Origin of the sequence: Halomonas salipaludis, assembly GCF_002286975.1 — a bacterium.
Taxonomy (GTDB): Bacteria; Pseudomonadota; Gammaproteobacteria; order Pseudomonadales; family Halomonadaceae; genus Franzmannia; species Franzmannia salipaludis.
The window spans coordinates 1-56,468 of record NZ_NSKB01000002.1 but is presented as its reverse complement, the minus strand read 5'-3'; the positions used below and the strand labels follow the sequence as shown (position 1 = coordinate 56,468).

Below are 56,468 nucleotides of genomic sequence, written 5' to 3'. Positions count from 1 at the left end.
ATGACCTCAGCCGTGATCACCGGCAGCGGCCTTTTCACCCCCAGCCAGGCGATCGACAACGATGCGCTGGTGGCGGCCTTCAATCGCTGGGTGGACGCCGAAAATGCGCTACATGCCGAGGCCATTGCCGCCGGCGAGCGCGAGCCGCTGCAGCACTCGAGCAGCGAATTCATCGTCAAGGCCTCGGGGATCCACAGCCGCTACGTGCTCGACGCCGAGGGCATCCTCGACCCCGAGCGGATGCGCCCCAAGCTGCCTCAGCATGGCAACGACGAGCCCTCCATCCAATGTGAGATGGGCCTTGCCGCAGCACGTCATGCGCTCGACGCCGCTGGCGTCGAGGCCACCGAGATCGACCTGCTGATCGTCGCCTGCTCCAATCTCGAGCGCCCCTATCCGGCGGTAGCGGTGGAGCTGCAGGCGGCGCTGGGTAGCGGCGGCTACGCCTTCGACATGAACGTGGCATGCAGCTCGGCAACCTTCGCCATCGATATGGCCAATAACGCCATCAGGGCCGGGAGTATCCGCCGGGCGCTGGTGGTCAACCCCGAGATCTGCTCGGCGCACCTCAACTTCCGCGATCGCGACAGCCACTTCATCTTCGGCGATGCCTGTACCGCGGTGGTGGTCGAGGCCACCGAGGTGGCGCGCAGCGAGCGGCGCTTCGAGATCCTCGGTACGCGACTGACCACGCGCTTCTCCAATGCGATTCGCAACAATGCCGGCTTCCTCAACCGAGTCACCGACAGCGACCCCCAGGCACTGGACAAGCTGTTCATCCAGGAGGGGCGGCGGGTGTTCAAGGAGGTTTGCCCGATGGTGGCGGCGCTGATCAGCGAGCACCTCGAGAGCCTGGGGCTGGCTGAGACGCCGCCGGCACGCCTGTGGCTGCACCAGGCCAACCGCCATATGAATGACCTGATCGCGCGACGGGTGCTGGGCCACGAGCCCAGCGAAAGCGAAGCGCCGGTGATCCTCGATCGTTACGCCAATACCAGCTCGGCGGGTTCGATCATCGCCTTTCACCTCCACCGCGACGACCTGCAAGCCGGCGATGTGGGGGTGGTGTGTTCGTTCGGCGCCGGCTACAGTGCCGGCAGCGTGGTGGTACGCAGGGCCTGAGCGCAGGCCGCTCGGATCAATCTGTACGGGCTGATGCAGTGCTGGGTTGATGAACCATCTACAATATAGTGGTAACCACAGGGTGACATGATGCAAGGCAAGGGACGCGGGTGGGGAAACGAGCTGGCAGCCGACATGCGCTTGGCAGCGGTGCTAATGCTGGCGCTGGTGCTGGCTGGCTGTGCAGGGACTCAGACCATCGAAGAGCGCAATCCGGATGACCCCTGGGAGGGCTTCAACCGGCGGGTATTCGTGTTCAACGATGCGCTCGACCGCGCCGTGCTGCGCCCCGTGGCGCGCGGCTATGACACGGTGACGCCGCAGCCGGTACAGACTGGCGTCAGCAACTTCTTCTCCAACCTCGGCGAGCCGCGCACCGCGCTCAACAGCCTGCTGCAGGGCAAGCCGGGCAATGCCGGCATCGCCGCGACGCGCTTCCTGATCAATACCACTGTGGGCATCGGTGGGTTGTGGGATTTCGCCACGCATATGGAGATCACCGGGCGCGACGAGGACTTCGGCCAGACCCTGGCAGTGTGGGGGTGGGAGGAGTCGCGTTACCTGGTGCTGCCTTTCCTGGGCCCGAGCACGCTGCGTGATGCCGGTGGCCTGCCAGCCGATGCGGCGACCTACCCGCTCTACTACCTGGATGATGCAGAACTCGAGATTGCTCTGACGGCGCTGCGGGTCGTTGACATGCGTGCCGGCCTGCTGGATCTCGAGGAGATGATTCGCGGTGACCGCTACAGTTTTATTCGTGACTCCTATCTGCAGCAGCGCCGCTTCGAAGTCAGCGACGGGGAGCTGGGCGACGATCCGTTCGCCAGCGACGACTTTGATTTCGACTTTGACGATGACGATTTCGCCGATTGAAGGTGGTATATGGCTAGTGACAAGCGCTTGATCGGGGTCATCGACCAGCCGGGGGAGGAGCGTGATGCGCTGGCCGATATGATTGCCAAGGGCCACTTCGCCGTCGTCGCGGTGGCCGATCCGGAAGAGCTACCTGACCATACCCTGCTGGCGGTAGCGCATGTGCGCGCCGTGCCACCGACCCAGTGGGCGGCGCTGTCGAGGCGTCTGCCGACGCTGGTGGTCAGCGATGAGCGACTCGACGCCGAGCTGATCAAGGCGGTGGAGGTCGGCGTGGCCGACTACATCGTCGCGCCGCTGCGTCACGGTGACGTGCTGCGGCGAATGATCGACAAGGTGATCGACAACCACCGCCTGGCGCGGGAGCACGAGCGCGACCGCCTGCGCCTGGCCGATCTCAACGAGCACCTCGAGACCCACCTGGCGATGCTGCGCCTCGACCAGCAGGCCGGCGGGCATATTCAGCGCAAGCTGCTGCCGCAGCGTCCGCTGACCCTCAACGGCGTGAGCTGCGACTACTGGCTGGCGCCGTCACTCTACCTGTCCGGCGATTTCCTCGATTTTCAGCGCTTCGACGAGCGCTACAGCGTGTTCTACTTCGCCGATGTCTCGGGGCACGGTGCCTCGTCGGCGTTCGTCACGGTGCTGCTCAAGTATCTGTGCAATCACTGGCTGGCGCAGTGGGATGGGCAGCATCCGGAGCGCCTGCCGGCACGCTGGCTTGGCAAGCTCAACCGTGAGCTGCTGGACGCCGGGATCGGCAAGCATGCGACCCTGTTCGTCGGCGTATTTGACCGCCAGCATCACTACCTGCACTATTCGCTCGGCGCCCAGCTGCCGATGCCGATGCTGGTCAGCGACGGTCGGCTGCGCCTGCTCGACGGCGAAGGTATGCCGGTGGGCTTGTTTCCAGGCGTTGAATACCCCACGCTGGGTTGTGAACTACCGCAGAACTTCCGACTTTGGCTATGTTCGGATGGAGTATTGGAGTGGCTGTCTGGCGACAGTCTCGATAGTCGGCTCAAGGAACTCGAGCGTCTGGTGTTGGCCAGCGATGACGTGGCCACACTGCGGGGGAAGCTGTCACTGGGTGACGTGCCGGAGAACGACGACGATGCCGTTGCCGGTCGCGCGCCAGGCCACGATGAGCTTCCGGATGACCTGACGATCATGACGTTGAGCGGATTTGACGATGATGATGCATGAAGGGCGACTGAAGGCGGCGTTCGACTCCGGCGTGTTCGTGCTCAAGCTGTGTGGCGATGTACGCCTGACGCTTTGCGCGACGCTGGACGATCAGGTTCAGCGGCTGGCCGCGACGCCTGGGCTCAAGGCGGTCATGATCGACCTGCGCGATGCCAGCAATGTCGACTCCACGGCGCTGGGGTTTCTGGCCAAGGTGGCGATGGCGGTCAAGGACAAGGTCGAGCAGCCGCCGACCATCGTGGCCGACCATCCCGACGTGCAGCGCATGCTCGATGTGATGGGCTTCTCCCACTACTTCACCCTGGTCGAGGCACCGCTCAGCGAGCCGAGTGAGCTCGATGAGTTGCCGCAGATCGAGGCTGACGAAGCGGGACTCCAGCAGCGCATTCTCGAAGCGCATCGCATCCTGATGCACATGAGTGAGCACAATCGCTCGGAGTTCCAGCCATTGGTGGAACTGCTCGAGGAGCAGCAGCGCGAGCGCCAACGTACGCCGGAGCCGCTCAAGTGAGCGGCTCGCGCAGCCTTCTTGCTTTCAGCAACCCCCTCTCAGCAGCGTAGTTCGCCCAGCAGCTTCTCCAGCTTGCGCTGGTCGTCCATGAACTTGCGAATGCCCTCGGCCAGCTTCTCGGTGGCCATGGCGTCCTCGTTCATGGCCCAGCGGAATTCGGCCTCGTCGTTAGGCTCGGGAGCCGAGGTTTCGGCATCGCACGGCGTCAGGCGACGCTTCAGTGGCCCGCGGTCGGCGGCCAGCTCCTCGAGCAGCTTGGGCGAAATGGTCAGCCGATCGCAGCCCGCCAGCGCCTCTATCTCGCCGCTATTGCGAAAGCTCGCCCCCATCACGATGGTCCTGTAGCCGTGGCCCTTGTAGTGCTCGTAGATCGCTTTGACCGAGCGTACCCCGGGGTCGTTGTCGCCGCTGAAGTCGGCGTCCGGAGTGGCGGCCTTGTGCCAGTCGAGGATGCGGCCAACGAAGGGGGAGATCAGCGTGACCCCGGCATCGGCGCAGGCCTGGGCCTGGGTGAAGCTGAACAACAGGGTGAGGTTGGTGCGAATCCCTTCCCGTTCGAGCTGCTGGGCGGCGCGGATGCCTTCCCAGGTCGAGGCGACCTTGATCAGGATTCGCTCGCGGCTGACGCCACGCCGCTCATAACGCGCGATCAGCGAGCGGGCGCGGTCCAGGGTGGCATTGGTGTCGAAGGAGAGGCGTGCGCTGACTTCGGTCGAGACATAGCCCGGCACCAGCTCGCTGATCTCGCTGCCGATCTCCACTGCCACGGCGTCCAGGGCGTCGTCGATATCGACGCTTTGCCGGGCCAGCTCGGCGAGGCGCGCGCGTCGCGTCTGCTGCTGGGCGGCCTGCAGAATCAGCGACGGGTTGGTGGTGGCGTCGGTGGGGCTGAAGCGGCGAATCGCCTCGATATCGCCGCTATCGGCGACCACCGTGGTCATGGTCTTGAGCTGTGACAGTTTGTCCTGATCCATGGGCGTGTGTCCTGTGGGTGAGGTAAGCCGCTACTACTCTATCAATTCCAGGAGTCGCGCTGATAGCCGCATCGCTCGCGATCAATCCGCGGCAGGCCTGCGCCTGGCCGCATCTAGTGGTATGATTAGCCGCCTATCTTTTCACGCTGGCCGGCTGCTCGCCGTCGCCGGCTCGAGGAGGCGTCGTGACGCTCAATGCTCGCCGGGTTGCCTGGTTGGTGGCGGCCAACACTGCTCTAGCCCCCTTTGCCATCGATGCCTATCTGCCGGCGATGTCGCGGCTGGCCGCATCGGTAGGTGCCAGCATTCACCGTACCGAACTGTCGATCAGCGTGTTCCTGTTCGGCTTTGCGCTGGGCCAGCTGGTGTTCGGGCCGCTCTCCGACCGCCTCGGTCGCAAGCCGGTGCTGATTGGCGGCCTGGTGGTGTTTCTGCTGGCCAGCTTGATGATCACCACGGCGGGCTCGCTCACCGAACTGCTGGCCTGGCGCTTCGTGCAGGCACTGGGCGGCGGTGCCTGCGTGGTCAATTCCGCAGCCATCGTGCGCGACTGCTTCAGCGGCCGCCAGGCGGCCAGCGTGATGTCGACCATGGCGATGATCATGATGTTGGCGCCGCTGGTGGCACCGGTAGTGGGCAGCGGGCTGCTGTATCTCGCCGACTGGTGGCTGATCTTTGTGTTCCTGGCGGCCTACGCGGCGTTTCTGATCTGGCTGCTCAGCACCCAGCTACCCGAGACCCGCGATCCCAGCCTGCCGGCGGCCAGCCCGCGCCAGGTGCTGGCCAACTATGCCAGCGTGCTGAGCCATCGCCAGGGCATGGGCTATATTTGCGCGGTGGCGGCCTCGTTTGCCGGGCTGTTCGCCTTCGTGACCTTCTCGCCGTTTCTGTATCTCGACTACTTCGGCCTGTCGCCGGCGATGTATCCGCTGGTGTTCGGTGTCAATGTGGTGGTGATCGCGCTCTCCAATTGGGTCAATATCCGCCTGCTGCGCGGCAAGCGCACGCCGCAGCAGAATATGTACCTGGGGCTGGGCATCCAACTGGGCGCGGCCACGGCACTGGTTGCAGTCACCATACTCGGGCTCGATTCGCTGTATACCCTGGTGCCGCTGATCATGATCTATGCCGGCATGGTCGGGCTGATCACCCCCAATGCCATGTCGTCGCTGCTCGACCACTTCGGCCATATCAGCGCCACCGCCACGGCGGTGATGGGCGGTATCAAGTTCGGTGCCGCCGGTCTCGCCGGGGTGATGGTCAGCGCCTTCGAGATCGAGAACCTGTGGCCGATGGTACTGACCATGCTTGGTGTGTCGATCTTCGGCAACGTCGCGCTGCGCTGGCTGGTGGGAGGCCGCGCGGATGCCTGAGGGGCTGTTCGCCGCCCTCGACATGGCGCCGCTGGTATGGGCCGGCTGTGGCCTGACGCTGCTGGTGGGGGCCTTCGTGCAGCGCGCCACCGGCTTTGGCCTGGCCGTGATCGGTGCGCCACTGCTGCTGATGCTGGAGCCGCGCCTGGTGCCGGTGATCCTGGTGCTGTTCGGTTTCACGGTGTCGCTGATGATGGTCGGTAAGTATCGCCACGAGGTGCGCGTGACCTTCATCGGTGCGGCGCTGGTGGGGCGGGTGCCGGGCACGCTGCTGGGCATCTGGCTGCTGCTGGCGGCACCGCTGGCGCTGCTCGAGAACGCCATCGCGCTGATCGTGCTCAGTGCGGTGGCGGTCAGCCTGCTCAAGATCCGCCTGCCGGTCAATCGTGTGAGCCTGTTCATTGCCGGGGTGCTGTCGGGCATCTTCGGTACCGTCTCGGCGATCGGTGGGCCGCCCATCGCCATGCTGATGCACCGCCTGCCACCGGACAGCGCGCGGGGCAATCTCGCCGCCTACTTCATCTGCAGCTCGCTGATGACGCTGCTGGCCCTGGCCCTGGCCGGGCAGGTGCGCGCCTGGCATCTGCTGCTCGCCGCCAGCCTGTTCCCCTGGCTGCTGGTCGGCAACGCCCTGGCCAATGCCTGTGCCCACCGTTTCGACCGCCGTGCGCTGACCTGGTCGTCGATGGCGCTCTCCACCCTGGCGGCGCTGGGGTTGCTGATGTGATATCTCGTCTGCACCTGTCATGAAGTTGTCACTTTGATTAGGCATCTTGTGCCTTGCGAAGGTTGCACACTCTCATCGACAGGAGCTATCCGCATGAACCGCATCCTCAAGACCCGCGTATTCAAGGCCACAGTGATCGCTGCCGCCGTCATTGGCGTGGCCGGTGTGGCCCAAGCCCGTGAGCAAATCAACATCGTAGGCTCCAGTACCGTTTATCCGTTCGCCAGCTTCGTGGCGGAAGAGTTCGGCGCGACCACTAATTATCCAACGCCAGTGATTGAAAGTACCGGTTCAGGTGGTGGCTTGCGTTTGTTCTGTAACGGCGTAGGTGAAGGCACGCCGGATATCACTAACGCTTCTCGTCGTATGCATGTCGGTGAGTTTGAGCGCTGTGCAGAAAACGGTGTTACCGATATTACCGAAGTCTACATCGGTAGTGATGGTATCGCTTTTGCGCAAACCGCTGACAACGAGCCGATGCCAGTTACTCGCGAGCAGCTGTTCATGGCGATTGCTCAGCTGATTCCGGTTGATGGTGAGTTGGTAGAAAACCCCTACACCAACTGGAGCGAGATCGACGACTCTCTGCCGGATCGTGAAATCGTCATTGTCGGACCGCCGACCACCTCGGGTACTCGTGATGCTTTTGAAGAGCTGGTGTTGGAAGCGGTTGCCAGTGACTTCTCAGAATACGGCGATGAAGATTACTCAGATGTGCGTGTTGACGGTGTTTGGATTGACGGCGGTGAAAACGATAACCTGATCGTTCAGCGTCTGACCCAAGACAACACCGCTTTCGGTATTTTCGGTTTTTCTTTCCTTGAAGAAAACGACGACGTCCTGATTGGTTCTAGCATCGACGGTGTTGAACCGACGCCTGAAACGATCTCTAGTTTCGATTATCCCATTGCCCGTTCAATGTTCTTCTATGTCAAGAATCAGCACGCTGATGAAGTGCCGGTGATGTACGATTATGCCGAGATGTTTGTATCGGACATGATGCTGGGTGACGGTGGTTTGCTCGCCGATATTGGCCTGATCCTTCCCACCGCCGATGCGCTTGCTCGTGTTCAGCAAGATTTGGCGGATCGTAAGCAGCTTACAAAGGAAGATCTGGAGTAAGTTAGCCTTTAGATAGTAGAAGGCCGGCAGCTAACAGTGCTGTCGGCTTTTTGCTTTTCATAAGGTTTTGCTGCAACCGCTGAATGATGACACGGCTGTAACATAGATGTCATATTTTTGCCTTAGGGTGACTCGGCAAACGGTTCCATTGGTTAACCTGAGATACCTACGATGCAGACCAATCATATACTCATGATATTTTGCAGCGTACTTTTGCTGCTAGGCCTTGCCGCCTTCTTTGTTGGGCGAAGCAAAGCCACTCGTGTTCGTGCCTCAGGAATAGCGATGCATGCGCAGCCCGACCAATATGCTTGGTTTGCTGTAGTGTCGACAGCAGGGCCAGCCATTTTGTTGAGCGCGCTTGGCGCCTTCGTTATGCTCTTGTTAGGCAGCGAGATTCCTACGTTTTCTTTGCTTTTGTTAAGTCTCGCCGTGGCTCTGGTGGGGCTTGGCGTGGGCATGAAGTTTATTCGCTCTGATTTTCATGCACGTCGGGCGATTGAGTCGGTCATTCTTTGGGTGCTCGCAGGTGCCGCGACGATTTCGATCCTGACAACCTTGGGTATTTTGATATCAATCATCGGTGAAGCGATTAATTTCTTCCAGATACATAGTTTCTGGAACTTTATTACCGGTACTACCTGGGCACCCGGCAATAGCTTCTTGGCCGCCGCAGGCAGGGGTGACGGATCAGGTGCCGAGTTTGGCTCGGTACCACTGTTTGCCGGCACCTTTATGATTACCGCCATTGCTATGGCGGTGGCGGTGCCTATTGGCCTGCTATCGGCAATTTATATGGCGGAATTCGCACCAGCTCGGGTGCGTTCAGTTGCTAAACCTATGCTGGAAGTTCTCGCCGGTATTCCGACCGTTGTATATGGTTTCTTTGCGGCGATTACTGTAGCGCCATTTATTGTGCGGTTAGCGGATAGCGTCGGCCTGGATGCGTCATTCAACAATGCACTGGCCCCTGGGATTGTTATGGGGATCATGATTATTCCTTTTATTTCTTCACTTTCCGATGACGTCATTAACGCTGTGCCTGATAGTATGCGTCAGGGCTCGCTGGCACTGGGCATGACCAAAGGTGAAACCATTCGTGATGTGGTTATTCCAGCGGCTTTGCCAGGGGTTATTTCTGCTTCTCTTTTGGGTATGTCGCGGGCGTTGGGCGAAACAATGATTGTTGTGATGGCAGCGGGTATGCGTCCCAACCTTACCATTAATCCTTTGGAAGAGATGACGACTGTCACCGTGCGGATTGTTGCCGCTATGACCGGTGATCTGGAGTTTGATAGCGCAGAAACGCTCTCGGCTTTTGCACTGGGGCTGGTGCTGTTCGTAGTGACACTTTCGCTTAATCTTGTGTCGGTGATCATGATTCGTCGCTTCCGCAACAAGTACCGCGTCAACAATCTGTAACGCCAGGATATCCCAATGAGTGATTCATACGACCAGATTAGTCAGCAGCTCAAGAGCCGCCATCGTAAATCTACCCGTCTGAAATACATGTCGATGGGGGCTCTGGCGCTGGCGGGTGCCTTTTTGCTGATATTTTTTGCCGATATGTTGAGTAAGGGCTTGCCAGCCTTCAAACAGGCGATGATCAATATAGAAATAAATTACACTGAAGATGCGGCCAGCAACGGTCGCGCAGCCGTTGATCAAGATTTATCTACCATCATTAGTCGCAGCGTGGTGCGGGTCATTCCTCTTGAAATGCGTAACGATCCTTCATTGTTGGGAACGACGGTTCAACGTTGGGTGTTGGCAAGCGCTAATGTGGATCAATATCTAAAGGGAAATCCCGTCCGTGGTCTTGATGACGAAGAAAAGGCAAGAATTGATCGCTTGGTAGAAGATGGTAGGGTTGAGATGCAGTTCAATGCCGGCTTCTTTTCTCGCGGCGATTCCAAGATGCCTGAATTGGCGGGCATCATGTCAGCCGTCGTGGGTACGGTCATGACCATGATCGTCACCCTGGGTATTGCTTTTCCTATCGGTGTGATGACGGCGGTTTATTTGGAAGAGTTTGCCCCCGATAATAAACTTACTCAGCTAATTGAAATTAACATTAATAATCTTGCTGCCATTCCCTCGATTCTGTTTGGTTTGCTCGGGCTAGCGATATTCATTAACTTCTTCGGGGTGCCACGTTCAACGCCACTAGTAGGGGGTATGACGCTGGCACTGATGACCTTGCCGGTGATTATTATCTCCACCCGTACCGCGCTTCGCAGCGTACCAGAATCCATTCGCCATGCGGCCTTTGGTGTCGGTTGCTCGCGTTGGCAAGTGGTGAAAGACCATGTGTTGCCGCTGGCCATGCCTGGCATTATGACCGGGTCGATCATTGGTTTGGCACAGGCCATGGGGGAGACGGCGCCACTGATTATCGTTGGCATGGTGGCATTTATTCCGGACGTGACAGCGTCGTTTACACAAGCGGCGACGGTCATGCCCGCCCAGGTATTTACTTGGTCAGGCGAACCCAGCCGTGCCTTTGTTGAAAAAACTGCAGGCGGGATCATAGTGCTCCTAGCAGTTCTGATCTCACTGAACGCCGCCGCTGTCCTGTTACGCAAGAAATTTGAACGTCGGTGGTAAGCCGACTGTTTTCAAGGAAACTACTATGAACAGTCAAGTGCCTGAAATGAGTAAACAGCAAGCCTCGGCGGTTGGACAGCCCTTTACGCGTAATGATGACGCGTGTCACGATCTGAGTATCCGTGTGAGGGATTTGAACCTCTGGTACGGTAAGGCGCAAGCGCTGAATGGTCTCAATATTGATCTTTACCAGAAGAATGTCACGGCATTGATCGGGCCTTCTGGCTGTGGCAAGTCTACGTTTCTGCGCTGCCTGAACCGTATGAATGATCTAATTCCTAGCGTCAGAATTGAAGGATTAGTCGAAATGGATGGCCGTGACGTCAACGCGGCTAAAATGGACGAGGTGGCGCTACGCCGTCGAGTAGGCATGGTGTTCCAGAAGCCGAATCCGTTCCCTAAGTCAATTTTTGAAAATGTTGCCTACGCACCGCGCATGCACGACATTGTCAGCCGTAAGGGGGAGCAGGAGGAGTTGGTGGAGAAGGCGCTGCGCGATGCGGGCCTGTGGAACGAGGTCAAGGACAAGCTGCATGAGCCTGGGACCTCGCTGTCCGGGGGGCAGCAGCAGCGTCTGTGTATCGCCCGGGCAATCGCCGTACAGCCGGACGTCATCCTGATGGATGAACCGACCTCGGCGCTGGACCCCATCTCCACGGCGACCATCGAGGACCTGATGGATAAGCTGAAGAAGCAATTTACCATCATCACCGTGACTCACAACATGCAGCAGGCGGCACGGGTGGCAGACTACACGGCCTTCTTCCATCTCGGTGAGATCATCGAGTACAACGATACCAAGACCTTGTTCTCCAACCCGGCCACCAAGAAGGCCGAAGACTACATCACCGGCCGCTACGGGTAATCCGGCTTGCCGTGCCTCTGGTGGGGAGAGTGCGATCTCCCCGTCGGATTGTCATTGAATTGACATCGTGTCCCTTTATATATGACATTTCATATATGCTGGAGACACTGCGATGGGTAAGCTGCGAGTTCTATTCCTGTGCAATGCTAACTCTGCCCGTTCCCTGATGGGGGAGGCCCTACTGCGACACATGGCGGGCGAGCGTTTCGATGCCTTCAGTGCTGGAACACAGCCTGACAAGCCTCATGCGCTGACGTTGGAGGTGCTGCAGAAGCAGGGTATCGCCACGCATGGATTGGCCAGCAAGTCGCTGGATGAGTTCGAGGGCCAGTATTTCGACGCCGTGATCGTACTCTGCGACAAGGCGCATCAGGCTTGTCGCGACTGGCCGGGGCAAAGCGCCGAGCGACTGTTCTGGGATATTCGCGACCCTCGGTTGATCGAGCGCGCGGATGCCTATGCCCAGACCCTACAGGAGATTCGGCAACGCCTGTCGCTGTGGCTGCCGCTCAAGGAACGCGACGCTAGTCAACACTGAACACAACCAAGGAGTCGCCATGACACTCCCGATCGGCATCAACGGCTTCGGGCGTATCGGCCGTCTGGCCCTGCGTAGCCTATGGGCCAGCCTCGAGGCCGGCGCGGTGGAGATCAAGCGCATTAACGACCCGGGCGGCGACGCCGCTACCTTCGCCCACCTGCTCGAGTTCGACTCGGTGCACGGCCACTGGTCGCCGGGGCAGGGCATCGTGGCGCAGCAGGATGCCATTGTCATCGACGGCCGGCGTATCGCCTTCAGCGCCAACCGTGAGCTCGGCGACAGCGACTGGTCGGGCTGCCAGGTGGTCATCGAGTGCTCCGGCAAGATGAAGACGCAGGACAAGCTCAACGCCTATCTCGATCAGGGCGTCGAGCGCGTGGTGGTCAGTGCGCCGGTCAAGGAGCAGGGGGTGCTCAACCTGGTGGTCGGCGTCAACGACGACCTCTACGACCCGGCGACACATCGCATCGTCACCGCGGCCAGCTGCACCACCAACTGCCTGGCGCCGGTGGTCAAGGTGATCCACGAGACCTACGGCATTCGCCACGGCTCGATGACCACGGTGCACGACATCACCAACACCCAGACCATCCTCGATGCCCCACACAAGGATCTCCGTCGCGCCCGGGCCTGCGGCATGAGCCTGATTCCCACCACCACCGGCTCGGCCAAGGCGATCACCGCGATCTTCCCCGAGCTCGAGGGCAAGTTGAACGGCCACGCGGTTCGCGTGCCGCTGGCCAACGCCTCGCTCACCGACATGGTCTTCGAGCTCGAGCGCGAGGTCACGGTGGAGGAGGTCAATGCCGCCTTGAAGGCTGCCGCCGACGGCCCGCTGGCCGGCATACTCGGCTACGAGGAGCGGCCGCTGGTCTCCATCGACTACCGCAGCGACCCGCGCAGCTCGATCATCGACGCGCTCTCGACCATGGTCGTCAACGGCACCCAGCTCAAGCTCTACGCCTGGTACGACAACGAGTTCGGCTATGCCAACCGCACTGCCGAGCTGGCGCTGAAGGTCGGTGGCGTGCAGGTGGCCCGTGGCTGAGGCGATGTCGTTGCTGGCGCGGGTGAGGCAGCTGCCCTTCGAGGTGCGTCAGTACCTGCTGATCACCGGCAACTACTGGGCCTTCACCCTCACCGACGGCGCGCTGCGCATGCTGGTGGTGCTCTACTTCAGCCAGCTGGGCTACTCGCCGCTGGAAGTGGCCATGCTGTTCCTGTTCTACGAGGCGTTCGGCGTGGTCACCAACCTGGTGGGCGGCTGGCTCGGCGCGCGGCTGGGGCTCAACCGCACCATGAACGTCGGCCTTGGCCTGCAGATCGTCGCCCTGGCGATGCTGCTGGTACCCGCCGGCATGCTGACGGTGGTGTGGGTGATGGCCGCCCAGGCGCTGTCGGGGATCGCCAAGGACCTCAACAAGATGAGCGCCAAGAGCGCGGTCAAGGTGCTGGTGCCCAAGGAGAGCGCCAGCGCCGGCAGCGCGCTCTACCGCTGGGTGGCGATGCTGACCGGCTCCAAGAATGCCCTCAAGGGGCTGGGGTTCTTTCTCGGCGGGCTGCTGCTGACGCTGATCGGCTTTCAGGGCGCGGTACTGGCCATGGCGTTGATGCTCAGCGGGGTGCTGGGGCTGTCGCTGTGGCGGCTGCGCGCCGACCTGGGCCGTCAGAAGGTCAAGCCCAAGTTCTCCGAGGTGTTCTCCAAGTCGCGGGCGGTCAACGTGCTGTCGGCAGCGCGGCTGTGCCTGTTCGCCTCCCGCGACGTGTGGTTCGTGGTGGCGCTGCCGGTGTTTCTCTACGAGCAGCACGGCTGGAGCCAGTGGACGGTGGGCGGGCTGCTGGCGCTGTGGGTGATCGGCTACGGCGGGGTGCAGACCCAGGCGCCCAGGCTGACCCGGCTGATGAGCGGCGAGGCGCGGGTGATCACCGCCGGCTGGGCCGCGGCCCTGGCGCTGCTTGGCGTGGCCCTGGCGCTGCTGCCGCTGACCGCGGTGGGCTGGCTGGTGGCGGGGCTGCTGGCCTTTGGGGTGCTGTTCGCTATCAACTCCAGCTGGCACAGCTATCTGATCGTGCACTATGCGCGTGCCGACGGCGTGTCGATGGACGTCGGCTTCTACTACATGGCCAACGCCATGGGCCGGCTGATCGGCACGCTGCTCTCCGGCTGGCTGTACATGGCCCACGGCCTCAGCGCCTGCCTGTGGGCGGCGGCGGGGCTGGTCGCCGCCAGCGCCTTGATGGCCCTGGCGCTGCCGCGCCAGGCCGATACCGCGGTCGCCGATTAGGGTAGGGTGACCGCCATTGTCCCTATGCGAAGGACGCCGGGGACAGGTCGACGAGGAGAGAGAACCCCATGCAACCGCTACGCCTGTTCAAATGCCTGGCCGACGACACCCGCCTGATGCTGATGTTGCTGATCCAGCAGGAGGGCGAGCTGTGCGTATGCGAAATGACCCACGTGCTCGAGGAGTCGCAGCCCAAGGTGTCGCGGCACCTGGCCCAGCTGCGCGGCTGCGGCCTGGTGGTCGACCGGCGCGACGGCCAGTGGGTCTACTACCGGCTGGCGCCGACGTTGCCGCAGTGGGTGCTAGACGTCCTGGCCGCCGCCGCCGAAGGCGATCGCCAGCGTATTCAGGCGGCATGGTCGCGGCTGGCGGCGATGGGCAATCGCCCGGAGCGCCGCGCGGCGCTGTGCTGAGGCTACGCTTCGGTTCGCGAAGGAATCAGCCGACCGGGTACCCAGCGCAGATAGGCGACCATGCCGAACAGTTCGACCAGCGACTGGAAGACGATCACCACCACGGCGGCCTGCCACGCCTCGGGCAGGGCCAGGGCAATCGGCAGCACCACGAAGGAGTTGCGGGTGCCGAAGCTGAAGGTCAGGGTGCGGGCCGGCCCCGGGGCCAAGCCGAAGCCGCGGCCGAGCAGCTTGCCGAGCAGGGCGGCGAACAGCAGGTAGGCGATGAAGATCGCCAGCACCTGCAGCAGCACTCCGCCGAGCCCGACCACGCTGTTGACCTGGGAGGCGGCGATCACTAACACCACCAGCGCCAGTAGCGGCACCGGCAGCAGGCCGAGCCTATTTACCGCGCGCCTGGCCGCCGGCTGGCGCTCGGAGAGGCGCTCGGTTAGCCAGGCCAGTGCCAGCGGCGTGAGGATCAGCCCAGCGAAGGCGCCGAGCAACTGGGCGCTGAGCGCGATCTGAAACCACCCCGGGCCGAGAAATAGCCATAGATAGGCGGGCAGCGCGACGATCTGCACCAGCAATAGCAACGGCGCCGCGGCGATGGCGCGACCCACTTCGCCCTTGCCGAGGTGGGTGAAACTGATGAACCAGTCGGTACAGGGCACCAACAGCACCAGCAGGACGCCCGCCTGCACCGCCGGCGACAGCGGCAGAAGCGCCATGCCGGCCCCCACCAGCAGCGGAATCACCACGAAATTGCCCAGCAACAGCGCGGCCATGAAGCGCCAGTCGCTAGCGCCGCGGCGTATGTGGGTCAGCGGAATCTGGGTAAAGGTGGCATACAGCAGCGTACCGAGCAGCGGCCACAGCAGTGGCTCGAGCATCGCCGCCAGCGTCGGTTGCCCCAGCCCCAGTGCCAGCCCGGCCAGGATGAAGGCAAGGTAGATCCAGGCCTGGTGGCGCTCCATTCGCTCGCGCATCAACACTCGCCTTAGCGGTCAGTGATTTTTGACGCGCTGTATGCGCCAGGCCAGCAGGCCGATGATCCCCAGCCCCAGGGGGCCCAGCACCGCAGCGGCGACGATCGGCTCGATGACCACCCCCAGGGCGCCGAGGCTCTGCAGCCCCAGCTTGAACAGGCTGAAGAGGTAGTAGCTGATGACGATGATCGACAGCCCTTCGACCGCCTTCTGGATCTTCAACTGGCTGCTGGTGCGCTCGTTGAGGCTGTGCAGGATCGCGGAGTTCTGCTCCTCGATCTCGACCTGTGCGCGGGTCCGCAGCAGATCGTTGAGCCGCGCCACGCTTTCGGCCAGATCTTGCTGGCGCTGATTGATGGCGGCGCAATAGTGCACTGTCGGCCGGAAGCGCCTCAGCACGAAGGTCCCCAGGCGAGGTCGGTCGCCCAAGCGCTCCTCGCGCAGTTCCTCGATGCGACTGAGCACGATCCGCGCATAGGCCTCGGTGGCGCTGAAGCGCTGGCGCGAGCGGGCGCCGCTATGTTCGAGGCGTGCTGAGAGCGCGGAAATCGCCGCCAGCAGCGGCCGGTAGCTGGTCTCCTTGTCCTCGGTATTACGCTGCGAGAGCGCGCCGAGCTCGAGCTCGTAAGCGTGCAGCTCGAGGCTCATCTCCTTGGCCACCGGCAGGGCCAGCGACGCCATCATGCGATAGGTCTCGATCTCCAGCAGCCGTCGGGTCATGCGCCCCAGGCGGAAGGCATTCAGGCCGCGGTTGATCAACAGCAGGCGGTTCACGCCTGCCGCAGTGAGTCGGAAATCGCTCCACACGGTGGCCCCGCCATCGCCCAGGCTCGAGCCGGCGGGGTCGCGGAAGCCGTAGGATTCGGCGTCGCCGCCCCAGGTGGCTTCGGCCTCGACCAGGATCAGGCTGGCATTGATCAGCGCCCGGCTGTGTTTGGCGGCGATGTCGGCGAGCAGCGGCGGGGGCGATGGCCACTGCTCGCCGCGCTCGGTTCGCGGGACCAGCAGCGTGAGGGTGAAAAACTCGGTATGGCGCTCCCACTTCAGGGTCTGGTCGCCGAGCTCGAGAATCTCCTGGGCTGCCTCGATGTCGGGGTTCTTGCCTGCCACCTCGGCGATTCGTTCGAGAATGTCCGCGGCGATACCGTCCTCGTCGAGGAAGGCGTAGTGGTGGAGATGCGCCGGATCCTCGAAGTAGATCGAGGGCCGGGCGTGGAGCTCATTGTGCAGTCGGGCGCGTTGCGGGTGCATGTCGGGGCCAGGCAAGGGAACGTCTACCGAGACTAGAAGCTGTCGTCGTCCGGGCCAAGTGCGGCGGTTCAACGTGTCGAACGGAGGGCTAGGCTTCAGGCCTGCGCGGCGCGGGTGTCGGCCGCCGGGAAGTGGTGTCGGGTCTTGTTGGCGATGCGCACCAGGGCCAGCATCAGCGGCACTTCCACCAGTACGCCTACCACCGTGGCCAGCGCCGCACCGGACTGCAGGCCGAACAGCGCGATGGCCGCCGCCACGGCCAGCTCGAAGAAGTTGCTGGCGCCGATCATCGCCCCGGGGGCGGCCACGTTGTGGGGCACCTTCCACGCCTTGGCCCAGCCGTAGGCGATAAAGAAGATCAGCACCGTCTGGATGATCAGCGGGATGGCGATCAGCACGATATGCAGCGGGTTGGCGATGATCACGTCGCCCTGGAAAGCGAACAGCAGCACCAGGGTGATAATTAATCCCACCGGCGTCACTGGGCCAATACGTTTCATAAAGACGCCGTCGAACCACTCGCTGCCGCGCCGCTTGATCAGCGCCTGGCGGGTCAGGTAGCCGGCCGTCAGCGGGATGACGATATACAGCACCACCGACAGAATGACCGTGTCCCAGGGCACCTGGATATTCGATATGCCGAGCAGGAAGACCACGATGGGGGCGAAGGCGAACAGCATGATCAGGTCGTTGACCGCCACCTGCACCAGGGTATAGGCGGCGTCGCCGCGGGTCAGGTAGCTCCATACGAAGACCATGGCGGTACACGGCGCGGCGCCCAGCAGGATAGCGCCGGCCAGGTACTCACTGGCGCGTTCCGCGGGGATCAGCGGGGCGAATACCACCATCAGGAAGAACCAGGCGATAGCGAACATGCTGAAGGGCTTGATCAGCCAGTTCACCGAGGTGGTGATCAACAGTCCCTTGGGCTGGCGGCGCACGCCGAGGACCGAGGTGAAGTCGATCTGCAGCATCATGGGAAAGATCATCGCCCAGATCAGGATCGCCACCGGAATGGAGACCTGGGCAACCTCGAAGCGCGACAGCGCCTCGGGCACCGCAGGAGCGAACTGGCCGAGCAGGATGCCGGCGACGATGGCCAACGCTACCCACAGGGACAGGAAGCGCTCGAACAGGCCCATGCCCTCGGCGACGCTGGGTGCTTGGGTGTCCTGGTGTGCGCTCATGGCCTGACTCCTGGCGGAGAAACGATGTCGCCATGATATGCGCAATACCATATATGCTCAAGCGTATATGAGGTGTCCATCGCATGTAGTGAGGAGCGAGGGCGGAGCGGTCGCCCTCGGAGGAGGGCGCCGCGAGTGGTCAGAAAGCGTTTAGTCGCTCAGCTCCACGGCGATGGCGGTCGCCTCGCCGCCGCCGATGCACAGGCTGGCAACACCGCGCTTGCCGCCGGTGACGCGCAGGGCGTTGATCAGGGTGGCGATGATCCGCGAGCCGGTAGAGCCCACCGGGTGGCCCTGGGCGCAGGCGCCGCCGAAGATGTTGACCTTGGCATGGGGGATCTCGAGGTCGTCCATGGCCATCAGGGTGACCACGGCGAAGGCCTCGTTGACCTCGAACAGGTCGACGTCCTCCACCGTCCAGTCGAGGCGCTCGAGCAGCGCGGCGATGGCGCCCACCGGGGCAATGGTGAACTCGCTGGGGTGGCGCGAGAAGGTGCTGTGGCCGAGCACTCGGGCAATCGGTGTCAGGCCGTGGGCCTGGGCCGCGGCGCGGCTGGCGACAATCACCGCCGAGGCGCCGTCGGAGATCGAGCTGGCGTTGGCGGCGGTGATGGTGCCGTCCTTGGCAAACGCCGGGCGCATGCTGCGGATCTTGTCGAGCTTGGCCTGGAATGGCTGCTCGTCGTGCTCCACCAGCGTCTCGCCGCTGCGCGAGGTAACCGTCACCGGGGCCATTTCGGCGGCCAGGTGGCCGGCCTGATGAGCGGCCATGGCGCGCTCCAGCGAGGCGATGGCGAAGTCGTCCATGCGCTCGCGGCCGTAGCCGCGCTGGTCGGCGACCTGCTGGGCGAAGGCGCCCATTAGCTGGCCGGTCTCGGCGTCCTCGAGGCCGTCGTGGAACATATGGTCCTTGAGCTCGCCGTGGCCCAGGCGATAGCCGCTGCGCGCCTTGGTCAGTATATGCGGGGCGTTGGACATCGACTCCATGCCGCCGGCCAGGATCAGCTCGCCGCTACCGGCGCGGATCAGGTCGTGGGCCAGCATCACCGCCTTCATGCCCGAGCCACACAGCTTGTTGATGGTGGTGGCACCGATCTGGTCGGGAATCCCGGCCTGGCGCATCGCCTGGCGCGCCGGGCCCTGCTTGACCCCGCCGGGCAGCACGCAGCCGAGAAAGCCCTCGTCGATCTCGTCGGGTTCGATGCCGGCACGCTCTATAGCGGCGCGGATCGCCACTGCGGCGAGTGCGGGAGCAGTGAGGCTCGACAGGCTGCCCAGCATGCCGCCCATCGGGGTGCGGGCGGCGGAAAGAATCACGATATCGTTGGATGCTGCCATGGGGATCTCCTCGATGGCGGTGACAATTGACCCGTCGTGCGGGGCTATGCTTTGCTCCAGCATAACCAAGCAAGCGCTAGGGTCTGTTGACGTTTCGCTCACGGTCGCGCTGGAGCCCGTTTTTATTCGCGGCAAGGCAGGAGGAGAGATGTTTGGTTATTCCAAATGAACGACGACTAACGCCGCCGCGGGTAAAAACGGGCCCAGCCCTTCGGGTTGCGCCTCAAAGAGTGCCATACGGCGTTGCAAAACTTGAAAAGGGAACCACCCTTCCCAGCGTTTTGCGCCTTGTCTGGCACTCTTTGAGGCAGCAACGCGGTTCGCGATGAAACGTCAACAGACCCTAGTGTAAATGCGATGAATGTAGCGACCGACTCGCCCCGCCGCCAGCAGCTGACCCAAATCGCCGCGCGGCTGTTCATGCAGCAAGGCTTCGACCGCACCACGGTGCGCATGCTGGCCGAGGAGATGGGCATCAAGTCGGGCAGCCTGTTCCACCACTTCGCCGACAAGCAGGAGATTCTCTGTGCGGTGATCGAGGAGAGTACCCGCAACGCCCTGGTCAGCGCCCGCCGGGCCATGGCCGAGGCCGTGCCGACGCCCCGCGCGCGGCTGGTGGCGCTGGCCCGGGTTCACCTCGAGACCCTGCACGACGATCGCCATGCCCACGGCGTGGCGCTCTATGAGTGGCGGCGCCTCAACGACGAGGACCGCGAGCATCTGACCCATCTGCGTGACGCCTACGAAGCGCTATGGCATCAGGTCATCGTCGAAGCCCGCGAGCTGGGGCTGGTACACGGCGACCCGGCGACCGTCACCCGCTTCGCCCTGGGCGCGCTCAACTGGACGGCGCGCTGGTACGACCCCGAGGGGCCGATGAACACTGCCCAACTGGCGGATGAGCTGGCCAACATGGTGCTGAGCCCCGCCTCCTGACCCCGCCGGGGCGCGTCCCGGCTACCACCAAGGTGGTAGGTCAATCATCAAACGAACGCTTGACTCCGAGTGGCTCGGACGCTAATTTCAAACACATGTTTGAAAGCGCCGCCGATGCTTTCTGCGCCCGACGTGAGGAGATTGCAAGATGCCCGACTATCAGGCCCCGCTGCGCGACCTGCGCTTCGTGATGGACGAGATGTTCGACTTCCCCAGCCACTACGCTGCGCTGCCGGGAGGCGACGACGCCTCGCCGGACGTGGTTGCGGCGATCCTCGAGGAGGGCGCACGTTTCTCCCGCGAGGTGCTGCTGCCGCTCAACCAGAGCGGCGACCGTGAGGGCTGCCTGCTGGAGGGCGGCGACGTCAAGGCGCCCAAGGGCTTCAAGCAGGCCTACCAGCAGTACGTCGAAGGCGGCTGGCCGAGCCTCTCCGCCGAGCCCGAGTTCGGCGGCCAGGGGTTGCCACACTCGCTGGGCATGGTGCTGTCCGAGATGATCTGCGCCACCAACCTGGCCTGGGGCATGTACCCGGGGCTCTCCCACGGCGCCGCCGATGCGCTGCGCCACCACGGCAGCGATGCGCAGAAGGCCACCTACCTGACCAAGCTGGTCGAGGGCGTGTGGACCGGCACCATGTGCCTCACCGAGCCGCACTGCGGTACCGACCTGGGGCTGATCAAGACCCGTGCCGTACCGACGGCCGATGGCGCCTTTGAAATCACCGGCACCAAGATCTTTATCTCCGCCGGCGACCACGACCTGGCCGAGAACATCGTCCACCTGGTGCTGGCCAAGCTGCCCGATGCCCCGCAGGGCTCCAAGGGCATCTCGCTGTTCGTGGTGCCGAAGTATCTACCCAACGAGGCGGGCGAGCCCGGTGAGCGCAACGGTGTGGTGTGCGGCTCGCTGGAGCACAAGATGGGCATCCACGGCAACGCCACCTGCGTGATGAACTTCGACGCCGCTAAGGGCTACCTGGTCGGCGCGCCCAACAAGGGCCTGGCCTGCATGTTCACGATGATGAACGTGGCGCGTATCGGGGTCGGCATCCAGGGCCTGGGCCTGACCGAGGCGAGCTTCCAGAACTCGCTTGGCTATGCTCGGGACCGCCTGCAGATGCGTGCGCTGTCCGGCCCCAAGGCGCCGGAAAAGGCCGCCGATCCGATCATCGTCCACCCCGACGTGCGGCGTATGCTGCTGACCCAGAAGGCCTTCGCCGAGGGCGGCCGGATGCTGGTGCTATACACCGCGCAGATGGTCGACGTTGTCGAGCACGGCCAGGACGCCGCCGAACGCGAGCGCGCCGAGACCTTGCTGGGCCTGCTGACGCCGATCGTCAAGGCGTTCCTCACCGAGGTCGGCTTCGAGGCGACGAATGAAGGTGTACAAGTCTTTGGGGGGCACGGCTTTATTCAGGAGTGGGGCATGGAGCAACTGGTGCGCGATGCGCGTATCACCCGCCTCTACGAGGGCACCACCGGCATCCAGGCCCTCGACCTGCTGGGCCGCAAGGTGCTGATGAGCCAGGGCGAGACGCTTAAGGTGTTCACCAAGGAGATCCACAAGTTCTGCCAGGCCGAGGCCGATAACCCGGTGCTGGCCGAATTCATCAAGCCGCTGGCCAAGCTCAACGCCGAGTGGGGCGAGCTGACCATGGGCGTGGGCATGAAGGCGATGCAGGACCGCGAGGAAGTCGGCGCGGCCAGCGTCGACTACCTGATGTACTCGGGCTATGTGACCCTGGCCTACCTGTTCGCCCGCGCCGCCAAGCACGCCAGTGCCGCGCTGGAGGGTGACGAGCATGCTTTCTACCAGGCTAAACTCGATACCGCGCGCTTCTACTACCAGCGGCTGCTGCCGCGCACCCGCGCCCATGCCGCCATGGTGCAGGCCGGCGCCGGCTCGCTGATGGCGATCTCCGCCGACGACTTCGGCCTGGGCTTCGAGATATAACCTGCTTCGCGATTGTCTCTCTCGGTCAGGCGCTCTGACTGAACCGCTTGAGGCGGCCCGCTTGGGCCGCCTTTTTTCACTATGCCGATACCATCCGCTCGACGGCCTGCTGCATGCCGCTTGATGCAGATCAGGTAATGGGTTAGAGGGACTTGAAATCTTCTCGTCCGCCATCAAATCTTGTTGTGCCAAGGGGCAACCCGACGGCGCTGAATATTCCGATTTGCGTCACATGTTGGAAAGATCGAACAGGAGGTGGCGTATGAACCTGCAGAAACTCTCTCCCTGGAACTGGTTCAAGAGCGAGAACGCCGATGCACCGGCTGCGCCGTCCGCAGTGGAGCCTCGGCGCGGTGAAATCACTCCCTTGCTCGGTATGCACCAGGAGCTGGATCGCTGGATGGATGGCGTCATGCGACAGTTCGGTATGCCGTCCCTGGAAAGTCGCCTGGGTGGCATGCCCGGCCTGCTGCAGCCGCAGCTCGATATTGCCGAGCGTGCCAGCGAGTATGTGATCAGCGTCGAGGTGCCGGGGGTAGAGGAGAAGGATATCTCCCTGTCCCTGGACGACCACCGCCTGGTCATCGAAGGCGAGAAGCGCCAGGAGAGCCGCACCGAAGACAACCAGCTCCATCGTATCGAGCGCTCCTACGGCCGGTTCCGTCGCGTGCTGGACCTGCCCTCGGATGCCAAGGACGAGGAGATCAAGGCCTCTTTCAACAATGGGGTGTTGACGGTTCGGGTGCCACGCAGTGAGCAAGCCAAGGTGGCCCGCCGTGAAATCCCCATTCAGTGAGCGCGGTTGATGACGTCATGGAGCTCGCCGGCTGGCGAGCTTTTTTTTTACCACTCAGGCGCTAGCCGACCACTGATCTGCCAGTGCCTGACTGGCCAGGGTCAGCATGCTGAGGTTGCCGAAGCTGAAGCTCTGGTGCAGCGCGCGCAGCGGCTCGCCCTGCATGGCGCCGACCACCATCAGCAGCGGCAGGAAGTGCTCGGGGGTGGGGTGGGCATGCCGGGCTTGTGGCGCCTGACGCTGCCAGTCGGCGAGGGCCGCCAGGTCGCCGCGCTCGGCCACCTCGCAGGCCCAGTCGTGGAAGGCCAGCGCCCAGGCGTCCGGCGGCGAGCCTTCCGCCCGGCGGTCGCCGAGGTTGTGGGTGGCCGCACCGGAGCCGATCAGCCATAGCCCATGGGCATCCGCGAACTCGCCGAGCCGGCGTGCGACCTCGAGCTGCTGCTGCGCGGTCATTGCCATGGGCACGCTGACCGGCAGCAGTGGCACCTCGGCCTTGGGCCAGACCAGCGACAGCGGCGACCAGATGCCGTGGTCGAGGGGCCGCTCGGGGTCGAGGCTAGCCGCGATGCCGTGGCCCTGCAGGGTGTCTGCCAGCTGCCGGGCGGTGTCGGGCATGCCCGGGGCCGGGTAGCGCAGCTGATAGAGCGAGTCGGGAAAGCCGTAGAAGTCGTGCAGGGTGGCCGGTGCCATGGCGCTGCCGAGGGTCACCCCGGGCGTCTCGAAGTGGGCCGAGATCACCAGCGCGCCCTGCGGACGCGGCAGCCGCTGGCCGAGCGCGACGAGGAAGTCCCGCGCCGGGTGGTCGGTGATGACCAACGCGGGAGAGCCATGAGAGATAAACAGTGACGGTTGCATCCTAGCCTCCAAGGCGTTAGAGGAATCTACACCCAGACTACGCTGACGGTGGCGCCGCGACAGCCGGTGAATGGCGAATGCACCATTCGCCATCCGGCAATGCTGGGTATCGATGGCCAGGCTCGGGGTTGGCTCAGGCGCGGGCGGCGCCGTCGCGCTGGCGATAGGGGCCGAACAGGCAGGCCAGCAGCAGGATCAGTCCCGATAGCGTCGCGATCATGCCTGCGGCGCTCAGCGACATGTCGAGGCCGAACCAGCCGGGGCCGTAGCCGGCCAGCACATAGCCGAGCAGCGCCGAGATGAGTGCCAGGACCTGGCTCCAGGCGATCTGCTGGCCGAGGTGGTTGGTCAACAGTCGGGCGCTGGCGGCGGGGCAGATGAACATGGCGATGACGATGATCGAGCCGGCGGCCTCGAAGGCGGCAATCGCGGTGATGGCCACCATCACTACCAGCAGCAGGTCGACGACGGCAGGGCGCGCCTTGATGCTGGTGGCGAACTCGGCGTCGAAGCTGCCGATTACCAGCGCACGGCGGAACACCACCAGGAATACTACTACTAGCAGCGCCACCCAGCTGACCCGCGCCAGCTGCGGGGGCAGGTCGGCCAGTGCCTGGCGGTCGAACAGCGAATGCCAGCCGAGGCCCTCGAACCAGATCAGGCTCTCGAGGTTGCCGTACAGGGCGTGCTCGACGTCGAGGTGCACGCCGCTGGCGCCGTGCCACTCGAGCATCAGTACGCCGAGGGCGAAGATTGCGGTGAACGCCACGCCCATCGCCGCGCTGGCCTCGACCTGACCAAGCCGCTTGATCAGTTCGATCATCACCACTGTGATCAGCGCCGCGACCCCGGCACCGATCATCATCGCCGAGGCGGCCAGGGTGCCGGTGATCAGGAAGCTGGCGACGATGCCGGGCAGCGCCACGTGGCTGATGGCGTCGCCGATCAGGCTCTGGCGACGCAGCACCAGGAAGTTGCCGAGCAGCGCACAGCTCAGACAGGTGATGGCGGCGATGGTCATCGGCACCAGGCTGAGCATCACGAAATCGCTCATTGCACGCTCCCAGGGATGCGCTGCAGGTCGCTTTCCAGGGTGATCACCGTGTCCGGCGGCAGGGCGCTGTTGATCGGCACCAGCCCCTGGTGGTCGAGCTGGGCGGCTTCATCCGGATAGCGGTTGCGATATAGCGCCCACAGCCGCTCCTCGTGCTCGGCATCGCGGGCCGCGCTCGCGCCGAGCGGCGTGGCCACGCCGTCGCGACGGATATAGCCGCGGCGGCGCAGCACGCGCAGCGTCAGGTCGTCGTAGATGGCGTCGTCGCGGGCCAGCGCCAGCAGCCCCTGGCGCAGGTGCACGCGCCGTTTGAAGCGTTGGTGGGCGGCCAGGGTGGCAACGATGCCGCGGCGCGGCGAGAACAGCAGCGACACGGCGAACAGCAGGAAGGCAGCCAGCACGATCAGCGGCCCGGTGGGCAGCCCGCTGCGCACGCTCGACAGGGTCACGCCGAGATAGCCGGCCAGGGCGCCGCACAGTGCGGCGATGGCCACCATGCGCAGCGGTCGATCGGTCCAGAAGCGGCCGGTCACCGGGGGAATGATGGTCAGCGCGACGATCAGAATCAAGCCGGTGACCTTGAGGCCGATGACCACTACCGCCAGCAGCAGCATCAGCATGATGAGATCGATGTGCCGGGCGTTGAGGCCGCGGGTGGTGGCGTAGTCGGCGTCGAAGCACACCAGCAGGAAGGCGCGGCGCATGACGAACACCGCGACCAGCAGCAGCAGCGCGCAGGCGGTGATCAGGGTGGCTTCCGAGGCCAGCATGCCGGCGGTGGCGCCGACCAGGTAGCCGGTCAGGCCGGCCTGGCCGCCGACGTTCATCGACTGAATGGCGGTGATCAGTACCACGCCGAAGCCGAACAGCGTCGAGAGAATGGCGCCGATGGCAGCGTCCTCGCCGAGCCGGGTGCGGTCGCGAATGGTCTGCACCGCCCATAGGCCGAAGGCGGCACTGGCCGCGGCGCCGATCAGCAGCCCCGGCAACCAGCGGCCGTCGCCCCACAGCGTGGCCATCAGGATGAAGGCCAGGGTCAGGCCGGGCAGGGTGGCGTGGCTGACCGCGTCGCTGACCAGCGAGCGCTTGCGCAGCAGGATGAAGCTGCCGATCATGCCGGCGCTGGCGCCGAGGATCATGGCGCCCAGCGTTACCAGGCTGGTGTTGTAGCCGGCGCCGAAGAGCAGCGCGCGTCCCCAGGGTTCGAGCCAGGTGGTCAGCATGGGTCAGGCCCGCTGGGTGAGATGGGCGGCAGGGCAGATGATGCGCGCCAGCTGAACGTCGCTCAAGCGGCCACCGTAGGCTTCCTGCAGCGCCGCGGAGCTGAACGCCTGGTGTACCGGGCCGGCGGCCACGCGGCGCACGTTGATCAGCAGCACGTGGTCGAAGTAGTCGCGCACCGTGGCCAGGTCATGGTGTACGCAGAGCAGCGTCTTGCCGCGTGCCTTGAGGCTCTTCAGCACCTCGACGATGGCTTTCTCCGTGGCCGCGTCGACCCCGGCGAAGGGCTCGTCGAGAATCATCAGCTCGGCATCCTGGACCAGTGCCCGGGCCAGGAACACGCGCTGCTGCTGGCCACCGGAGAGCTGGCCGATCTGGCGCTCGGCGAACGCCTCCATGCCGACCCGCGACAGGCTCTGCATGGCCTGCTCTCGGTGGCGGCGACGCGTCAGCTGCCACCAACGCAGGTCGCGGTAGAGTCCCATCATCACCACGTCGAGCACGGTGGCCGGGAAGTCCCAGTCGACGCTCGAGCGCTGCGGCACATAGGCCACGTGGCGCGACTGCTCGGCGTAGGGCTTGCCGAACACCCGCACGTCGCCGGACAGGCGCCGGGTGATGCCCAGCGCGGCCTTGAGCAGCGTCGACTTGCCGGCGCCGTTGGGGCCGATGATCGCGGTCATGCTGCCCGGCGGGGTGACGAAATCCACCGAGTAGACCGCCGGCTTGCGGCCATAGCTGACCGTCAGGCCGTGCACTGCTAGCGGGCTGACGGCAATCTCTGGGTCCAGGGCGGCGTTCACTTGTCGTCCTCGTTTTCTGCGTTGGCCTGAGCGAGTCTGCCGAGTCGGCCGGCGGCGGGGGCCTCGCCGCCCAGGGCGCGGGCGATCACGGTCATGTTGTGATCGAGCATGCCCAGGTAGCTGCCTTCGTAGCTGCCGGGCGGGCCCATGGCGTCGGAGTAGAGCTCGCCGCCGATACGTACCTGGTGATCCTGCGCGGCAGCGCCTTCGACCAGGGCGCGGACGTTGCGCTCGGAAACCGAGGACTCGACGAAGATGGCGCCGATGCGGCGCTCGACCAGCATCGCGACCAGCTCCTCGATACGCGACAAGCCGGCCTCGCTCTCGGTGGAGAAGCCCTGGATACCCAGCACCTCGAAGTCGTAGGCGTCGCCGAAGTAACCGAAGGCGTCGTGGGCGGTGACCAGTACCCGCGAGTCCTCGGGCACGCTGGCGAGTATTTCGCGAGCGTAGTCGTCGAGGGCGCTTAGCTCCTGCTTGAAGGCGTCGGCGTTGGCGGCGAAGTCGTCGGCATGCTCGGGGGCCAGTTCGCTGAGGGCGACCTCGATGGCGTCCACCGCGTGCTGCCAGCGATTGGGGTCCATCCACACATGCGGGTCGGGCTGATCGGGGCTCTCGTCATCGGCACGACGCTGCTCGGCAGGCACCGCCTCGGCGACCGCGACCACCGGCTTGCGCGAGGCCAGGCGGGCGAGAAAGTCATCGAGCTGGGCTTCGAGATAGAGGCCGTTCCAGAACACCGCGTCGGCACGGGTCATGGCCGAGATATCACTGCGCGTCTGGCGATAGAGGTGCGGGTCGACACCCGGCCCCATCAGGCCGCGAACCTCGACGTGCTCGCCGGCCACCTGGCGTACGCTATCGGCGATCATGCCGGTGGTGGCAACCACATTGGGGCGGGCGTCCTCCTCGGCGGCCGCCGGTAGCGCCATCAGGCTCGCCAGCAGAGTGGTGAAAAACAACCGTGTCTTGGCACGCATCCGGAATCCTTATATCTACTGCTGTTCGACGACCGCCTGTTCAAGCCGAACTTACGCTACACTTTTTTCGAAGAGATGCTAATTGAACCAGGCTAGATGCCTGATAGGGACTAGGCATTTCAAACTGCTCGACGTTCGCGCTTCAATGATAGCAGTTACAAGACTGTGGCCCGAGCGCTGCCCGGCGGAAGCAGGGTGATCGCAACTGCCTCTAAGCCAAGGACGCCGGGGACAGGCCGAAGAGGAGGTTTGCGCCATGCGAGTGACACTGCCGACAAGCATGGACGCCCCCGCCGGAGGGCTGCGCACTCTGCGCAATGCGCTGTATCTGGTGCTTGCCTGGTGCAGCTTCGCGCTGGGCGTGATTGGCGTGTTCGTGCCGCTGATGCCGACCACCTGTTTCATGCTGCTGGCGGTATGGGCTGCCTCGCGCGGCTCGCCGCGTTTTGCCCAGTGGATCCGCGAGCACCCGCGCTTCGGCCCCTCGGTGGTGGCCTGGGAGAGCGAGCGGGCGATTCCGCGGCGTGCCAAGGGCATTGCCGTGGTGATGCTGGCGTTCTCGGTCGTAGTACTGCTGCTGACGGTGCCCAGCCCGATCGTCAAGCTGGCGCTGGTCGCCGGGCTTGGTCTGCTGGCGCTGTGGATAGTGACCCGCCCGGCGCCGGGGCACCTCTCGCCATAGGCTTGCCAATACATCAACTGTTTTACCTTGCGCGTCGTCACGGCAGTTGGGCTATTGTCGTTGCTACGCACGAGGGACGCCGGGGGCAGGTCGAAAAGGAGGTTCTGCGCCATGGATGGCGCAGGTAGCGCCCAGGGATGGTTTACAGCGCCTCCTTGTAGGCCTGCCCACGGATCAGTCCCGAGCAGCAGCTATTTGTAATAGCACTCGAGCAGGCTGACGATACTTTGAGTCTGACAACCGCTGGGCCGTACAATGGGGGCAATTTCCGATCAGGAGCCTTCCTCGATGTCAGCACCCCAGCCGACGTATCTGCATGACTATCAGCCGCCTGCCCACCGGGTCACCCACACCGAACTGACCTTCGACCTCGCCCCCGGGGCCACTCGGGTCAAGGCGCGGCTGCATGTGGAGCGTCATCCTGAGCGTGATGATGCCGCCGAGTCGCCGCTGACCCTCGACGGCGAGCAGCTGTCACTCAAGGCCATCGCCATCGACGGCCAGCCCCTCGACCCCGACGAATACCGGGTCAGCGACACCCAACTGATCGTGCACCGGGTGCCCAAGCGTTTCCTGCTCGACACCGAGGTGGAGATCGCCCCCGAAGCGAACACCGCCCTGGAGGGCCTCTACCAGTCCAGCGGCATGTACTGCACCCAGTGCGAGGCCGAAGGCTTCCGGCGCATCACCTACTACCCCGACCGCCCCGACGTCATGGCGACCTTCTCCACCACGCTGATCGGCGACGCCCAGCGCGAGCCGGTGCTACTCTCCAACGGCAACCCGGTGGAGCGCGGCGAACTGCCGGGCGGGCGCCACTTCGTGACCTGGGAAGACCCTCACCCCAAGCCCTGCTACCTGTTCGCGCTGGTGGCCGGCGATCTGGAGAAGGTCGAGGACAGCTTCACCACCGTGAGCGGGCGCGAGGTGGCACTGCAGATCTGGGTCGAGGAGGAGAACCTCGACAAGACCGACCACGCCATGGCGTCGCTGAAGCGCGCCATGGCCTGGGACGAGCAGACCTACGGCCGTGAGTACGACCTCGACCTGTTCATGATCGTCGCGGTCAACGACTTCAACATGGGGGCGATGGAGAACAAGGGCCTCAACATCTTCAACTCGGCGGCGGTGCTGACCCACCCGCAGACCGCCACCGACGCGGCCTTCCAGCGTGTCGAGGGCATCGTTGCCCACGAATACTTCCACAACTGGTCGGGCAATCGGGTGACCTGCCGCGACTGGTTCCAACTCTCGCTCAAGGAGGGCTTCACGGTCTTCCGCGACCAGTGCTTCTCGGCCGACACCAACTCGGCGCCGGTCAAGCGCATCGAGGACGTGGCGTTCTTCCGCACCGCCCAGTTCGCCGAGGATGCCGGCCCCACCGCCCACCCGATTCGCCCCGACCACTACATCGAGATCACCAACTTCTACACCCTGACCATCTACGAGAAGGGCGCTGAGGTGGTGCGCATGCTGCGCAACCTGGTCGGCTGGGAGGCCTTCCGCCAGGGCAGCGATCGCTACTTCGAGCGCTTCGATGGCCAGGCGGTGACCATCGAGGACTTCGTCGACTGCATGGCCGAGGCCTCGGGGCTCGACCTCAGCCAGTTCATGCGCTGGTACTCCCAGGCCGGCACCCCGGAGATCGACGCCCACGGCGAGTACGACTACGCCAAGTCCGAGTATCACCTGACCCTGCGCCAGCGCACCCCGGCCACGCCCGGCCAGCCCGACAAGCTGCCGCTGCACATCCCGGTGCGCCTGGGCATGGTCGGTACCAAGTCCGGCGATGACCTGCGCATGACCCTCGACGGCGAGGCGCTGGGCCGCGATGCGGTGATCCATCTACGCGAGGAGGAGCAGCACTTCGTGTTCACCGATATCGCCGAGGCCCCGGTGCCGTCGCTGCTGCGCGGTTTCTCGGCGCCGGTCAAGCTGCGCTTCCCCTATTCGCGGGAGGATCTGGCCTTCCTGCTGACTCACGACTCCGACGGCTTCAACCGCTGGGACGCCGGCCAGCGCCTGGCGCTGCTGGCGCTGGATGACCTGATCGCCGCCCACCGCAACGGCGTCGAGAAGGTCATGGACGTGCGCGTGGTCGAGGCCTTCCGCGGCCTGCTGCATGCCGAAACGGACGACAAGGCGGTACTTGCCGAGATGCTCACGCTGCCCTCCGAGGCGTATATCGCCGAGCAGCAGCCGCTGGTCGACGTCGATGCGATCCACGCGGCGCGCACCTTCGTCAAGCAGTCGCTGGCGGTGGCGCTGCGCGACGACTTCCTGCGCGTCTATCACGACAACGCCAGCGACGCGGCCTATGCGCCTGAGCCCGAGCAGATCGCTGCGCGCAGCCTCAAGAATGTGGCGCTGTCGTATCTGATGAGCATCGAGGACGAAGAGGGCATCGAGCTGGCCCAGCGCCAGTTCAGCGCCGGCCACAACATGACCGACGTGCGCTGCGCACTGACCCTGCTGACCCACAGCTCACGCGGCGATCTGGCCGACCCGGCGCTCAGGCTGTTCAGCGAGAAGTGGGCCCACGACCCGCTGGTGATGGACCAGTGGTTCAGCATTCAGGTGACGCGTCCGCAATCCGACGTGCTCGATCGTGTGACATTCCTGATGGATCATCCGGCCTTCTCGCTCAAAAATCCCAATCGGGTACGCGCACTGATCGGCGCCTTCGCCGGACAGAACCGCGTCAACTTCCACCGCATCGACGGCGCCGGCTACCGACTGCTGGCCGATGTGGTGATCGAGCTCAACCGCCTCAATCCGGAGATCGCCGCGCGCATCATCACCCCGCTGACCCGCTGGCAGCGTTTCGACGAGCAGCGCCAGGCGCTGATGAAAGCCGAGCTGGAGCGGATTCGCGCCGAGGAGCTGTCGCCCAACGTCTTCGAGGTGGTGGAGAAGGCTCTAGCCGAGTAGGGCTGCCAGTTGTCAGCTGCAGACTAGGCTTCGTCTGAAAAGTCGGCGAGCGAAGGTCAGAGCTAGGCCCGTTCCCGACGGGCCAACGCACTCCCCACATCCATGTGGGTCGCAAAGCAAAAATCGGCGTGAAGACGGACTGGGCTCGCACACGAGTTTACGGGGTGTAAATGAGTACTTTGAGCTGATTTTTAACGCCGTATGACCAAGCGCAGACACTTTTCGGACAAGCCTAGCGACCGATCAGCCAGCTGAGGACTACCAGGCCAAGGAAGGCCCAGACCAGGGTGGCGATCAGGCGCCGGGCGAGCAGCGCACGCAGCGCGCAGTAGAGCATCCACACGCCGACGATCAGCAGCAGCAGGCTGAACAGGGTAGGGTTGATGCCCATGGCATCGCTGAGCCCGCCGATGAAACCCTCGACGGCGCCGCGCAGGCTGGAGAAGAAGATCACCAACAGATCGACGATCCAGCGCAGGGTTTCGCCGATCAGGGTGCCTAGCCAGTTGAAGAAGTCTTCCATGTGTATCCTGTGTCACGGCGGAGCAAGCCCAAGAATTTGCGGGCTTGTAGCGGCGGGGTCAAGCGTCGAGCGTTGATCGCTGCCGCTGTTCCGACCATCAGACTACCCTGTTGTAGTGTAATCTCTCTATCTGCAGCAGTTGATTTTCACGGCGCACTGCGCCACGGACCAGAGACCGGTTATGTCGATTACCAGCATTGTTCTACTCGTGATCGTGGTGGCGCTGATCTTCTACGGCGTCAGCATCTACAACAGCCTGGTGGCGCTGCGCAATCGCTACCAGAACGCCTTCGCCCAGATCGAGGTGCAGCTCAAGCGCCGCTACGACCTGATCCCCAACCTGGTCGAGACCGCCAAGGCCTATATGTCGCATGAGCGTGACACCCTGGAGGCGGTGGTCCAGGCCCGCCAGGGTGCCATGGATGGCCTCGCGGCGGCTGCCGAGAAACCCGGTGATCCCCAGGCCATGGCCCAGCTGTCCAGTGCCGAGGGTGCGCTGGGCTCGGCGATGGGGCGGCTCAACGTGGTGATGGAGGCGTATCCCGATCTCAAGGCCTCGGCGAATATGCAGCAGCTCAGCGAGACCCTGACCAGCACCGAGAACCGTGTCGCCTTCGCTCGCCAGGCCTTCAACGACGCGGTGATGCAGTACAACACCTACCGCCAGCGCTTCCCCACGGTGCTGCTGGCCGGGACCTTCGGCCACGGCGAGGATGCCGCGCTGCTCGAGTTCGAGGACAGCGAGGCGATCCAGGAAGCGCCCAAGGTCTCGTTCTAGATGGCGGCGCCGAGTTCTATGGACTTCTTTGCCGCCCAGGATCGCGCCCGGCGCAATACCGGACGCCTGGTGCTGCTGCTGGTCGTTGCCGTGGTGTCGCTGGTGGCGATGGCGACCCTGGCGGTGGCGCTGGTCATGGTGATCAGCGAAGGCGGGCAGCAGCAGGCCGGCGGCGAACCGCTGGCCCGCGCCCTCGACCCCTACCTGCTGGGCAGCGTGGCGCTGGGCGTGCTGGCGCTGGTGGTACTGGGCAGCCTGTTCAAGCACCTGCAGCTGCGCGCCGGCGGCCGCGCAGTGGCCGAGGCGATGGGCGGGCGGCTGCTCAATGGCAACGTGCGCGATGCCGACGAGCAGCGCATGCTCAACGTGGTCGAGGAGATGGCGATTGCCTCGGGCACGCCGGTGCCGGCGGTCTACCTGCTCGAGGAGCCGGCGATCAACGCCTTCGCCGCCGGCCACTCGCCCCAGGATGCGGTGGTCGGGATCACCCGCGGTGCCATCGAGCGGCTCGACCGCGACGAGCTGCAGGGGGTAGTGGCCCACGAGTTTAGCCATATCTTCAACGGCGACATGCGCCTCAACCTGCGCCTGGTGGCGCTGCTCCACGGCCTGCTGCTGATCGGCCTGGTCGGCCACATGGTGCTGCGTGGCACCGCCGGCCGGCGCATGCTCGGTGGCGGCAATCGCAACAACAACGGCCAGGCGGCGATGCTGGCGTTGGGTGCGGCGTTGATGGTCGTCGGCTATGTCGGCACCCTGTGCGGCAACATCATCAAGGCCGCGGTGAGTCGTCAGCGCGAGTTCCTGGCCGATGCCTCGGCGGTGCAGTTCACCCGTGACCCGAACGGCATCGGCGGTGCGCTGAAGAAGATCGGCGACCACCAGCAGGGCTCGCAGCTGGAGGCCAGCAACGCCGCCGAGTTCAGCCACCTCTACTTCAGCCGCGGGATTCGCGCCGCCAGCGGCATGCTGGCGACCCATCCACCCCTCGACGAGCGCATCCGCCGCGTCGACCCGCAGTGGGACGGCGAGCTGCCGAGCAGCGCCGAGCGCCGCGACAGCGGCGAGGAGACGGCCGCTGGCCCGGCGTCCAGCGGCGAGTCCCGCGGGCGCGACGCCAGGCAACTGATGGCCATGGCGCTGGCCACCATCGGCCAGCTCGACCAGGCCCACCTCGACGATGCGCGCCGGCGCCTGGACGCCCTCGACCCACGTCTGCTGGAGGCCGCCCATGATCCCGGCGCGGCGCGGGCGGTGGCCTACGGCGTGCTGATTCACCTCGAGCCCGGTACCCGCGCGGCCCAGCGTGAGCTGCTCGAGGGCGTTGCCGACCCCGGCGTGCTGCGCGAGCTGGATGCCCTCGAGGAGCCGCTGGCGGCATTGCCTGCCGACCAGCGGCTGGTACTGCTGGAACTGGCCATCCCGCTGCTCAAGCAGCTCTCTACCGCGCAGTACGCCACCTTCAAGCTCTGCCTGGAGCGGCTGATCGCCGCCGAAGCGGCGCCGGGTGCCCTGCACTGGGCACTCTATCGAGTGCTGGTGCAGGGCGTTGAAGGGCGCCACAGCCGCCGTCGTGACCGTGCTCTCACGGCCCTGACCGAACCGGCGGCGGTGCTGCTGTCGAGCATGGCGCGCGCCGGCAGCGATGACGACGACGAGGCGCGCCGCGCTTTCGCCGCCGGCGTGGCGGAACTGGCACCGCTGGCACTCGACTATGTGCCAGGGCCGACCGCCTTCGCTGAGCTCGACATGAGCCTCGATCGCCTGCAGCGGCTCAACGGCGAGGGCCGCCGCCAGCTGCTCGCAGCCCTGGCCGGATGCGTCGAGCACGATGGGCGGGTCAGTGTGCGCGAAGCCGAGCTGTTCCGGGCCCTGGCCGAGGCGCTGGATTGCCCGCTGCCGCCGCTGCTCGATACCCACTGAGTGGCTGGCCAAGCCGCGCACGGCGCGGCATGATGGCGGTGTAAACCCATGAGACGGAACTCATGACAGACGACAAAGCACGCGTGATTCTCAACGGCAAGTCGGCCCAGATAACGGAGGTCCGGACGGCGATCAAGGCGCTGCGTAAAGCGGGCGCCAAGCTCGAGGTGCGGGTCACCTGGGAGGCTGGCGATGCGCTGCGGTTCTGCGTCGAAGCCAGCCGCGAGGGTGTCTCGCGGCTGATTGCCGGCGGTGGTGACGGCACCGTCAATGAACTGGTCAACGGCCTGATGCAGCTCGACCGCGCCCAGCGCCCGGCGCTCGGGGTGCTGCCGCTGGGCAGTGCCAACGACTTCGCCAACGGCGCAGGCATTCCGCTGGAGCCGCGCCTGGCGCTGGCGCTGGCACTCGAGGCCAGGCCGCGGTGGGCCGATGTGGTGCGGCTAGGCGGCCAGTACTATCTGAACATGGCCTCCTGCGGTTTTGGTGCCGAGGTCACCTCGAGCACCCCTAAGGCCTTGAAGCGGCTACTGGGCGGCGGTGCCTACTCGTTGATGGGCGCGCTGCAGGCCTGGCGCTACCAGCCCTACCAGGGGCGGCTGAGCTGGCCGGAGGGCGAAAGCGATGCGCCGCTGTTCCTGCTGGCCATCGGCAACGGCTGCCAGGCCGGCGGCGGCCAGCGCCTGGCGCCCTCGGCCAAGCTCGACGATGGCCTGCTGGAGGTACTGATCGTGCGCGACTTCGAATCGCTCAGCGGCCTCAGGCAGGCCCTCGACGAGCTCGAAGCACTGCCGGCCTGTGGCGACTACGTGGAGTACTTTCAGACCACGCGGCTACGTTTCGACAGTGACGCAGAGCTGCCGCTGACCCTCGATGGCGAGCCCTTCGAGTGGACAAGGTTCGAGGCGGAGGTGCTGCCCGGCGAGCTGGCGCTGCTGCTGCCGGCCAAGTGCCCGTTGCTGAGCGTGGACCCAGGCGGTTGATTGATCGGACTTGTGGCCAGGGCACGCCTCTGGTCAAATACTGTCCAACCGTAACGCCGTGATATCAAAGGAGAGGTGGAGATGAGGCATAAACCCTGGATACCGGCAGCCATGGCGCTGGCGCTGAGCCTGGGACTGGCCGCCTGTGGTAACGGCGATGATGAACCGGTGGTGGAAGACGAGCCGGTCGAAGAGACAACAGGTGAGGCGTCGGTCGACGACACTGCCGACGACGAGTTCAGCATGCCGGACACCCAGGACGATGACGCCATGGGTGAACCCGAGGCGGCCGATCCGCAGGAGCAGCCTGCCGATGCCACGGCCGAACAGCCGGCCGTGGGCGACGGCGAGCCGTTGGCTAGCGACGAGGCCCCCTTCGAGGCCGAAGCGGCCGAGGATCTCGATACCGGCGAGACCCTTGGCGAAGGTCCGGGTACCCTGGACGACGACACGGCCCTGCCGGGTGAGACCAGCGACTCCGATATCGAAGCCTTCATGGAAGAGACCGAGCGTCGCTTCGAAGAAGCGCAGCGCCGGATCGATGAGCAGTTCGAGGAGGTCGAGAGCCAGCAGCCGGGCATTGATGACGACTTCGACCTCGACGAGAGTCAGTTCGACGAACCGGGCCTTGATGATCAGCCGGACGACCAGTCGTCGGATGGCGCCTTCGACGACGAGTTCCAATCGCCGGACACCCAGAACTGATCTTATACCGTGCGCCATTCAGGCGGCGACGCTACAAAAAAGGGCCACCCCGAAGGGTGGCCCTTTTTCCTACCACTTGCTTGCAGCGTCGATGCATATCACATCAGTCGAGTCATGCGACGCACATCTGGCCTGGGCAACTGGCGGGGATCAAGGCAGCAACGCTTAGTTGGAAACCTTGATGTTGGCGGCCTGAAGGCCTTTCTTGCCCTGAGTGACCTCGAAGGTCACTTTCTGGCCGTCCTGCAGGGTCTTGAAGCCTTCAGCCTGGATCTCGGAGAAGTGCGCGAACAGGTCATCGCCGCCGTCGTCCGGAGAGATGAAGCCGTAGCCCTTGGTGTCGTTGAACCACTTGACAGTGCCAGTTGCCATTGTCGATTTCCTTAACTAACTAAATGATGGTGCTGGGCCGCCATGCGGGGCATGAGCGAACCCGTAGTGCGTAGGTCGAGCGAAGGTGAAAGCGCACGGGGAGTCTCGAAGGAATCGATCAACAACTGACGTCATTCAACCTGCAAACCAACGCAGCGGATGGTGCATCGGCGCCCGGATCAGCGTCAATATGTCGCTGATGTTCCGCTTGCGATGCCCGCCAACCCAACTGTAGATGGAAAAAACCAGAGCGTCCAGAGAATCTCCGGGCCTGCCGTTGGGCTCTCGCCGCTGGCAGAGATAGCGTAGTATAGCGCCCGCCGCTATCGCCCGGAGGATTGCCTGCATGCTGCTGGATGCCCAGTTCTGGCCCTTTCTGATCGCCATCACCCTGCTCACCATGAGCCCCGGAGTGGATACCCTGCTGGTGATTCGCAACACTGCGCGGGGAGGCGTGCGCGACGGTGTACTGACCAGCCTGGCGATCTGCTGTGGGTTGTTCGTGCACGCCGCGGTGTCGGCGCTGGGGATCTCGCTGATCCTGCTGCAATCGGCCTGGGCCTTTCACCTGCTCAAGCTGGTAGGCGCCGCCTACCTTATCTGGCTTGGTGTTCAGAGCCTGCTCAGCGCACGGCGCGGCGTGGCGCTTCCTGTTGCCGCCATGGGCACCAAGCGCTCGCTGGTGCCAGCCTGGGTACCGCTGCGCGAGGGGCTGCTGTCCAATGTGCTCAACCCCAAGACGGTGGTCTTCTACATGGCTTTTCTGCCGCAGTTCATCGCGCCCAGCGACCCGGCCCTGCTCAAGTCGCTATGGCTGGCCGGGGTGCATTTTTTGATCGCCAACCTGTGGCAGATCGCCATCGTGCTGACGGTAGGGCGCGCCGGCCAGTGGCTGGCCAAGCGCTGGGTGTCGCGCTGCCTGGAGGGCGCCACCGGCACGGTGCTGATCGCCTTCGGCGTCAAGCTGGCCCTGGAGCAGCGTCCGGTTTGATACTGCTATGGACGACGGGCTGCGGCATATCAGCGAGGGGCGCCGGGGATAGGCCGTAGAGAGGGTTCCGATGCCATGGGTGAGGAGGATTCCTCCGAACGGGCTGGCCATGGATGGCCAGCCCCGGTCCTGCAAGCGGAGCAGGATGCGAGAGCGCAGCAGGGCATCGGGAGCGCCTAGGGACAGCTTGTAGCGCCCTCTCGTAGGCCTATCACCGGATCAGCGCCGAGCATGCGGGCTACGCGCTGATGTTTGCCTCATATTGCTCGCAGCGCGAAGCTCAGTTGCGGGCCAGCAGCGAGGCGTCATAGCGCACGTTGCGCTCAGCCGGGGTGAGCATTGCCACGCCGCGGCTGTCGCCGCCGTTGGCCAGGCTCTCGAAGATCACCCGGTAGGCGAGCACCGCCTGCACGTAGTCGCGAGTCTCGCGGAACGGGATGCTCTCGACGAACAGGTCGAACTCCTGCGGCGAATCGCGCAGCCAGCGGTCGACCCGGCCGGGGCCAGCGTTGTAGGCCGCGGCGGCGGCCAGGCGGTTGCCGCTGTAGCGGTTGGTCATGTCGCGGATGTAGGTGCTGCCAAGGCGGATATTGAGCGCCGGGTCGAGCACGCCGTAGGGGCCCGGGTCGCTGATGCCCAGCTGGCGACTGAGCTGGGTGGCGGTGCCGGGCATGAGCTGCATCAGGCCGCGGGCACCGGCCGGCGACAGCGCCTCGGTATTGTAGGCGCTTTCGCGGCGGGCGATGCCCATCAGCAGGTAGGGGTCGACGCCGGTCATGCGCCCCCAGTGCATGAAGTCCTCGCGGAAAGCCTGCGGGAAGCGCCACTCCAGGGCATCCCACATCTGGCCGGTGATGGTGGTCTGCACCAGCTTGGCGTACCAGCCCTGGCGCTGGGCGTAGTCGGCCAGGGCGTGGGCCTCCTGGTTGCTGGCGCGTGCCACGGCGGCATACCACTCGCTGTTGGCCAGGCCCTGCTCGCCGATGCGCATCAGCGCCTCGGTGCGCTGTACCACCGGCCAATTGGCGACTTCCTGGCGGTAGTCGTCGTTGAACGCGGCGCGCTCCATGTTCAGCGCATAGGGCTGGTCGAGGCGGTCGGCGGCGGCGAAGGCGAAGAAATTGCGGCCCTCGGCAGCACGCGCATAAGCTGCGTTGGCCGCCTCGCTGTTGCCCAGCATCTCGTTGCTGCGTGCCAGCCAGTACTGCCAGCGGCTGTCGCTGAGGGTATCCTCGGGCATTCTCTCCAGCCACTGCCGGGCGTCCTGCCAGTCGCGCCGAGCCAGGGCGTTGCGCACGCGCAGCTCATACAGGCTGCCGCTGACCAGCCGCGGCAGGGCCTCGTCGACCCAGGCCAGGTTCTGGCGGACGTCGCGGACCATGGAGTAGAACGCCAGGTCGTGTTCGATGTCGTGGCGGGCGTCGCTGTCGATGCTGAGATGCGGCGCGATCTTGCGCCACGCCTCCAGTGCCGCTTCGGTATCGGCGCGGGTAAAACCGTGCATGGCGGCGGCGAACATCGCGCTGCTGCCGCGCCCCCCGGGGCCGACCTGCGCGGGCACTCGGGTCACCGCTGAGTAGTCGCCGCGCAGCCGCTCTACGGCGTCGCGGGCGTCGTCCCAGTCGCTGCCGAGCAACCGCCCGAGATAGCGCATCAGGCCGCTTTCGCCGTTCTGCCAGGCCAGCATCTTGCGCCCCCAGACGTCCTCGGCGCTGATCTCGCCGCTGGCACGCAGGCGGTCGAACAGGGTGTCGCAGGCCGAGGGCTGGGAGTGCCCGACCATCCACAGTTCGCGACCGCCCTCGGTGGCGGCGGCAGGGTCGCTGCCCAGCAGGGCGGTGTAATAGTAGCACTGGCGTTCGCCGCCACTGGGCACGCCGTCGCTGACCGCCAACAGGCTGCCGAAGCGGCCGGCCTGGCCGTAGCGGGTCTGGGCCTGGCCGCGCATCCATTCGGCCAGCGGCGAGTCGGCGTGACGCTCCATGAAGTCGAGGATCTGCCCCGGCTCGGCCTGGGGCAGGCGCGCGCGCAGGCGATGGTACTCGACGTAGCCGGCCAGCAGGTGGTCGTCGATGCCGGCGGCATCGACGCGGCTCCACTCCTGGTTACGGGCCGCCTCCAGGGCGTCGCGCATGGCCTGGTCGCGGCTCTGGTCGGCGTGAAGTGGCAGGCTGAGTGCCAGGGCGGTAAACAGGGTGACGGCACCCCTGGCGAGACGGATGTGTTGCATGACGGCGGTGCCTCTCGGTGCGTGCGAACTCGACCCGCCTATCCTCGCCGATGCGCCGCCCGCTGAGTAGTGTCGCGCAGCGGCGACAGGGGCGGCTAAGGTCGACGTTGCCGACGCACTGGATTTGACGCTAAATGTTAAGTCATACGTTTGAATACTGGCTGGGGCAGCAATGAATAGTGGCGATGAGCGTACCCCCGAGGCCTGGCAGGCGGCGCTGACGCGCTTCGTCCAGGTGATTCCCCATACCCAGGCACTGGGGCTCGAGGTGATGGAGGTAGCACCGCCCAGGGTGACCATGCGCCTGCCGTGGCACGACGACCTGCTTGGCGACAGCCAGCGTGGGCTGGTCCATGGCGGCGTGCTGAGCATGCTACTGGATACTCTGTGCGGCTCGGCGGTGCTGTGCGGCCTGCCTGAGCCGGAGGTGTGTCCGACACTCGATCTGCGCGTCGACCACTACCGGCCGGCGCTGGCCGGCCACGGCCTGCACGGTGAGGCCTGGGTGGTACGCAGCTCCGAGTCGGTGGTGTTTACCGAGGGGCGCGTCTGGCAGCAGCCGGAACGCATCGTGGCCCGCGGTATCGGCAACTTCGTGCGGCTGGGGCCGCGCAATACGCCGTCGGGCTTTGCCGCGGCGCTGTTTGGAGAGGTGTCGGCGAATGTTTGAGACCTTCACCGCTAGCCAGTGGTTGGCTCACACCCGCGAACATGGCGATCTGGCGGCATGGTTGGCGCTGGTTCCCTATGCCCGGCGTATCGGCGTCAGCGCCGAGGTCGACGACCACGGCGTGCTCTTCCACCTGGCACCGCAGCAGGGCAACGTGGGCAATGTGCTGCTGCCGGCCCTGCACGGCGGGGTCGTGGCAGCCTTCATGGAAACTGCCGCCTCCCTGGATCTGATGCTGGCGACACGCGAGCCGCGGCTGCCCAAGATCATCGACTTCTCCATCGACTTCCTGCAGGCGGCGCGGTTGGCGCCGACCCAGGCGCGTTGTCGGCTGCTGCGTGAAGGCAAGCGCATGGCCAACGTCCAGGTGACCGCATGGCAGCAGAGCGAGGCGCAGCCGGTGGCCACGGCGCGACTGCACTTCGCCCTGGCCGACCCGGACGACGCCTCGCTGATCAACCGCAACGCTTGAAAAGCGCACGCTGAGCCCCATATCACGATCACGTTACGACCTGGCGCCGAGAGGCCGCCTTTTTTCACTGTGATCCTATGAGGGCTCGTTCCATGGCCACTGCCACTCAAGAAGAAACCCTGGGTTTTCAGACCGAGGTCAAGCAGCTACTGCATCTGATGATCCACTCCCTGTACTCCAACCGGGAGATCTTCCTGCGTGAGCTGATTTCCAATGCCGCCGACGCCTGCGACAAGCTGCGCTACGAGGCACTGGACAACGATGCGCTGTACGAGAATGACAGCGAGCTGCGCGTCGAGATCGAGGTCGACGCCGAGGCCAATAGCGTGACCCTGCGCGACACCGGCATCGGCATGAACCGCGACGAGGTGATCAAGAACCTCGGCACCATCGCCCGCAGCGGTACCGCCGAGTTCCTCCAGCAGCTCTCTGGTGAGCAGCAGAAGGACGCCAAGCTGATCGGCCAGTTCGGGGTCGGCTTCTACTCCGGATTCATCGTCGCCGACGAGGTTATCGTGCGTACACGCCGCGCCGACGAGCCCAGCGAGGCCGGCGTCGAGTGGCGCTCCAAGGGCGAGGGCGAGTTCACCATCGGCGAGATCGAGCGTCCCGCCCGCGGGACCGAGATCGTGTTGTACCTCAAGGACGACGCTAAGGAGTTCGCCGACGACTTCCGGCTCAAGAGCCTGATCCGCAAATACTCCGACCATATCGACGTGCCGGTGCGCATGCCCAAGGTCGAGTCCGCCAAGGACGACGACGGCAACCCCATCGAGGGCAGCGACGTCACCACCTGGGAGACCGTCAATGAGGCCACCGCGCTGTGGGTGCGACCCAAGAGCGACCTCAGCGACGACGACTACAAGGCCTTCTACAAGCACGTCGCCCACGACTTCAGCGATCCGCTGACCTGGAGCCACAACAAGGTCGAGGGCAAGCTCGAGTACACCAGCCTGCTCTACGTGCCCGGCCGCGCGCCCTTCGACCTCTACGAGCGCGATGGCGCGCGTGGCGTCAAGCTCTACGTGCAGCGCGTGTTCATCATGGACGACGCCGAGCAGTTCCTGCCGCTCTACCTGCGCTTCATCAAGGGCGTGGTGGACACCAAGGACCTGTCGCTCAACGTCTCCCGCGAGCTGCTGCAGCAGGACCCGCAGGTCGAGAAGATGAAGAGCGCGCTGACCAAGCGCTCGCTGGATATGCTCAAGAAGCTGGCCAAGGACGACGACGCCTACCAGACCTTCTGGAACACCTTCGGCAGCGTGCTCAAGGAGGGCCCCGCCGAGGACTACGCCAACCGCGACAAGATCGCCGGGCTGCTGCGCTTCGCCACCACCCACACCGACAGCACTACCCAGGATCAGTCGCTGGCGGCCTACGTCGAGCGCATGCAGGAAGGCCAGCAGAAGATCTACTACATCGTCGCCGACAGCTTCAATGCAGCCAAGAACAGCCCGCACCTGGAGATCTTCCGCAAGAAGGGCATCGAAGTGCTGCTACTCTCCGATCGCATCGACGAGTGGCTGATGAGCCACCTCACCGAGTTCGATGGCAAGGCCTTCGTCGATGTGGCCAAGGGCGAGCTGGATCTCGGCGAGATCGAAGGCGAGGAGGAGAAGAAGGCCCAGGAGGAGACCGCCAAGGCCAAGGAAGACCTGCTCAAGCGCGTCAAGGAGGCGCTGGGCGAAGAGGTCCAGGAGGTCAAGGTGACCCACCGCCTGACCGACTCGCCGGCCTGCGTGGTACTACCGGAGAACGAGATGGGCTTCCAGATGCGTCGCATCATGGAAGCCGCCGGCCAGCCGTTGCCGGAGGTCAAGCCGATCCTCGAACTCAACCCTGAGCACGCCCTGGTGGGCCGCCTGGAGGGCGCCGAGGGCGAGGCGTTCGGCGACTTGGCGCGGATCCTGCTCGACCAGGCGATCATCGCCGAGGGTGGTCATCTCGACGACCCGGCGGCCTACGTCAAGCGCCTCAACGCGCTGCTCACCGCCTGACATCCCAGACCTCACGTAGTAAGTAAGCATCGATGGCCCCGCCGGCACTACGCTGGCGGGGCCTTCTGCGTCTGGGGCAGCGAATGTCGCACGCGTTGGCTGGGCGGTCGGCAGAGTCGCCGTTCAACGCCTATGCTGCAGTGAATTCCCGCAAGAGGCAGCGCAATGAATCGTCAGGTCGGCCAGACCAAGCTACGCATCTGCGATGCCCGCGACGAGGGTGCGGCGCTGATGATCATCGATGTCCAGCAGGCCATCGACGACACCCGCTACTGGGGCGAGCGCAACAATCCCGAGATGGAGGCGCGGCTGGCCGATCTGCTGGCCTGCTGGCGCGGTGGCAACGGCAATATCGTGCACGTGCGACACTTCTCGCGCACGCCGCGCTCGCCCTATCGTTCGGGCCAGCCCGGTGCCGACTTCAAGGCGTGCGTGATGCCACGACAGGGCGAACGCGTGGTCACCAAGCACGTCAACAGCGCCTTCATCGGCACCGACCTCGAAAGCTGGCTGCGCCGCTACGGCGTGGCGCGTCTGGTCGTGGCCGGTGTCGCCACCGCGCATTCAGTGAGCACCACGGTGCGTCATGCTGCCTGCCTCGACTTCGCCGTCAGCGTGGTCGAGGATGCCTGCGCTACCTTTGCGGTGGAAGATCGCCACGGCCAGCGTTGGCCTGCCGAAGAAGTGCACCGCTTGAACCTGGCACTGCTCGACGGCGAATATGCAGAGATCGCCTCGACCCTGGAGGTCGTCAGGCACTACTGACGGCTCGACCCACAACAATACGCCATCACGCCTAGCTTCGATGACAAGGAGGGGAATGCACGTGAAAATTGGAGCACCCAAGGAGACGTTTGCCGGTGAGGCCCGAGTGGCCTTGACCCCGGAGAGCGCTGGACACATCCACAAGCTCGGCCACGAGTGCCTGGTGGAGCGCGGCGCCGGCCTGGCCGCCGGCTTTGACGACGACGCCTACCGCGAGGCCGGCGTTACCCTGGTCGATAGCGCCGAGGCACTGTGGCGCGAGGCCGAGGTGGTGATCAAGGTGCGCGAGCCGTCGCGGGCCGAGGCCGACCTGCTGCGCGAGGGGCAGACGCTGATCAGCTTCTTCTGGCCGGCCCAGCAGGAGGCGCTGCTGGAGCGCTGCCGGGCTAGCGGCGCCAGCGTGATCGCCATGGACATGGTGCCGCGCATCTCGCGGGCCCAGAAGATGGATGCGCTCTCCTCGATGGCCAATATCGCCGGCTACCGCGCGGTGATCGAGGCCGGCAACAACTTTGGGCGCTTCTTCACCGGTCAGGTGACCGCCGCCGGCAAGGTGCCCCCGGCCAAGGTGCTGATAATCGGCGCCGGGGTGGCGGGGCTCGCCGCCATCGGCACCGCGACCAGCCTGGGCGCGGTGGTACGCGCCTTTGACGTGCGCCCCGAAGTGGCCGAGCAGATCGAATCCATGGGCGCCGAGTTCCTGTTCCTCGACTTCGATGACAGCGCCGACGGTTCCGAGAGCGGCGGCTACGCCAAGCCCTCCAGCCCCGAGTTCCGCGAGAAGCAGCTGGCGCTGTTCCGTGAGCAGGCGCCGGAGGTGGATATCGTCATCACCACCGCGCTGATCCCCGGCCAGCCGGCCCCTAAGCTGTGGCTGGCGGACATGGTCGCGGCAATGAAACCGGGCTCGGTGATCATCGACCTGGCCGCCGAGAAGGGCGGCAACTGCGACCTGACCCAGCCCGACCAGCGGGTGGTCAGCGACAACGGCGTGGTGGTGGTCGGCTATACCGACTTCCCCTCGCGCATGGCGACCCAGGCCTCGCTGCTCTACGCCACCAACGTGCGGCATATGCTCACCGACCTGACGCCGGAGAAGGACGGCGCCATCGTCCACGACATGGAAGATGACGTGATCCGCGGCGCCACGGTGGCCCACCAGGGCGAGGTGACCTTCCCGCCGCCGCCGCCCAAGGTCAAGGCGATTGCCGCGGCCAAACCCAAGCCCAAGGAGAAAGCGCCGACCCCGGAGGAGAAGAAGGCCGCCGAACTTGCCACCTTCAAGGCCCAGACCAAGCGCCAGCTGACGCTGCTCGGCGCCGGCGGGGCGCTGATGCTGCTACTCGGGCAGATCGCCCCGGCGTCGTTCATGCAGCACCTGATCGTCTTCGTGCTGGCCTGCTTCGTCGGTTTTCAGGTGATCTGGAACGTCAGTCATTCGTTGCACACGCCGCTGATGGCAGTCACCAACGCGATCTCGGGGATCATCATCCTCGGCGCGGTGCTGCAGATCGGCTCGGGCAACTGGGTCGTGGTGCTGCTGGCCGCGATCTCGGTGCTGATTGCAACGATCAATATCGTCGGTGGCTTCCTGGTGACACGCCGGATGCTGGCCATGTTCCAGAAATCCTGAGCGGCGGAGACAGACTATGTTGGGTCAAGGATTCGTATCTGCCGCGGCAATTGCGGCGAGTGTACTGTTCATCCTGTCGTTGGGCGGGCTGAGCAATCAAGAAAAAGCCAAGCGGGCAGTGTGGTACGGCATCGTCGGCATGGCGCTGGCGGTGGTGTTCACCGCCCTGGGGCCGGGCATCGGCGCCTACTGGCTAATGATCCCGATGATCGTTGCCGGCGCGGTGATCGGCTGGTGGGTCGCCAAGCGCGTGGCGATGACCGAGATGCCGCAGCTGGTCGCGGCGCTGCACAGCTTCGTCGGCCTGGCCGCGGTGTTCGTGGCCTGGAGCGCCGACCTGGAGCGGCGCCGGGTGCTGGCGGTACGCGCCACCGAAGGGGCGGCCGAGGAGTTCTCGGCCTTCGCCGCGCTGGTCGCCACCAAGGCGCCCGACGAGCTGACCTTCCTGCAGCTCGAAGTGGTATTCGCCATCTTCATCGGTGCGGTGACCTTCACCGGCTCGGTGATCGCCTTCGGCAAGCTGGCCGGCAAGGTCGATGGCAAGCCCAAGCAGCTGCCCGGTGGCCATCTGCTGAATGCCGTGGCGGCGGGGTTGTGCCTGCTGCTGGCGATCGCCTACCTGAACGGCGCCGGTTTCTGGACGCTGCTGGTGCTGGCGGCGCTGTCGTTCTTCATCGGCTATCACCTGATCATGGGCATCGGCGGTGCCGACATGCCGGTGGTGGTATCGATGCTCAACAGCTACTCCGGCTGGGCGGCGGCGGCCATCGGTTTCACGCTCTCCAACGATCTGCTGATCGTTACCGGTGCGCTGGTCGGCTCGAGCGGGGCGATTCTCTCTTACATCATGTGCAAGGCGATGAACCGCAACTTCCTCAGTGTGATCCTCGGCGGCTTTGGCGGCACCAGCGGGCCGGCGGCGGAGATCGAGGGCGAGCAGGTGGCCATCGACGCCGGCGGCGTAGCCGCGGCGCTCAACAGCGCCGACAGCGTGGTCATCGTGCCGGGCTACGGTATGGCGGTGGCCCAGGCCCAGAACGCGGTGAGCGAGTTGACCCGCAAGCTGCGCGCGGCGGGCAAGGAGGTGCGCTTCGCCATTCACCCGGTGGCCGGCCGGTTGCCGGGGCACATGAACGTGCTGCTGGCCGAAGCCAAGGTGCCCTACGATATCGTGCTGGAGATGGACGAGATCAACGACGATTTCCCCGACACCGACGTGGTGATCGTGATCGGCTCCAACGATATCGTCAATCCCGCCGCCCAGGAGGATCCCAACAGCCCCATCGCCGGCATGCCGGTGCTCGAGGTATGGCGCTCGCGGGTGGTGTTCGTGTGCAAGCGTGGCCAGGGTACCGGCTACTCGGGCATCGAGAACCCGCTGTTCTTCAAGGACAACACGCGCATGCTCTACGGCGATGCGCGGGACAGCATCGATACGTTGATCCCGCTGATCGAATAGGCCCCATGCCGCGATCTTTTGCCCACCAACGCCCCTCTCGAGGGGCGTTTTTGGTTACCATGCGGCGTAACGTTAACCTCAATAGGCTCAGAGGCGACCATGTCACAACAACCCACGCGAGTGGCGGTGCTCGGCGGCGGCAGCTTCGGCACTGCCCTGGCCAGCATCGCCGCCGACAACGGCTGTGCGGTGCGCCAGTGGCTGCGCGACGCGGCACTGGCCGAGGAGATCAACCGCGACCAGCGCAACTCGCGCTACCTGCCGGACTACGCCATCAACCCCGCGGTGCACGCCAGCAGCGATATGGCCGAGGTGCTCGACGCCGCCGAGCTGGTGCTGGTGGCGATCCCCTCCAAGGCGTTTCGCGAGGTGGTGCGCCAGGCGCGCCCCTACTTGAATGCCGAGCAGATCCTGGTGAGTACCACCAAGGGCATCCAGGAGGAGGGGTTCAAGCTGATGAGCCAGATCCTCGAGGAGGAGACTGGCTTTGGCCATATCGGCGTGCTCTCGGGGCCCAACCTGGCCTCCGAGGTGGCGCAAAAGCAGCTCACCGCCACGGTAATCGCCAGCGATGACCCGCTGACCCGCGCGCGGGTGCAGAGCGTGCTCGGCTGCGACTACTTTCGGGTCTATGCCAGCAATGACCGCTACGGGGTCGAGCTGGGCGGCGCGCTCAAGAACATCTATGCCATCGCCGCCGGCATGGCCGCGGCGCTCGGCATGGGTGAGAACACCCGCAGTATGCTGATGACCCGGGCGTTGGCCGAGATGAGTCGCTTCGCCGTGGAGGAGGGCGCCAACCCCATGACCTTTCTTGGGTTGGCCGGCGTCGGGGATCTCATCGTCACCTGCTCGTCGAACCTGTCGCGCAACTACCGGGTCGGCCATGCGCTGGGCGAGGGGCGCACCCTGGACGAGGCCGTCGAGGCACTGGGCCAGGTCGCCGAGGGCGTTAACACCGTGCGCCTGGTGCGCGACAAGGCCAACGCCGAAGGCATCTACATGCCGTTGGCCGAAGGCCTCTACCAGGTGCTGTTCAACGACGTACCGGCGCGTCAGATGGCCAAGATGCTGATGCAGGGCGAGCAGAGCAGCGACGTGGAGTTCATCCTCTCCCGCGAGGACGTCAAGCAGGCACGCCGCCGGGAGGCCAAGGATGGCGATTGAACGACTGTGGATCATGCGCCATGGCGAAGCCGGCCGTGGCGTGCCGGATGCCGCGCGCCGCCTTACGTCGCGCGGTGAGGCTGAAGTGCAGCGTATGGCCGCCTGGCTGGCCGATGAGCTGAGCGACGCCGAGCGCCAGGCGCTACGCATCGTCGCCAGCCCCTTCACCCGCGCCCAGCAGAGTGCCGCGCTGGTCGCCGAGACGCTGGGTGGCGAGCTCGACACGCTGGACTGCATCACGCCGGACGACGCGCCAATGGTGGTCATCGATTGGCTGCAGGCCAATGCCGGCCGGCCGCTGCTGCTGGTCAGCCATATGCCGCTGGTCGGCGAGCTGACCGCCTGCCTTGTCGAGGGGCCGCGCGGCCGGGGGCTGGGCTTCGCCACGGCGGCGGTAGCCAGCCTCGAGGCGGAAGTGTGGGCTACCGGCTGTGCCACTCTGCGCGGCCTGACGATGCCGGGTGAGCTGCGCTGAGCGCCTCTTCTTCCAGGCTTGAACTTTAGTCGGAAATTGCTGCATCCCGCTTGTTCGCCATCGCCAAAGTCTTTAGCTTGTATGTTGTATGATGTATGACACCGACAAGGATCGGCGGTCGATGAAAACCGGGGGCGCTCAGCCTCCAGAGCAAGAGGGCAGACGGGTGACGTTTTCCAACCAAGCAGTGAAACGTGCAGTAGGCGATGGGCTGTTATCGTTCCCCATCACCGATTTCGATGAGCAAGGCCGCTTCGACGAGGCGAGCTATCGTGAGCGCCTGGCGTGGTTCATCGGCCACGATATCTCTGCGGTCTTCGTCGCCGGTGGCACGGGGGAGTTCTTCAACCTGTCACTCGATGAATTCCGTCGAGTGGTCAAGGCAGCGGTCGAAGTGGTCGATGGCAAGCTGCCGGTGATCGCCAGCGCTGGCCTGAGCGTGGAAACCGGCAAGGCCTTTGCTAAGGCCGCGGAAGAGGCGGGCGCCGACGGTATTCTGTTGATGCCGCCCTATTTGACCGAGTGCCCGCAGGATGGCCTAGTCGAATACGCCAAGCAGATCTGCGACTCGACCTCGCTGGCGATGATCTACTACAACCGCGGCAACGGCATTCTCAATGCCGAGTCGGCGCAGACGCTGGCCGACCAGTGTTCCAACCTGGTAGGCCTCAAGGATGGCAAGGGTGACATCCAACTGCTCAACAAGATCGTCAAGACGGTGGGTGACCGGCTGGTCTATGTCGGCGGCGTACCGACCGCCGAGATCTTCGCCGAGGCCTATCTCTCGATTGGGGTGAACACCTACTCTTCTGCGGTATTCAACTTCGTGCCTGACATGGCCGTGACCTTCTACAAGGCGCTGCGCAACGGCGATAGCGCAACGGTCAAGCGGATCACCAACGACTTCTTCATACCCTTTGTGGACCTACGGGATCGCAAGGCGGGCTATGCCGTCAGCCTGATCAAGGCCGGGGCGGCAATCATCGGCAGGCCGGCGGGCAATGTAAGAGCGCCGCTGGAAATGCCGAGTAACGCTGAAGTCGAACATTTAAAAGATCTTGTCCAGCGCTGTTCATAAGTTCCAGGGCGTCGGTTGTGGAGGTCTTGAAATGGCCTGTAAAACTTCCCAGGTGAAAATATGATTGATGCGGGTAATTCAACACCAGTTATTACAGAGTACAGAGTGGTTCCAGTCGCCGGACGCGACAGCATGCTGCTGAATATTGGTGGTGCTCATTCGCCTTTCTTTACTAGAAATATTTTGATATTGAAAGATAGCTCTGGAAATGTTGGTATCGGTGAAGCTCCTGGCGGTGAGGTGATTCAACGCTCTCTTGAAAAGGCAGAATCATTCGTCGTTGGTAGCTCTCTAGGCAGAGTGAAAAAAGTGGTCGCCTCACTCAATAAGGATGGCCAGAATAAAGATTATGAAGATTTTGGCCAAGGCGCCTGGACATTCGAACTGAGGGTGAATGCGGTTGCTGCGCTAGAGGCCGCATTACTCGATCTCCTGGGGAAGCATCTAGGTGTACCGGCTGCGGAGTTGCTAGGGGATGGGAAGCAGCGCGACCATGTGGAGGTGCTAGGTTACTTGTTCTTTATTGGAGAGCGGCAGGCGACCCCGCTTGAATATCGGGCAGGGAGCGCCAGCCAGCAGCATGAGTGGTATCGACTGCGTGATGAAAAAGCCCTTACGTCATCAACAGTAATCGAGCTTGCACAGGCTGCCCAGGATCGCTATGGGTTCCGAGATTTCAAGTTGAAGGGAGGCGTGCTTCCTGGAGCTGAAGAGATAGAGATAGTCACTGAGTTATCTCAGGCATTTCCCGAGGCGCGCACTACAGTCGACCCTAATGGCGCCTGGTCGCTGCAGGAGGCGATAGCACTGTGCCGAAATCTCAAGGATATCTTGGCGTATGTTGAAGACCCTTGTGGGGCAGAGCAAGGGTTCTCAGGGCGAGAAATATTGGCAGAATTTCGTCATGCGACAGGAATGCCCATTGCCACCAATATGGTAGCTACCAATTGGCGAGAAATGGCGCATGCGTTAATGCTCAGATCCGTAGATATCCCACTGGCAGATCCGCATTTCTGGACACTATCCGGTGCCATAAGGGTCTCCCAGCTATGTGCAGATCATGGCATGACATGGGGCTCTCACTCGAATAACCATTTTGATATATCACTCGCCATGTTTGCCCAGGTGGGCGCGGCAGCCATAGGGAATACTACGGCGTTGGATACACACTGGATATGGCAAGAGGGCGATAGCCGACTAACCCTGGATCCGCCAGAGATCGTCAACGGGAAGCTGGCGGTTAGTGATAAGCCGGGATTAGGTGTCGATATTGATATGTCAGCAATAGAGGAGGCGCATAAGCTTTATAACAATTTACCAAGTGGCGCTCGTGATGACGCTACTGCAATGAAGTACCTGATTGAAGGATGGACTTTCGATCCCAAGAAGCCAGCTTTGGTTCGCTAAAGGTTGACTAACAAGCTCAATAAAGGGGAGTGACATGAAAAAAAGTATCGTCAGTATTGCGACTGCATTTACCGTATTGGCTGCGGCTAGTGCAATGGCTGAATATCCTGAGAAGAATATAGAAGTGATTGTGCCTTTCTCTGCTGGAGGTGGAAACGACACTTTTGTCAGGGCACTTCAGCCATTGCTCGAGGAAAAGCTGGATACCGATATTGTGGTTCGCAATATCGCCGGTGGTGGTGGCGCTGTAGGCCTCACTCGGGCAGTGGCATCCGATCCAGATGGCTATACCCTCGCTGCAGCAAGTAATGCATTGCAGACTTTGGAAGCGATGGGGAATGTTGCATTCACCAGCGAAGACTTCGACTTTATAGCCAAGGTTCTGGAAGAGCCTTATGTTGTTGCTGTCAGCGGGGACAGTGAATTTGACAGCCTCGAGGCTATGGTTACTGCTGCACAGGAGGGCAGGTCTGTACAGGTTGGTGTATCTGGCGTTGGTTCGTCAGCGCACATTGCTGCCGTCGCCTTCTCCGATGCCGCCGATGTTGAATTCAACATCATTCCTTATCCAGGAGGCTCGGAAACGATTTCTGCTGCGATGGGGGGGCACGTTGATGGGGTAGTGTTGGGTGGTGCGGAGCTTCGCTCACCACTGCAATCAGGACGTCTCAAGGCGCTTGGGATGTCGTATGAGGAGCGCAGCGATTCACTGCCTGACGTCCCGACGTTCAAAGAGGAGGGCTATGACCTTTCATTGACTGTTTGGCGCGGAATTGCAGGGCCAAAGGGGCTGCCTGACAATGTCAAGGAAACGTGGGTGAGTGCCATTGAAGAAATCATGGCAGAGGGATCCTTCCAGGAAACTGCTGACAACCTTGGGTTAGACATTGCCCCTCTCTATGGCGATGAACTTGATGAATTCATCACCACCTCTGCACAGATCATGCGAGAGGCTGCAGGCGATCTTGCACAGTAATTCTTTTGGAGCTTGACTGATGGATAGAGATACTGGAAAACCCTTGTTCGATATTTTCCTCTTGGTGGCATCAGGAATTGGCTTTTATTATGCTACTACTCTTCCATCGATCACATCGGCGGGAGGTATCACTCCCGCCTTTTTTCCAAAACTACTGTCAGGGCTGATATTCGTTTGTGCGGTGCCCTGTTTCATCCGCGATAGCCTGGAATGGCTATCGCAGCAGCGGGAGCGTGATTATAAGGATGAGGGCGTACGCGGTGATGGACCTAAAAGCGCCGTGGCTCAATGGTTTTTTATCATGGTGCTTATTATAGGCTACGCTCTCATATTCGAACGTTTGGGCTATTTGGTGAGTACTACCTTATTCTGCTTTTTAGCAGTGCTTGGCATGGTCGTGTTGAGCGGAGAGTTCTCTAACATGAGTTCTGTTGAGAAGTTGAAAAGTGGCTTGAGTTACCTCGTGTTCTCTATCATATTGTCTTCTTCTATATTCTTTATTTTTACAGCCCTATTTAATATTCCGCTGCCAAACTAGTCTGGAGGCTTTCCCATGCTTGCTGGATATATAGAAGGTCTCTCAATGGTTTTTCAATTCGGTACTCTGCTGGCGATTGCCGGCGGTACCTTGTTGGGGATCATCATGGGGGTATTGCCTGGCTTGACATCAGCCATGGCCATTGCACTACTGCTGCCTGTTACATTCGGGATGCCCCCGGTGATGGGGATCGGAATGCTGTTAGGAGCCCTGTGTGGGGCTGGTGTGAGTGGCTCTATTCCTGCGATTCTATTGAATATTCCCGGAACGCCCTCATCTGTTGCTACGACTTTCGATGGTTATCCCATGGCCCAGAAAGGCGAAGCGGGACGAGCCTTGGGGTTGGCTATAGTCGCTTCTTTCGTAGGCGGGGTGGCCAGTATGATCATCCTCAGCCTGCTGGCTCCACCAATTGCTGAGTTCGCCCTCAGATTCGGTGCTGCAGAATATTTTTCCTTGAGTATTTTTGGTCTGGTAATCATTGCATCAGTGGCCGGTAAATCTCTTCTCAAGGGTTTGATTGCAGGTCTGATTGGATTTTTTGCCTCGACCATAGGGACTGATCCAATTGTCGGCGTGGATCGCTTTACCTTTGGTCAGCTGTCGTTGCTGACAGGGATCAACATTCTTCCGGCCTTGATTGGTTTGTTCGCCATTTCTCAGATATTGAAGAATGCTTTTGAGTATGATCCTGCCGAAAAGATTACAGCAGGCAGGCATAAGATTGACCTTGCACGCCCCAGATTCGTCGAGACATTTCGTAATTGGCGCGCATTGCTGGCGGGGATTGGGTCAGGCTCTGTCGTTGGCCCGGTTCCTGGTGCAGGCGGTAGCATCGCGTCACTTGTTGCTTATGACCAAGCACGTCGCTTTTCTAAGCACCCTGAGAAGTTCGGTACCGGACATAGCGCTGGTATCGTATCCGTCGAAAGTGCCAATAATGCCTTGCTGGGCGGTGCTCTCATACCGACTCTGGCGTTGGGCATTCCTGGTGAGGCAGCAACAGCTGTATTGCTGGGTGGGTTGATGATCCAAGGTATCACGCCAGGTCCGATGTTGTTCGCGGATCAGAGTGGGACTATATATGGAATTTTCCTGGCCTATCTCGTGGCAAACTTTGCGATGCTGCTCATCATGTGTCTGGGCATAAAAGTCTTTGTGAAAGTACTCATGGTGCCCAGGAAGCAGTTGCTGGCTGCGATCGTGGTTTTTTGCTTCATCGGTGTCTATGCGGTCGATGGTGATGTGTTCAATATATATCTGATGCTGGCGTTTGGTGTGCTTGGATATTTTCTGAACCGATATGGCTTCGGTACCGCTCCCGTTATATTGGGTTTGATTCTTGGGCCTATTGCTGAGTCAAATCTTCGCCGTGGACTACAAACCTTTCAGGGGGACTGGACGCCATTCTTTACTAGGCCATTAAGTGTGATTTTTCTTGGGGTGGCATTGCTGCTTTTGGTAGCCACTCTTTGGCAAAATTATCGTACGTCTAAGAAAGAAAAGGAAAGAAAAATGATACACGATGAAAATGGTATGGAGCGCCATACATCATGAGTGCCATTGTTTCTTTGGATGCTTTGTACGACACGATTGAGCGTGCATTGTCACGGGCCGGTGTGTCTGCTGAAGATGCTGCCGTCTGTGCAAGGATACATGCAGAAAGCACCAGGGATGGTGTTGCATCGCACGGGATTAACCGTATCCCCAGACTGATTGACTATATCAAGCGAGGCTGGGTGAACCCCTATACAAGTTTGTCGCTCATCCATTCTATGGGGACAATCGAGAGTTATGATGGAGGGTTCGGGCTGGGCGTCGGGAATGCAATGCTGGCTACCCAGCGCGCCATGGAATTGGCGCGCGTTCACGGGGTTGGAATCGTGACGATACGCGATACGACTCATTGGATGCGAGGTGGGAGCTATGCCTGGCATGCGGTGGAACAAGGTTTTTCTGCCATCATGTGGACGAATACTGAGTCCTGCATGCCGGCATGGGGGGCTGTCGAGCAGAGTATAGGCAACAATCCACTGGTCATTGCCGTTCCCGGCGATCCAGTTCCGTTGGTACTGGATATAGCGATGTCGCAATTCTCCTATGGCCGATTGGCATCGACCGCTGAGCGAGGAGAGTCGCTACCTGTCGATGGGGGCTTTGATGTCGATGGTGACTTGAGCCGTGACCCCAAGGCAATCCAGTCGTCACGACGCTTGCTCCCCATGGGATATTGGAAAGGCTCCGGCCTTGCCATTCTCTTGGATGCCATGGCGGCGATGCTAGCTCAAGGACGAAGCGGTCACCGCATCGATGAATTGCAACGCGGGAGTGGTACTGGCTGTTGCCAAGTATTCATGGTCTTCGATCCTGAACACCTAGGCGGTCGTCAGATGTGCAATGAGTTGGTTGACGGCATGACGTCACACTTGTCGTCACTGGCACCGGACGCCCCTGACGGTAGCGTTCGCTGGCCGGGTGCTTCAACCTTCCAGCGTCGGGTTGGAGATAGTCAGGTCATCCGCGTCAGCGAAGAGATTTGGCAACAGATCAGAGCGTTAGCTGGCGATTGACTCCCACGCATACCGAGCATTTCGGAGGGCGATGCATAGCCTCTTTAGCTGCTACAATAGTATGACATCATACTTTGTGGGGCGGCGCCCGATTCATGAACAGGGAAACGACTATGGCAAGCAGTGTTGCCGGACTGAATCTACGCAAGGTTACCCGAGAGGGAAGTCTGTCCGTGCATGTGGCTGACCAGCTGGAGTCTCTTATTACCGAGGGCAAGGTGGCGGTGGGCGAGAAGCTGCCCACCGAGAACAGCCTGTGCGACTCCTTCGGTGTCAGCCGCACGGTGATAAGAGAAGCGATCACCCATCTCAAGTCGCTCGGCCTGGTGGAAACCCGTCGTGGTGTAGGCACGACGGTGCTGCGTGCCACGACGGTTGAAGCCAAGCCGGCCGAGAGCATCAGTGCCACCACGGTCGAGGACATCCTGCATGTGCTCGAACTGCGCCTGGCACTGGAGCCGGCCGCTGCCGAGCTGGCCGCCGAGCGTCATGACGATGCCGATCGCGTCTTGCTAGAGTCATCGCATGCGGCCTTTATCAAGGCGCATGCCGAGAAGAGCCAGGCGCGCGTCGAGGACTACGAATTCCATCACGCCATCGCCAAGGCGACCAAGAACCCGTTTTACAACAGCTTTTTCGAGCAGTTGAGCCAGAGCGTGATTCCACGTGCCAAGCTGCTCAGCATCGAGATCAACCCCGATGCCTCATCGCGCTACCTCGAACGGGTGCAGGAAGAGCATGCCTACATTCTGGAGGCGATCCTCTCGCGTGACGCCGAGGCGGCACGCGAGACGATGTACCAGCACCTCAATCGGGCGCGCAACATGTATGCCAAATACCGCGATCAATGAAAGGAGAACATGATGTCACTGGAGGGTAAGCTCCTCATCGGCCAGCAGGCCGTCAGCGGCGAGCGCGCCGAGATCCGCGCTACCAATCCCGCCACCGGCGAGGCCCTCGAGCCGGTCTACCGTGGCGGCAGCCAGGCCGAGGTCGAGCGCGCCTGTGAACTCGCCGAGGCGGCCTTCGACGCCTACCGCGAGACCACGCTCGAGGAGCGCGCGACCTTTCTCGAGACCATTGCCAGCGAGATCGAGGCCATCGGCGATGAGCTGACCCAGCGCGGCATGGCCGAGACCGGCCTGCCCCAGGCGCGCCTCGAGGGCGAGCGCGGCCGCACC

Annotated in this window: 53 protein-coding genes; 40 read left to right on the top strand and 13 right to left on the bottom strand. The window is 63.3% G+C overall.

The genetic code is table 11. The features are described from left to right. The 4 genes from CK498_RS04250 (at position 1) to CK498_RS04235 (ending at position 3,712) form a co-directional block, all read left to right on the top strand. Positions 1 to 1,122 carry a beta-ketoacyl-ACP synthase III gene (locus CK498_RS04250; RefSeq protein WP_095619636.1) on the top strand — a complete coding sequence of 374 codons (1,122 nt, stop codon included), beginning with the start codon at positions 1 to 3 and terminating at the stop codon, positions 1,120 to 1,122. Between the two features lie 135 nt (positions 1,123 to 1,257). Beyond that, positions 1,258 to 1,995, top strand: a complete 738-nt coding sequence (locus CK498_RS04245) for an MlaA family lipoprotein (RefSeq protein ID WP_229358997.1) — start codon at positions 1,258 to 1,260, stop codon at positions 1,993 to 1,995. A 9-nt stretch (positions 1,996 to 2,004) separates the two neighbouring features. Next, positions 2,005 to 3,201 (top strand): PP2C family protein-serine/threonine phosphatase, encoded by a 1,197-nt coding sequence (locus tag CK498_RS04240; protein WP_095619634.1) that lies wholly within the window; start codon positions 2,005 to 2,007, stop codon positions 3,199 to 3,201. Beyond that, on the top strand, positions 3,188 to 3,712 hold the full coding sequence (locus tag CK498_RS04235) for an STAS domain-containing protein (RefSeq protein ID WP_095619633.1): 525 nt from the start codon (positions 3,188 to 3,190) through the stop codon (positions 3,710 to 3,712). Before CK498_RS04240 ends, CK498_RS04235 begins: the two co-directional genes overlap by 14 nt. 38 nt (positions 3,713 to 3,750) lie before the next feature. Here CK498_RS04235 and tal read toward each other — a convergent pair whose 3' ends face one another. After that, entirely contained in the window at positions 3,751 to 4,686 is a 936-nt protein-coding gene (gene tal / locus CK498_RS04230) for a transaldolase (RefSeq protein ID WP_095619632.1), read from the bottom strand. 185 nt (positions 4,687 to 4,871) lie between these two features. Between tal and CK498_RS04225 the strand changes: the two genes are divergently transcribed. The 10 genes from CK498_RS04225 (at position 4,872) to CK498_RS04180 (ending at position 14,619) form a co-directional block, all read left to right on the top strand. Then, a complete protein-coding gene (locus CK498_RS04225; RefSeq protein ID WP_095619631.1) occupies positions 4,872 to 6,059 on the top strand; it encodes a multidrug effflux MFS transporter in 1,188 nt (395 codons plus the stop codon). Continuing rightward, complete coding sequence (locus CK498_RS04220; protein WP_095619630.1) at positions 6,052 to 6,786, top strand: sulfite exporter TauE/SafE family protein; 735 nt, start codon at positions 6,052 to 6,054, stop codon at positions 6,784 to 6,786. Before CK498_RS04225 ends, CK498_RS04220 begins: the two co-directional genes overlap by 8 nt. 93 nt (positions 6,787 to 6,879) lie before the next feature. Further along, positions 6,880 to 7,908, top strand: coding sequence for a substrate-binding domain-containing protein (locus CK498_RS04215; RefSeq protein ID WP_095619629.1), 1,029 nt, complete (start codon positions 6,880 to 6,882; stop codon positions 7,906 to 7,908). A 171-nt stretch (positions 7,909 to 8,079) separates the two neighbouring features. Next, positions 8,080 to 9,330 (top strand): phosphate ABC transporter permease subunit PstC, encoded by a 1,251-nt coding sequence (pstC, locus tag CK498_RS04210; protein ID WP_095619628.1) that lies wholly within the window; start codon positions 8,080 to 8,082, stop codon positions 9,328 to 9,330. Positions 9,331 to 9,345: 15 nt separating this feature from the next. Then, on the top strand, positions 9,346 to 10,515 hold the full coding sequence (gene pstA / locus CK498_RS04205) for a phosphate ABC transporter permease PstA (protein ID WP_095619627.1): 1,170 nt from the start codon (positions 9,346 to 9,348) through the stop codon (positions 10,513 to 10,515). 25 nt (positions 10,516 to 10,540) lie between these two features. Then, positions 10,541 to 11,380, top strand: a complete 840-nt coding sequence (gene pstB, locus CK498_RS04200) for a phosphate ABC transporter ATP-binding protein PstB (protein WP_095619626.1) — start codon at positions 10,541 to 10,543, stop codon at positions 11,378 to 11,380. Positions 11,381 to 11,492: 112 nt separating this feature from the next. Then, positions 11,493 to 11,918: an arsenate reductase ArsC gene (locus CK498_RS04195; protein ID WP_095619625.1), complete on the top strand. Its 426-nt coding sequence runs from the start codon at positions 11,493 to 11,495 to the stop codon at positions 11,916 to 11,918. Between the two features lie 19 nt (positions 11,919 to 11,937). Beyond that, entirely contained in the window at positions 11,938 to 12,969 is a 1,032-nt protein-coding gene (locus tag CK498_RS04190; RefSeq protein ID WP_095619624.1) for an ArsJ-associated glyceraldehyde-3-phosphate dehydrogenase, read from the top strand. A gap of 4 nt (positions 12,970 to 12,973) precedes the next feature. Further along, entirely contained in the window at positions 12,974 to 14,206 is a 1,233-nt protein-coding gene (gene arsJ, locus CK498_RS04185) for an organoarsenical effux MFS transporter ArsJ (protein ID WP_095620224.1), read from the top strand. Positions 14,207 to 14,274: 68 nt separating this feature from the next. Further along, positions 14,275 to 14,619: a metalloregulator ArsR/SmtB family transcription factor gene (locus CK498_RS04180; protein WP_095619623.1), complete on the top strand. Its 345-nt coding sequence runs from the start codon at positions 14,275 to 14,277 to the stop codon at positions 14,617 to 14,619. Positions 14,620 to 14,621: 2 nt separating this feature from the next. Here the strand turns inward: CK498_RS04180 and CK498_RS04175 are convergent, their stop codons facing one another. The 4 genes from CK498_RS04175 to CK498_RS04160 all read right to left on the bottom strand — a co-directional run bounded on the left by CK498_RS04175 (position 14,622) and on the right by CK498_RS04160 (position 19,363). Beyond that, positions 14,622 to 15,587: an arsenic resistance protein gene (locus tag CK498_RS04175; protein WP_095619622.1), complete on the bottom strand. Its 966-nt coding sequence runs from the start codon at positions 15,585 to 15,587 to the stop codon at positions 14,622 to 14,624. An 18-nt stretch (positions 15,588 to 15,605) separates the two neighbouring features. Next, complete coding sequence (locus CK498_RS04170) at positions 15,606 to 16,838, bottom strand: DUF3422 domain-containing protein (protein ID WP_095619621.1); 1,233 nt, start codon at positions 16,836 to 16,838, stop codon at positions 15,606 to 15,608. Positions 16,839 to 16,933: 95 nt separating this feature from the next. Beyond that, complete coding sequence (arsB, locus tag CK498_RS04165; protein ID WP_095619620.1) at positions 16,934 to 18,025, bottom strand: ACR3 family arsenite efflux transporter; 1,092 nt, start codon at positions 18,023 to 18,025, stop codon at positions 16,934 to 16,936. Positions 18,026 to 18,175: 150 nt separating this feature from the next. Continuing rightward, positions 18,176 to 19,363: an acetyl-CoA C-acyltransferase gene (locus tag CK498_RS04160; RefSeq protein ID WP_095619619.1), complete on the bottom strand. Its 1,188-nt coding sequence runs from the start codon at positions 19,361 to 19,363 to the stop codon at positions 18,176 to 18,178. Between the two features lie 357 nt (positions 19,364 to 19,720). Here CK498_RS04160 and CK498_RS04155 point away from each other — a divergent pair, with 357 nt between their 5' ends. The 3 genes from CK498_RS04155 to CK498_RS04145 all read left to right on the top strand — a co-directional run bounded on the left by CK498_RS04155 (position 19,721) and on the right by CK498_RS04145 (position 23,049). Beyond that, positions 19,721 to 20,299: a TetR/AcrR family transcriptional regulator gene (locus tag CK498_RS04155; protein WP_095619618.1), complete on the top strand. Its 579-nt coding sequence runs from the start codon at positions 19,721 to 19,723 to the stop codon at positions 20,297 to 20,299. Between the two features lie 148 nt (positions 20,300 to 20,447). Next, positions 20,448 to 22,253, top strand: a complete 1,806-nt coding sequence (locus tag CK498_RS04150) for an acyl-CoA dehydrogenase C-terminal domain-containing protein (protein WP_095619617.1) — start codon at positions 20,448 to 20,450, stop codon at positions 22,251 to 22,253. 262 nt (positions 22,254 to 22,515) lie between these two features. Next, on the top strand, positions 22,516 to 23,049 hold the full coding sequence (locus tag CK498_RS04145) for an Hsp20/alpha crystallin family protein (RefSeq protein WP_176475715.1): 534 nt from the start codon (positions 22,516 to 22,518) through the stop codon (positions 23,047 to 23,049). Positions 23,050 to 23,103: 54 nt separating this feature from the next. Here CK498_RS04145 and CK498_RS04140 read toward each other — a convergent pair whose 3' ends face one another. The 5 genes from CK498_RS04140 to CK498_RS04120 form a co-directional block, all read right to left on the bottom strand. Further along, entirely contained in the window at positions 23,104 to 23,904 is an 801-nt protein-coding gene (locus tag CK498_RS04140) for a DODA-type extradiol aromatic ring-opening family dioxygenase (RefSeq protein WP_176475714.1), read from the bottom strand. A gap of 133 nt (positions 23,905 to 24,037) precedes the next feature. After that, positions 24,038 to 24,958, bottom strand: coding sequence for a metal ABC transporter permease (locus tag CK498_RS04135; protein WP_095619614.1), 921 nt, complete (start codon positions 24,956 to 24,958; stop codon positions 24,038 to 24,040). After that, a complete protein-coding gene (locus CK498_RS04130; RefSeq protein ID WP_095619613.1) occupies positions 24,955 to 26,181 on the bottom strand; it encodes a metal ABC transporter permease in 1,227 nt (408 codons plus the stop codon). The genes CK498_RS04135 and CK498_RS04130 overlap by 4 nt, the downstream gene beginning before the upstream one ends. Positions 26,182 to 26,184: 3 nt before the next feature. Continuing rightward, entirely contained in the window at positions 26,185 to 26,982 is a 798-nt protein-coding gene (locus CK498_RS04125) for a metal ABC transporter ATP-binding protein (protein WP_095619612.1), read from the bottom strand. Further along, the gene (locus CK498_RS04120) at positions 26,979 to 27,962 is read right to left on the bottom strand and encodes a metal ABC transporter solute-binding protein, Zn/Mn family (RefSeq protein ID WP_176475713.1); all 984 of its coding nucleotides are present in this window, start codon (positions 27,960 to 27,962) and stop codon (positions 26,979 to 26,981) included. Before CK498_RS04120 ends, CK498_RS04125 begins: the two co-directional genes overlap by 4 nt. Positions 27,963 to 28,218: 256 nt before the next feature. Between CK498_RS04120 and CK498_RS04115 the strand changes: the two genes are divergently transcribed. Together CK498_RS04115 and pepN are read left to right on the top strand one after the other, a co-directional pair. Then, positions 28,219 to 28,644, top strand: a complete 426-nt coding sequence (locus CK498_RS04115) for a YbaN family protein (protein ID WP_229358957.1) — start codon at positions 28,219 to 28,221, stop codon at positions 28,642 to 28,644. Between the two features lie 288 nt (positions 28,645 to 28,932). Further along, positions 28,933 to 31,575 carry an aminopeptidase N gene (pepN, locus tag CK498_RS04110; protein WP_095619611.1) on the top strand — a complete coding sequence of 881 codons (2,643 nt, stop codon included), beginning with the start codon at positions 28,933 to 28,935 and terminating at the stop codon, positions 31,573 to 31,575. Positions 31,576 to 31,807: 232 nt separating this feature from the next. Here the strand turns inward: pepN and CK498_RS04105 are convergent, their stop codons facing one another. After that, positions 31,808 to 32,098 (bottom strand): hypothetical protein, encoded by a 291-nt coding sequence (locus CK498_RS04105; protein WP_095619610.1) that lies wholly within the window; start codon positions 32,096 to 32,098, stop codon positions 31,808 to 31,810. A 181-nt stretch (positions 32,099 to 32,279) separates the two neighbouring features. Here CK498_RS04105 and CK498_RS04100 point away from each other — a divergent pair, with 181 nt between their 5' ends. The 4 genes from CK498_RS04100 (at position 32,280) to CK498_RS04085 (ending at position 36,487) form a co-directional block, all read left to right on the top strand. Then, a complete protein-coding gene (locus CK498_RS04100; RefSeq protein ID WP_095619609.1) occupies positions 32,280 to 32,876 on the top strand; it encodes a LemA family protein in 597 nt (198 codons plus the stop codon). 18 nt (positions 32,877 to 32,894) lie between these two features. After that, positions 32,895 to 34,799, top strand: a complete 1,905-nt coding sequence (locus CK498_RS04095) for a M48 family metallopeptidase (RefSeq protein ID WP_095620221.1) — start codon at positions 32,895 to 32,897, stop codon at positions 34,797 to 34,799. A 62-nt stretch (positions 34,800 to 34,861) separates the two neighbouring features. Continuing rightward, positions 34,862 to 35,782 (top strand): lipid kinase YegS, encoded by a 921-nt coding sequence (yegS, locus tag CK498_RS04090; RefSeq protein WP_095619608.1) that lies wholly within the window; start codon positions 34,862 to 34,864, stop codon positions 35,780 to 35,782. Positions 35,783 to 35,863: 81 nt separating this feature from the next. Further along, positions 35,864 to 36,487 (top strand): hypothetical protein, encoded by a 624-nt coding sequence (locus tag CK498_RS04085; protein WP_141246912.1) that lies wholly within the window; start codon positions 35,864 to 35,866, stop codon positions 36,485 to 36,487. A gap of 165 nt (positions 36,488 to 36,652) precedes the next feature. Here CK498_RS04085 and CK498_RS04080 read toward each other — a convergent pair whose 3' ends face one another. Continuing rightward, on the bottom strand, positions 36,653 to 36,859 hold the full coding sequence (locus tag CK498_RS04080; protein WP_095619606.1) for a cold-shock protein: 207 nt from the start codon (positions 36,857 to 36,859) through the stop codon (positions 36,653 to 36,655). A gap of 346 nt (positions 36,860 to 37,205) precedes the next feature. On the opposite strand from CK498_RS04080, the gene CK498_RS04075 reads away from it, so the two are divergent. After that, positions 37,206 to 37,850 carry a LysE family translocator gene (locus CK498_RS04075; protein WP_095619605.1) on the top strand — a complete coding sequence of 215 codons (645 nt, stop codon included), beginning with the start codon at positions 37,206 to 37,208 and terminating at the stop codon, positions 37,848 to 37,850. Between the two features lie 280 nt (positions 37,851 to 38,130). Here CK498_RS04075 and CK498_RS04070 read toward each other — a convergent pair whose 3' ends face one another. Further along, the gene (locus tag CK498_RS04070; protein WP_095619604.1) at positions 38,131 to 40,080 is read right to left on the bottom strand and encodes a transglycosylase SLT domain-containing protein; all 1,950 of its coding nucleotides are present in this window, start codon (positions 40,078 to 40,080) and stop codon (positions 38,131 to 38,133) included. Between the two features lie 172 nt (positions 40,081 to 40,252). Between CK498_RS04070 and CK498_RS04065 the strand changes: the two genes are divergently transcribed. From CK498_RS04065 to CK498_RS03990, 16 genes are all read left to right on the top strand, one after another. Further along, complete coding sequence (locus CK498_RS04065; protein ID WP_095619603.1) at positions 40,253 to 40,750, top strand: PaaI family thioesterase; 498 nt, start codon at positions 40,253 to 40,255, stop codon at positions 40,748 to 40,750. Then, positions 40,743 to 41,222: a PaaI family thioesterase gene (locus CK498_RS04060; protein ID WP_095619602.1), complete on the top strand. Its 480-nt coding sequence runs from the start codon at positions 40,743 to 40,745 to the stop codon at positions 41,220 to 41,222. Before CK498_RS04065 ends, CK498_RS04060 begins: the two co-directional genes overlap by 8 nt. A gap of 92 nt (positions 41,223 to 41,314) precedes the next feature. After that, positions 41,315 to 43,219 carry a molecular chaperone HtpG gene (gene htpG, locus CK498_RS04055; RefSeq protein ID WP_095619601.1) on the top strand — a complete coding sequence of 635 codons (1,905 nt, stop codon included), beginning with the start codon at positions 41,315 to 41,317 and terminating at the stop codon, positions 43,217 to 43,219. A 165-nt stretch (positions 43,220 to 43,384) separates the two neighbouring features. Then, the gene (locus CK498_RS04050) at positions 43,385 to 43,984 is read left to right on the top strand and encodes a cysteine hydrolase family protein (RefSeq protein ID WP_095619600.1); all 600 of its coding nucleotides are present in this window, start codon (positions 43,385 to 43,387) and stop codon (positions 43,982 to 43,984) included. Between the two features lie 61 nt (positions 43,985 to 44,045). After that, entirely contained in the window at positions 44,046 to 45,617 is a 1,572-nt protein-coding gene (locus CK498_RS04045; protein WP_095620220.1) for a Re/Si-specific NAD(P)(+) transhydrogenase subunit alpha, read from the top strand. Positions 45,618 to 45,633: 16 nt separating this feature from the next. After that, positions 45,634 to 47,076 carry an NAD(P)(+) transhydrogenase (Re/Si-specific) subunit beta gene (locus tag CK498_RS04040; RefSeq protein WP_095619599.1) on the top strand — a complete coding sequence of 481 codons (1,443 nt, stop codon included), beginning with the start codon at positions 45,634 to 45,636 and terminating at the stop codon, positions 47,074 to 47,076. A gap of 99 nt (positions 47,077 to 47,175) precedes the next feature. Beyond that, on the top strand, positions 47,176 to 48,243 hold the full coding sequence (locus CK498_RS04035) for an NAD(P)H-dependent glycerol-3-phosphate dehydrogenase (protein WP_095619598.1): 1,068 nt from the start codon (positions 47,176 to 47,178) through the stop codon (positions 48,241 to 48,243). Then, positions 48,233 to 48,718, top strand: coding sequence for a phosphohistidine phosphatase SixA (sixA, locus tag CK498_RS04030; protein WP_095619597.1), 486 nt, complete (start codon positions 48,233 to 48,235; stop codon positions 48,716 to 48,718). Before CK498_RS04035 ends, sixA begins: the two co-directional genes overlap by 11 nt. Before the next feature lie 166 nt (positions 48,719 to 48,884). After that, entirely contained in the window at positions 48,885 to 49,796 is a 912-nt protein-coding gene (gene kdgD, locus CK498_RS04025) for a 5-dehydro-4-deoxyglucarate dehydratase (protein ID WP_095619596.1), read from the top strand. Positions 49,797 to 49,856: 60 nt separating this feature from the next. Continuing rightward, positions 49,857 to 51,203, top strand: a complete 1,347-nt coding sequence (locus CK498_RS04020) for an enolase C-terminal domain-like protein (RefSeq protein WP_095619595.1) — start codon at positions 49,857 to 49,859, stop codon at positions 51,201 to 51,203. A 34-nt stretch (positions 51,204 to 51,237) separates the two neighbouring features. Continuing rightward, the gene (locus CK498_RS04015; RefSeq protein ID WP_095619594.1) at positions 51,238 to 52,179 is read left to right on the top strand and encodes a Bug family tripartite tricarboxylate transporter substrate binding protein; all 942 of its coding nucleotides are present in this window, start codon (positions 51,238 to 51,240) and stop codon (positions 52,177 to 52,179) included. A 19-nt stretch (positions 52,180 to 52,198) separates the two neighbouring features. Next, positions 52,199 to 52,717, top strand: coding sequence for a tripartite tricarboxylate transporter TctB family protein (locus tag CK498_RS04010; protein ID WP_095619593.1), 519 nt, complete (start codon positions 52,199 to 52,201; stop codon positions 52,715 to 52,717). Positions 52,718 to 52,732: 15 nt separating this feature from the next. Then, positions 52,733 to 54,274 carry a tripartite tricarboxylate transporter permease gene (locus CK498_RS04005; RefSeq protein WP_095619592.1) on the top strand — a complete coding sequence of 514 codons (1,542 nt, stop codon included), beginning with the start codon at positions 52,733 to 52,735 and terminating at the stop codon, positions 54,272 to 54,274. Continuing rightward, entirely contained in the window at positions 54,271 to 55,287 is a 1,017-nt protein-coding gene (yiaK, locus tag CK498_RS04000) for a 3-dehydro-L-gulonate 2-dehydrogenase (protein WP_095619591.1), read from the top strand. Before CK498_RS04005 ends, yiaK begins: the two co-directional genes overlap by 4 nt. Positions 55,288 to 55,466: 179 nt before the next feature. Next, positions 55,467 to 56,138, top strand: coding sequence for a FadR/GntR family transcriptional regulator (locus CK498_RS03995; protein ID WP_229358994.1), 672 nt, complete (start codon positions 55,467 to 55,469; stop codon positions 56,136 to 56,138). 12 nt (positions 56,139 to 56,150) lie between these two features. Then, positions 56,151 to 56,468 (top strand): aldehyde dehydrogenase family protein (locus tag CK498_RS03990; protein WP_141246911.1); only part of this gene is annotated, 318 nt, incomplete at its 3' end.

What these genes read in the sequence shown, in the direction of transcription:
- CK498_RS04250 (WP_095619636.1), top strand. Translation starts at nt 1, where the DNA reads ATGACCTCAGCCGTGATCACCGGCAGCGGCCTTTTCACCCCCAGCCAG.
- CK498_RS04245 (WP_229358997.1), top strand. Translation starts at nt 1,258, where the DNA reads ATGCGCTTGGCAGCGGTGCTAATGCTGGCGCTGGTGCTGGCTGGCTGT.
- CK498_RS04240 (WP_095619634.1), top strand. Translation starts at nt 2,005, where the DNA reads ATGGCTAGTGACAAGCGCTTGATCGGGGTCATCGACCAGCCGGGGGAG.
- CK498_RS04235 (WP_095619633.1), top strand. Translation starts at nt 3,188, where the DNA reads ATGATGATGCATGAAGGGCGACTGAAGGCGGCGTTCGACTCCGGCGTG.
- tal (WP_095619632.1), bottom strand. Translation starts at nt 4,686, where the DNA reads ATGGATCAGGACAAACTGTCACAGCTCAAGACCATGACCACGGTGGTC.
- CK498_RS04220 (WP_095619630.1), top strand. Translation starts at nt 6,052, where the DNA reads ATGCCTGAGGGGCTGTTCGCCGCCCTCGACATGGCGCCGCTGGTATGG.
- CK498_RS04215 (WP_095619629.1), top strand. Translation starts at nt 6,880, where the DNA reads ATGAACCGCATCCTCAAGACCCGCGTATTCAAGGCCACAGTGATCGCT.
- pstC (WP_095619628.1), top strand. Translation starts at nt 8,080, where the DNA reads ATGCAGACCAATCATATACTCATGATATTTTGCAGCGTACTTTTGCTG.
- pstA (WP_095619627.1), top strand. Translation starts at nt 9,346, where the DNA reads ATGAGTGATTCATACGACCAGATTAGTCAGCAGCTCAAGAGCCGCCAT.
- pstB (WP_095619626.1), top strand. Translation starts at nt 10,541, where the DNA reads ATGAACAGTCAAGTGCCTGAAATGAGTAAACAGCAAGCCTCGGCGGTT.
- CK498_RS04195 (WP_095619625.1), top strand. Translation starts at nt 11,493, where the DNA reads ATGGGTAAGCTGCGAGTTCTATTCCTGTGCAATGCTAACTCTGCCCGT.
- CK498_RS04190 (WP_095619624.1), top strand. Translation starts at nt 11,938, where the DNA reads ATGACACTCCCGATCGGCATCAACGGCTTCGGGCGTATCGGCCGTCTG.
- arsJ (WP_095620224.1), top strand. Translation starts at nt 12,974, where the DNA reads ATGTCGTTGCTGGCGCGGGTGAGGCAGCTGCCCTTCGAGGTGCGTCAG.
- CK498_RS04180 (WP_095619623.1), top strand. Translation starts at nt 14,275, where the DNA reads ATGCAACCGCTACGCCTGTTCAAATGCCTGGCCGACGACACCCGCCTG.
- CK498_RS04175 (WP_095619622.1), bottom strand. Translation starts at nt 15,587, where the DNA reads ATGCGCGAGCGAATGGAGCGCCACCAGGCCTGGATCTACCTTGCCTTC.
- CK498_RS04170 (WP_095619621.1), bottom strand. Translation starts at nt 16,838, where the DNA reads ATGCACCCGCAACGCGCCCGACTGCACAATGAGCTCCACGCCCGGCCC.
- arsB (WP_095619620.1), bottom strand. Translation starts at nt 18,025, where the DNA reads ATGAGCGCACACCAGGACACCCAAGCACCCAGCGTCGCCGAGGGCATG.
- CK498_RS04160 (WP_095619619.1), bottom strand. Translation starts at nt 19,363, where the DNA reads ATGGCAGCATCCAACGATATCGTGATTCTTTCCGCCGCCCGCACCCCG.
- CK498_RS04155 (WP_095619618.1), top strand. Translation starts at nt 19,721, where the DNA reads ATGAATGTAGCGACCGACTCGCCCCGCCGCCAGCAGCTGACCCAAATC.
- CK498_RS04150 (WP_095619617.1), top strand. Translation starts at nt 20,448, where the DNA reads ATGCCCGACTATCAGGCCCCGCTGCGCGACCTGCGCTTCGTGATGGAC.
- CK498_RS04145 (WP_176475715.1), top strand. Translation starts at nt 22,516, where the DNA reads ATGAACCTGCAGAAACTCTCTCCCTGGAACTGGTTCAAGAGCGAGAAC.
- CK498_RS04140 (WP_176475714.1), bottom strand. Translation starts at nt 23,904, where the DNA reads ATGCAACCGTCACTGTTTATCTCTCATGGCTCTCCCGCGTTGGTCATC.
- CK498_RS04135 (WP_095619614.1), bottom strand. Translation starts at nt 24,958, where the DNA reads ATGAGCGATTTCGTGATGCTCAGCCTGGTGCCGATGACCATCGCCGCC.
- CK498_RS04130 (WP_095619613.1), bottom strand. Translation starts at nt 26,181, where the DNA reads ATGCTGACCACCTGGCTCGAACCCTGGGGACGCGCGCTGCTCTTCGGC.
- CK498_RS04120 (WP_176475713.1), bottom strand. Translation starts at nt 27,962, where the DNA reads ATGCGTGCCAAGACACGGTTGTTTTTCACCACTCTGCTGGCGAGCCTG.
- CK498_RS04115 (WP_229358957.1), top strand. Translation starts at nt 28,219, where the DNA reads ATGCGAGTGACACTGCCGACAAGCATGGACGCCCCCGCCGGAGGGCTG.
- pepN (WP_095619611.1), top strand. Translation starts at nt 28,933, where the DNA reads ATGTCAGCACCCCAGCCGACGTATCTGCATGACTATCAGCCGCCTGCC.
- CK498_RS04105 (WP_095619610.1), bottom strand. Translation starts at nt 32,098, where the DNA reads ATGGAAGACTTCTTCAACTGGCTAGGCACCCTGATCGGCGAAACCCTG.
- CK498_RS04100 (WP_095619609.1), top strand. Translation starts at nt 32,280, where the DNA reads ATGTCGATTACCAGCATTGTTCTACTCGTGATCGTGGTGGCGCTGATC.
- CK498_RS04095 (WP_095620221.1), top strand. Translation starts at nt 32,895, where the DNA reads ATGGACTTCTTTGCCGCCCAGGATCGCGCCCGGCGCAATACCGGACGC.
- yegS (WP_095619608.1), top strand. Translation starts at nt 34,862, where the DNA reads ATGACAGACGACAAAGCACGCGTGATTCTCAACGGCAAGTCGGCCCAG.
- CK498_RS04085 (WP_141246912.1), top strand. Translation starts at nt 35,864, where the DNA reads ATGAGGCATAAACCCTGGATACCGGCAGCCATGGCGCTGGCGCTGAGC.
- CK498_RS04080 (WP_095619606.1), bottom strand. Translation starts at nt 36,859, where the DNA reads ATGGCAACTGGCACTGTCAAGTGGTTCAACGACACCAAGGGCTACGGC.
- CK498_RS04075 (WP_095619605.1), top strand. Translation starts at nt 37,206, where the DNA reads ATGCTGCTGGATGCCCAGTTCTGGCCCTTTCTGATCGCCATCACCCTG.
- CK498_RS04070 (WP_095619604.1), bottom strand. Translation starts at nt 40,080, where the DNA reads ATGCAACACATCCGTCTCGCCAGGGGTGCCGTCACCCTGTTTACCGCC.
- CK498_RS04065 (WP_095619603.1), top strand. Translation starts at nt 40,253, where the DNA reads ATGAATAGTGGCGATGAGCGTACCCCCGAGGCCTGGCAGGCGGCGCTG.
- CK498_RS04060 (WP_095619602.1), top strand. Translation starts at nt 40,743, where the DNA reads ATGTTTGAGACCTTCACCGCTAGCCAGTGGTTGGCTCACACCCGCGAA.
- htpG (WP_095619601.1), top strand. Translation starts at nt 41,315, where the DNA reads ATGGCCACTGCCACTCAAGAAGAAACCCTGGGTTTTCAGACCGAGGTC.
- CK498_RS04050 (WP_095619600.1), top strand. Translation starts at nt 43,385, where the DNA reads ATGAATCGTCAGGTCGGCCAGACCAAGCTACGCATCTGCGATGCCCGC.
- CK498_RS04040 (WP_095619599.1), top strand. Translation starts at nt 45,634, where the DNA reads ATGTTGGGTCAAGGATTCGTATCTGCCGCGGCAATTGCGGCGAGTGTA.
- CK498_RS04035 (WP_095619598.1), top strand. Translation starts at nt 47,176, where the DNA reads ATGTCACAACAACCCACGCGAGTGGCGGTGCTCGGCGGCGGCAGCTTC.
- sixA (WP_095619597.1), top strand. Translation starts at nt 48,233, where the DNA reads ATGGCGATTGAACGACTGTGGATCATGCGCCATGGCGAAGCCGGCCGT.
- CK498_RS04020 (WP_095619595.1), top strand. Translation starts at nt 49,857, where the DNA reads ATGATTGATGCGGGTAATTCAACACCAGTTATTACAGAGTACAGAGTG.
- CK498_RS04015 (WP_095619594.1), top strand. Translation starts at nt 51,238, where the DNA reads ATGAAAAAAAGTATCGTCAGTATTGCGACTGCATTTACCGTATTGGCT.
- CK498_RS04010 (WP_095619593.1), top strand. Translation starts at nt 52,199, where the DNA reads ATGGATAGAGATACTGGAAAACCCTTGTTCGATATTTTCCTCTTGGTG.
- CK498_RS04005 (WP_095619592.1), top strand. Translation starts at nt 52,733, where the DNA reads ATGCTTGCTGGATATATAGAAGGTCTCTCAATGGTTTTTCAATTCGGT.
- yiaK (WP_095619591.1), top strand. Translation starts at nt 54,271, where the DNA reads ATGAGTGCCATTGTTTCTTTGGATGCTTTGTACGACACGATTGAGCGT.